Origin of the sequence: Nocardiopsis sp. NRRL B-16309 (assembly GCF_001279585.1) — a bacterium.
GTDB lineage: Bacteria > Actinomycetota > Actinomycetes > Streptosporangiales > Streptosporangiaceae > Nocardiopsis.
Genome location: NZ_LGEC01000114.1, coordinates 339260 through 392261 on the forward strand (window position 1 = coordinate 339260; position 53002 = coordinate 392261).

Consider the following 53002-nt stretch of genomic DNA (forward strand, 5'->3'; position numbering starts at 1 on the left):
GATCGCCCGGTACCGGTGGTGCTCCGCGAACCGCACCACGTCCCACATGGTGGCCCGGGAGCGTTCCGCGGCAACGTCGGGGAGGGTGTCACCGAACAGGTCGGGCTGCTGCGAGGACCGGGCCACACCCTTGGCGAGGCTGTGGTTGGTGCAGGACGGCGACAGCCACGCGATGTCGGTGGTGGGGTACCGCTTGGGGTCGACCTGCGACAGGTCCGCGACGTCGTGCATCGCGTCCTGGTGATTCGTGTTGTGGGTCTGAACCGCGAGGTCCCAGTGGTTCGCGGCCAAAGCCACACTCACGCCGGGAACCTGGATGGCACCGGTGGAGGAGCCGCCGGCCCCGCAGAAGAAGTCAGACAGGGTGATGGTCACGAGGTCTCCTTGGAAGTGAAGGGGATTGAGGGGGTGCGGGGGTTCGGCGCGGCCGGGGTCACTGCCCCCACCCCGTCCCCGCCATGTCGACAATGCGCGAGTAGTGGCCCTGGAACGCGCACGTCACCGTCACCTTGGGCTTGCCGCCGCGGTTCTTCTCCAACAGCAGGTCGACCTCACCGGAGCGCGGCGAGTCCTCTTCCTGGAGGTCTTCGCGGTGCAGCATCAGCACCACGTCGGCGTCCTGCTCCAATGACCCGCTTTCCCTCAGGTCGGAAAGCTGGGGACGCTTGTCCGCCCGCTTCGTCGACTCACGGTTGAGCTGGGAGAGCACGACCATCGCGACCCCGAACTCACCCGCGAGCTTCTTCAACCCCCGCGACATCGCCGACACCTCGATCTGCCGGTTCTCCGCCTTACCGCCCGGAGACATCAACTGGAGGTAGTCGATGAGCACCAACCCGACCTTGTGGCGGCGCGTCAACCGCGACAGGTGCGCCCGAATGTGCGACAACCCGATGCTGAAGTCGTCCGCCATCCAGAACGGCGCCGAATCGAACCGCTCCTTCACGCGGGCGAGCCGGTCCCAGTCGTCGGACGTCATCTTCTTCTTCGACATCCGCCCCACGTCGATGGACCCCTCAGCGGCGGCGATCCGCATGCCCATCTCACGGCGGGTCATCTCCAGCGAGAACATGACCGTGCCGATCTGGTGCTTCATCGACGCGTGCCGGGCGATGTCCGCCGCGGCGATGGACTTGCCCGCACCGGGCCGCGCTCCGATCAGCATCATCTGACCCGGCTTCAACCCGGGCAGGACGTGCGCGAGGTCCGACCACGGCATGGGCACCAACCCCGACACGTCCGCGGGGGCGTCCAAGTCCTCCACCAACTCCTGGAACACCTGCCCGGTGTCCACGAGCGCATCCGCGTCAACGGGCGTGGCGTCCACCGACGCCATGAACTCCCGTGCGTCCTCCACGATCTCGCCGATCTCACCCGCGCCCGCATACCCGAGCTCCGAGATCGACGTACCGATCTCCGTCAGGCGCCGCAGGATCGCGACGTCCTTGACCCGCTTCGCGTAGTAGCCGGTGTTCGCCGCGACGGGGATCTTCTCCGTCAACCCGAACAGGTGCGCGGGACCACCGCACCGCAAAGCCTCACCGCGCTTGGACAGCTCCGTGTTCACCACCAACACGTCGACCTTCTCGCCGCGGGTGTGCAAATCGGTGATGGCGTCGAAGATCATCTGGTGCGCGGGCCGGAAGAAGTCACCCGCGGCCACGATCTCCATCGCCCGGCTGATGGCGTCCGTCGACAGCAGCATCCCGCCCAACACCGCCTGCTCCGCCTCGATGTCGTTCGGGGGCATCCGGTCGCCCACGATGTCGTCGAACTCGGTCATCAAACCCTCCGGTGGTCGATGTCGGTGAAACGGACGAGAGAAGCGCCAGCCAGCCGGGAGGAGATGCGCTCGCCGACCATGGCCCTCATGTCCGCGACGTTCGTCGTCACCACCATGGGCAGGGCGTGCTTCCACCGGTGGTCGACGATGGGGTGCAACCTGTCCAGCGACCAGTCGTTGAGGCCCTGGGCTCCCAGGTCGTCGATGGCGAGCACGTCGGTGTGCTTCCACCGGCGGATCAGGTTGTCGTCCTGGGGCAGGTCGGTGGCGGTCTTGATCTCGTAGGTGTCGACGACGTCGAACCGCTTACGCCAACCCGCTTGGGCGAGGTGCTCGGCGGCCTTCCACAGCGACCACGTTTTCCCGGACCCGGTCCCGCCGAACAGCACCAGGTGCGGGGCCCGCCCCCGGCGGACCTGGTCGCACCAGACGGCGATGTCGGGGTGCAGCTCGCCAGGGGTGTCGAACACCGAGGGACGCCGGGCGTGCACGCGTGCGAGGGCCTGCTTCTTGAGGTCGTCGAGGACTTCCTGCTGGGCGCGGGCGAGGTTCCCGGCGTCGTCGTAGGGGTCGAAGGTCACAGTCGGAACTCCACTTCTCCTGAGGCGATCTGTTCGGCGGTCGCGATCTGGCCACGAGCACCGGACAGGGACTTGCTGGGGTGAACGGCTTGGGGGCGCGTGTTCATGGCCTGGTTCACGAAGCTGGCCAGGGCAGAGGGCCCGCACTCCTTGGCCATCCACGCGGTGATGCCGTTGCGGATGTGGTCGGGGTGGATCGGCTCGTCCAGGAGGCTCTTGATCTCCTTGGACATCTGGCCGATGACGCGCTTCGGGGGGCGTTCGCTGCACTGGTCGATCCACCACGCGACGAGGGTTCCGGCGTTGTCGGGCGAAGTGCGCGCCGAAGCCGCAGGCTTCGGAATTTCTTCCTTGCCCAAAGACACACCTGCACCCTCACCTACACCTGCACCAACACCGGACCCTTCCGGGAACCCTTGGGGAAACCCTTCGCCGAACCCTTCCCAGAGCGACGCCGGAAGGGTGGGCTGCGAGTCGTTGACCTGCGGGTTCTCCTGAGCGGAGCGCGTGATCGGGATGACCGGCGCGTGGTTTCCCTGCTCAGGCACCCCGAAAGGGGGCAGGGAAGGCTTAGCGGGGGGTTCCATGAACCCTTCGGGAAGGGTTCCCGGAAGGGTTCCCCGAAGGGTTTCGATAAGGGTTCCGGTGCGCTTGGCGCGGTCGTCGGGCAGCTCATCGAGCGGGAGCCGTTGAAGCTCGTGCCAGATGACCGCCCGCAGGGTGGCCGACATGGTGTTCTTCGCGTGTCCCAGCGCGGACTTGAGCACGTTCGGCTGCTTCCACAGGCCGTCGTTGCGGATGAACGTCCGGATCAGGACCTCTTCGGTCTCCTCGTCCACGAGCACGTACCAGTGCGCGCACAGCTCATCCAGGGCGCCTTCGATGCGGTCCGCGGTCATGTCCTTGGCGAGCTTCTTCCACCGCCGGTCCTGGAGCGGGAGGACCCCGGCGCCGTTGAGGTTGGGCTGTGAGAGCAGGGCGAAGTAGAGCCACTGGGAGTCCGCGGTGAGGTTGGACTTGAAGTGGTCGTCGGTCCATGTCCTGGACTGGAACTGTGCGAAGTTGCGGGCCATGTGCGGCGCCCCCGTTGATGCTCGGAATCGGTTTGGACGATGGGGGTGGGTTGAGAGAGGTCAGACGCGCTTGTTCATGTAGGGCTTGTGCTCGCGAAGAAGGCGGGATTCCAGTTCGTAGGCGGCATCCCTGTCCTCGCAGGGGTAGGCCATCCACCGGACGAACTTCTTTCCGTCCCTGGTGTGGGCACAGGCTCGGGTGTAGAAGTCCTTGCTGCTGCCGACGTAGCAGGGAACGTTGTCGGCGTCGTAGAGCACGTAGACGACGCACTGCCCCTTATCCGGCCAGCGATCGCCGTCCACGGGCCATGCGCCCGACCAGAAGCCGTCAGCGTTCGGCTTGTAGCGCCGCTCGTACTCCTGCGCCCGCTGTTCCCGGAGCTTGTGGAGCGTCACGAGCCGGTTGATGCTCGCCTTCGGCATGGCTGCCTTCCACCGGGCGCCGAACTTCTCGGCTGCATTCGGGCGCATTCGGTGCCACAGGCGGTAGAGCTGCTGTTCGTTGATCCGACCGGCGTGGAACTCGACTGCAATCCGGTGGATGACCTGGTTCTCCGCGTCGATCTGAGCGGCGGTCAGGCGGTCACGCTTGTCCGCGAGGAGTTCGATGTGCTGGAGCGTCGCCGCGTGCGGCTCGAAAGGGTCGGTCACAGCTGTCCTGTCGTGAGTCGACGTGTATAGTACGTACTCAGTACACGTTACCAGATCACGAACTGAGTTCTTGTTGAACGGGAACCCGCTACGTGATGTGACATCCTGAAAGGCATGGACGAGATGACGAGGACGAAGCTGGCTGAGGCAGCGCGCGTCTACCGGGAAGCGCCGGATCACCTGAAGGCGGCGATCCTGGAGGCGGCAGACAAGGGGGATCGCCCTGCTGAGATCACGCGCGCGATCGACCACACGTACACGGCCGACTACGTGGCGCGGCTGGTCCGCAAGCACAGGAACGCGGGACAGAAGGACGCCTAACGCCCCGCCGACGAACCCCCACCCCGCTGAGCCGGCCCTTGTGGTCGGCTCTTCGTCGTGCCTCACCGGGCGGCCCGTATGCCGAGCGCGAGTTCGGCGCACCGCAGCGCGAGCTTGGCGGCATAGTCGGAGTGCCCGACTGCGGTGTCCTCGATGGTGCGGATGTCGTCGGCGGTCGCTGCCTGGAGTCCGCGGGTGAACCGTGCGTGGTTGACGGCCGCGGTCATCTGGTCGCGTTCGTACTCGATCCAGTCGGTGCGGTTGGGGCGTTCCTCCATGGCGTCGTGCAGGACGCGGAGGAGCCTGTCGCGCATGGGCTCAAGGTCGTTGAGGCGGGCGCGGCGTTCGTATTCGGTGATCATCGGGTCTCCTCGTGCTCGTTGCGTCTGCGTGTGGTGCCCGTCCCGCGCCTGCTGCGGGTCCCCGGCTGCCCGTAGGTCCGGTCGGGCTGAGTGGGCGCGGGGTCAAGGCGCCCAAGGTCGGGTCAGCGGGTGGTGTTGCGGACCATCGCGGCGATGGACTCCAGCCGGTCAGCGAGGTCAGCACGCTCCTCGGCGGTGAACGCGTTCTCGTCGATGTCGTCGGCGATCGGGTAGCCGTGGTCCCTGAGGGTCGCGACGACGGCGGCAGTGACGCCGGGCATGTCGTACATGCAGCACGGGGCGTGGGCGGCGATCGCGCGGGACAGTTCGATGGCGGTGATGTCGGTCTTGGTGCTCATGTCTCTCCTCGGTGGGTTGGGGTTAGCGCGGGTCGACGTGGGTGAGGGCGATGAACCCGCTGTAGTCCTCGACGAACACCGCGTCGGTGTGGCCCTGGTGGGTGTAGGCGGCGCTGCTCGTGCGCGTGTCGATGGCACGACCGTGCGGGGGTCGGACCCCGGGGTAGACGGTCACGGGCGTTCCGACGGGGTAGAGGGCGTTCCACAGGGCGGCGGTGAGGTTCACGGTGTCTCCTAGGTGTCGGTGTCGGCGGTGAGGGGCGCGTGGCGGGGAGTCTTGAGCGCGTCCTCGCCGTACTCCAGGGCGGTGACGTAGCGGCGGACCTGCTCGGGGTCGATGACGTCCAGGTCATCCCCGTAGGCGAGCCCGGCGAGGGTGCGCAGGCACTCGTCGCAGTCCACGGCGGCGAGGGACCCACCGCACGGCTCGATCCAGGTGCTCAGCCCGCAGGCAGTGAGTCCGTCGCGGAGTGCGGCGTGCTCGGTGATCTTGGTGGTCACGGTGTTCTCCTTGCTGTGGTTGGGTGGTGGCGCGGGCCCCGGGTGCTTTCTCCATCCGGGGCCCGACCTGTGTCAGGGCATGTTCGGGAGCGGAACGTCCTCGAACGCGGGAGCGGCAAGTATGAACCTGGCAGCCGCGAGCGCTTCGATGTCCTCCGCAGAGGGCAGCGCAGGCGCCTCGGGCCACGGGTGGTCGGCCAGGTACTGCGGGCGGACGCGTTCCCAGTTGGCCCGCGCCTCCTTGGAGCTCCGGGCTGTCCAGTCGCTGCCCGGGCTCTCCTCGTGCGCCCTCACCCACGTCGCCCGGACCCGCAGGTACGAGTCGAGGGACCGGTTGTATCCGGACGCGGGGTCGATGTCGGCCATGTCCACGCCGATGTGCAGGCACAGGGCGGTGCGCAGGTCCGCGAGCGCGGTACGCCGGTCGGGGAGGTTGTGGGCGAGCCCCATGAGGACGAGGCTGGGCTTACGCGGCTTCGGCACCGGAGACTCCTTAGGACTCGTAGCCCGCGGCGCGGACCTTGGCGGGGTCGTGTCCGGCCCACTGGGCGATGGCCCCGGCGGCCTCTGAGGTGTCGTCTCCGGCGAGTGCGGCGTTCAGGACCGTGCGGGCGGTCTGGTCGGCGGTCGTGGACGTTGTCGACCCGAACAGGGCGCGGGTGATGAGGGTCTGTGCGGCGGCCATGTCGAGGACGTGCCCGAGCACGGTGTCGGCCGGCCCGTGGAGCTCGCGGCGGCGGTCCGCGCGCCCGAGGAGGAACAGGGCTTGGGCTGCAAACCACCCGGCCACCTCCTTGCACGTCGCGGTGTCGGGGTCGGGGGTGGGCGCGATGGTGTCGAGTGGGTGGGTCATGACTCGTCGTCCTCCGTTTCGTGGTCGTCGGGGTCGGTGTCGAGCTCGTAGCCGTGGCGGAGTCCCACAGCGATGAGGTGGTCGCGGGCGGCGAAGTAGTCGGCGAGGCTGGAATCGGCGAATTCGATGACGGCCATCGGGGCTCCTAGCGGTTTGAGTGGGCCTGAGCGCGTCGGTGCGCGGAGATCACGGCTGCCTTGGCGTCGGATTCGTGTGGGAACTTGTCGCTGTTTCCGTCGTGGACCGGGAAGTGCCGGGCGCCGTCGATGCTGCGCAGCCACGCAGTCCAGGTCCCTGCTTCGGTGCGGGTGATGGCGCCGATCTCGTATCCGCCGTAGGTGATCGGGGTGTGGTCGATGTGGGTCATTGGTTCTCCCGGTTGGTGTGCTTTGCTGGTGGTGCGGGACGCCCCCAGTTCGGGTGGGGACGTCCCGCCTTGCGTTGGGTCAGAGCTTCCGGGCGTAGTCGAGGGCATTCGCCCACGGGTTGTTGCCATTGGAGTGCTCGCCGCGCACCTCGAAGGGGGCGATGGCGGCGGCGAGCTTGTCCGCCCACTCGATGGCGTTGTCACGCTCTTCGAGGAGCTGCGTCTCCTGGTGGTCGCGCTCGTCACGGGCCAGGGCGTCGAAGTCGGAGCTGGCTTCGATCTGTGCGCGCAGGCGGTCGACCTCGGCGATGAGCTGGTCGATGTCCTTGGCCTCCTGGGGCTCGTGGTCGTAGATCTCCTTCCAGGAGTCGACTCGGGATCGGATGGCTTCGAGGTCGAAGGGCTGAGTCATGGTGCCTCCAAAGCGTCTTCATGTTGCGCTTCCGTGTTGCGCTCTTCCGTTACGCATCACAGTAGCGATCGCCATGGACTAGCGCAACCCCTTTGCGCTACTCTGTTGCGCATGGACAAGGACGAAGCACTGGAAGCGCTCGACACGAGCACCCGGAAGTACAGGCGCACCGAGAAGGCACACGAGGAGGCGCGCGAAGCTGCGATCACAGACGTCTTGAACGCGCTCCGGGCAGGCGCACGCCCAACGGACGTCACCAACCGGTCGCCGTTCACCGCCGCATACGTGCGCAAGCTGGCGAGGCTGAACCACATCGAGCCAGCGAAGAAGTAGCCCCCGCCTCCTCCAGCCCGCACCTCACCCGGTGCGGGCTTTTCGTGCGTCACCACCCGGGATCCGTGGACGTGTACTCCGCGACCCTGGCCGGGTACTCGTAGCCCTGTCGGCGCAACTCCTTCGAGATGCGCGCGGCCTGGTCGGCGCGGATGCCGCGCTCCTCTGCCCGCTTATCGTCCACAGCGGCCTTGTCAGCGGCCGTCGGGTCGAACGGGTAGGCCTGCTCTGCCGTGTCCGGGGTCGCGGTCATGCCGCACCTTCCTTCTTCTCCGTCGGTGTGGGCGTCCACGGCTGCCGGGTGCGCATCCACTCCTTGTGGGCGGCGCGTTCTGCTTCGACGGCCGCGGCGAGGCGTTCCTCGCGGGTGCGCCCGTCGTTGGGCAGCAGCGCCTCGAAGTCGTCCAACAGGGACTTGATGCGCGCCCCGGTGAGGCTGGCCGGTCGGGGCGGTGCGGGTTGCGTTGCCGGGAGGACGGTCGCGGTCCGGTTGCGTTCGTGGCCCGCGGCGACGCACCGGGTTTCGAGGTCGGCGCGTTGGGTGGCGATGATCTGGAGGCGCCGCCCTTCGCCGCCGCCGTCGAGCTGTGTGGCGGTCAGGTGGGCGTCTCCCCATGCGGCCCACAGGTTCTGGCAGGGGTGGCACAGGTGTGCGGGAGGGTGTTTCATCACGCGACCGCCTTGTCGCCCATGAGCTGCCTCGCTGCGTCCCAGCCGGCGGGGGTGAGCTCCCAGACTTGGATGGGTTTCCCGTGGGTGCTTTCCGCCGTGGACGGTTCGGTGATCGACCAGCCGCCGGGGACCGCGCGAGCCTTGCGGATGAGCTGGCCGTGCTTCTTGCACGGGAGCTGGCGGATCACGAGGCCGACGGCGCCTTGTGAGGTTGGGGGCAAGTAGTCGCGGAAGTCGTTCGCGGACACACGTCCGTCGTTGAGGCGCGCGAAGACGAGGACGGCCTGGCGGATGAGCGCGACGTCCCAGTCGGACACCTGGTCGGCCAGCTCGGACAGGTAGCGGTGAGCGGAGTTCATCGGGCACCTCCAGCGATGATGAGTGCGCTGCCCCACAGGCAGGCGTGGTGCATGGTCTGGTCGACGTGCATCCCGCCGCCCGCCTTGATCCGGAAGTCGTGGCTGCCGGTGTTGTCCATCCACCAGCGGACCGGCCACCGCCGGTCGATGACGGCGTGCGTGACGGCGCTCACCGCAACCCCAGCGAGGACACGGCCCGGACGGAGCTTGAGCCCGAGCGCCCGGTTGGCGACCAGCAGGCCGACGACCTGAGCGGCGTGGTACGACGCGACGTGTCCGGCCAGGCACCGCCACGACTCCGCTTCGGAGCACACGACGTCGCCTCGGTCAGAGGCGGCGGGTTTGCACGCGGCCTGGTGGTCGGTTTGGAGCAGGAAGTCCCCGACGTGGTGAGCGGCGGTGAGAGTGGCGGCTACAGCGGCGAAGCGGGTAGCGGGGTTCATGACGCGCTCACCCCGCTCCGGGACTCGAAGCTGACCACCAGCGAGTCGCCCTCCACACGGGCGGTGATCGCGTCAGCGGCGGCAGGGGCACCCGTCTGTTCCTGCGACCGCTCGTAGGCGGCACTGGCCTCGTTGAGCACGTTCTGGAGCGTCCACATGGTGACGCCGCGCGCCCCGAAGCCGGGGATCACCCAACGCTGCTGACGAGTGATGGTGGACGCGGGCGGCGACGGGATCGGGTAGAGCATCGCGGTGGAATCGTCGGTGAAGTTCATGTCCCCTCCTCGGGGGTTGGGCCCGCCGTGCCCGGGGTGGACACAAACACAGCGGGCGGCTTGGGGGGTTAGGCGGCGGGGTCGACCGGCTCGAAGGTGTCGGCGAACGGGCCCGGCTTGCACGGGTAGAACTCGCCCCTCGTGCCACGGATCACGTAGTCGTGCAGGGACGCGTTCATGTCGCCTTCGAGCGTGGTGATCGCGATCGTGTGCGGGGTGTCGCCGCCGTGCTCAGAGCAGCGGACGGGGTCCGAGCACGTGTAGACGGCGGTACCTCCCTCGCGGAGGATCCAGTCGATGATGGGGCGGGCGCCTTCTGCGGTGCCGTCCCACTGCATGGCCTCGATGACGACGGGCTTCTTGCGGTACTTCATGGATGCCTCCTAGGCGGCGTTGGTGGTCTCACGGGGGCGGGCGCCCGGGTCGTCGATCGTGTACCGGGACCACGCGGAGTGCGGGTGCCAGCCATGGCGGCGCGCGCCCGCACGCACTCGCGACGCAGACCGACCAGACGGCGGGGACTGATTGCGCAAACGCTCATAGGCGGCAGCGATCAACGCCCCCGGCCGGGCCGTCACCGTCGCGACCTGACCGGAACGGATCTCACCCAGCCAGTGCTTGTCCAGGCCAGTCTCCGCCGCGACAGTGGGCAGTCCGTGCCCCTGGTCGGCGAGCGCTTGGAGGCGGCGCGCGTACCCGACCGCTGAGCGGCGGTGCTTGGTGGGCCAGTGGTGCGGCTGGAGAGCGAGGATGGTCTTAGCGGTGCAGGCGTACACGCCGTTGGCTTGGCCGTTGCGGATCCGGCGGATGGTGCTTTCGGCGACTCCGGTGGCGGTGGCGATGGCGTGGTTGCTCCAGCGCCGGGCAGCGAGGGCGTCCAGGTGGGTTTGGACAGCGGCCATGTCGCCCCACGGGTTCCATTCGCCGACGGCGATGGCGAGGCTGCGGCGCCGCTGGTAGCGGATGGTGAGCGCTGGCATCACGCTGCCCTCCTCTGCTTGGCGTTGTGGCGTTGCCGGTTGTGGCGGATCTGGATGCGTTCCTCAGGCGTGTGGCCGCCTTGGACGCCGTGCTGGTCTTTCGGGCCGGGGATCAGGGCGCGTTCCAGGCACGCCTTCCACGTGTTGAGCGGGCAGCCCTCACACACCTGCTTGGCTGTGGCCTCACGCTCGTCGCGGTCGGCGCCGGTCTCGGTGTCGTGGCCGTAGAACAGCTCCCACGGGTGGCCGGCGCACGCCGCACCTTCCGCCCACTCCCAGCGGGTGGGGTCAGCGACGAGCGGGGAACCACGAGGGATCGCGCGGGGCCTCATCGGGGGCCTCCCAACAGGCGCACACGGATCACGGCACCCGGCGACGGGAGGGCGTCCGGGTCCCCGAAATCGCTGGTGTCCCCGGCGTAGACCTTCGCGAGCCGCCCGTACTCGACCACCCGAGCGTCGTCCTTCCACAACCCAGCGCTGGTGAGCGCGTCCTCGGTGGACCGGGCGAGCTTGGACAGGTCCGGCATGCCCTGCGGATACAGGGCAGCGGACGGCTTGAGCACCCCGGCGTTGCGGCCGGTCCCGTAGTGGCCCTTCGGCCGGGGCATGGAGAACACCATGTCCACGGACAGCGGGCCGTCGAGCGGGTAGGGGGTGCGGTCGGTGCGGGACAGGAAGTAGGTCGCGGCGTCGCGGACGTCGGACCGCCACGGCTTGACGTGCTTGGAGGACTCGATCATGACTCCGTTGCCGACGTGCCGCTTGGAGCCTTGGGGTGCGGGTAGTCCGGGGACTCGGAGTTCGACTGTGGTGCTCTGGAAGGTGATGCTCATGTGCTGCTCCAAGGTGTGGGTGGCGTGGCCCCGAGCCCCCGCGTCGGGGCCACGCCAGGAGGGTGGCTACTGGGGTGGCAGGACAGCGGACTCCACTGCCTGCATGCGCTGCTCGACATCCGTGGCGTGGGAAGCATGCGCGGTGATGTGCTCCCGCAGGAGCTTCCCGACGCCGCGGGCCGCCGAGGTCGCGTTGCCCACGTCGGAGCGCAGGGCGGTGATGTCGCGGGACTGGGCTTCGAGAGCGTTGGCGAGGCTGGCGGTCAGCTCTTCGAGTGCGTCCACGCGCTCTTCGAGGTCGGGTTCCTTCGCGGCCAGCGACGCTTCCAGGGCGTCCTCAGCGCGGCGGATCGACCCCGGGTGGACCTCCTCACCGCCATGCGGGTCGGTGGCGTCAGGGGCAACTGGCAGGCCGCGGATGCTTGCGGCGAGCGCCTTGTACGGGGCTTCGCGGTACCCGGTGAGGAGGCGGGCGGCACGCTCACGCATGTCCGCCGCACCCCGCTGGTAGGCGTCACTCATCGGCCTTCCTCCTTGGCCTTGCGCTCCCCGGCCTCGCGGAGCTGGTTCGCGTCGACACCGTGAGCGTGCAGCCACTCGAACGCCATCTCCACCGCGTCGCCCTGCACGAACGTCTGCTGCATGTCCTCCACGACCTCAGCGACGTGGTCCGGGGCGTGGGCCATCAGCGCCCGGATCAGGTGCGCGATCGCGAACGACGACCCGGACACGTTGAACGCCTCAGCGGCGGCCTTGTAGTCAGACCTCTTGGTGAGGTGGTGGGCGGCGATGCCGTGCTGGTAGGCGCAGTCAGCGGCGTACCAGGAGGCGACCTGCGTTGGGGTGGACTCGGTGATGTCGTCGGGCATCGGCACGGCGGTGTCGGGCGGGTACTTACTCATCGGTCTTCTCCTTCGGGGGCTTCATGCGTTCCTGGCCGCGGTCCACCAGCGCCAGCAGGTACTCGTCGGGGGTCATGCCGTCCGCCCACTCCTCGTGGTGCTTGGCCTCCTCAGCGGCAGCGCACTGGAGGTCAGCCGGGCGCGTCTGGTGGTAAGCGCGAGGCGGCGCGGGCTGGGTGGTGGTGCCGCGGCGGGCGATCTCAGCGGCGCGCTGGGAGCCGGTGAGGAACGGCCACACAGAACCGATACGGGTCGCCATCACAGGTCCCCTTCTTCGAGGTCGGACAGGTCACGCGGCACGATCACGTCCGCGTCCTCCGCGCGCAGAGCCGCAGCGAACTTCGCCCACTCGTCGGAGGCGGTGTCAGCGAGGTCCGCGAGCTCTTCCGCTGTCGCTGTGGTGCGGCCGATGAGGAACCGCCCGTAGCCCATGTGCACGGCGGTGCCGGCGCGGTGTGCGCGGCGCTGGTGCCACGCCGACGAGTACGGTGCGGGTGTGAGACCCGGGAGCGGGTCGGGGGCCGCCGCCCCGCCCCGTGTGGGGCGAGGACGGCGGGACAACAGGGCGGTGATGAGGCGGATCATGCGGCGCCGTCCGCGTACTCGGCGTAGGTCGCGGCCTGCTCGTCGGCGGTCACATCTGACGGCTCCTCCGCACCCCACGGGTCGGACTGTGGAGCGTCCGGCACGATCTCCGCGTCCGCGACCTCCGGCTCCTGGTTGGCCTCACGGTCCGCCTTGAGACGGTCCTCCAGGGCGTCGACCACCTGGAGAATCTCGTCCTCCGTCATGTCCGCACGCGACCGGATCTCCCGACCCACGACCTCCGACACGAACGGCAGCGCATCCGCCTGCCCCATGGACAGCATCCGCATCAGACCGCCCATGCGGCGCACCAGCTCATCCGGGACACCCTGGTCATCGACCACCTGCGGAGTGTCCGGCGCCGACTCCGCGACCGCCTCAGCGATCGTCGCCCCCGGCCGGACCTGAGCGGGCCTCGCATCGACGACGTTGCCGTCCTCGTCGACCTCCGCACCCAGCTCCTCAGCGGAGTGACTGAACCCCAACAGGGCTTCCTCGCACGCCTCCCGAGCCACCTCCGTGATCGCGCGGGCCTTGAGCATCGCCTCGGGGTAGGACTTCCACACCTGCTTCCCGGCGACGCCGGCGCGGCGGGCGCGGTCCATGTCCCACTGCGACTCGAACGTCCACTCCGGGTCGTCGGAGCGGATGATCTGCGCGATGGCCACGGGCCCGGACTGGCCTCGCTCCACACGCACCCGCAGCCTGTGGCCCGCCTTGCGGACCATCGCACCGATCAGCCCAGACGACGGGGACGGCCTGCCCTCGATGACGTGCACCGAGTTCATCGCCCGGATCGGGTCCAAGCCCAGGCCGCGCCCGTACTCGATGGCGTAGAGGACGTTCTCCGGCGACTGCCGGTACTGCTTGGGCAGCATCCCCGACTTGGCGAGGGTCTGCGCGTAGTAGATCCGGTCGGCGAGGCTGTCCTCAGCGCGGATAGCGATCTCGGTCATGCGGCGAACTCCTCAGCGATGAAGTCGGTGTGGGGCGGGCACTTGCGGTCGGCTTCGACCCAGGGGGTGCCGCCCTGCTTGCTCTTGCGGACGGCGATGCGCTGCCCGAGGAACGCGGCGGACTTGGCGTTGCCCATCAGGTCGGCCATCTCGGAGCGGGCGAGGTTCCATGCGCCCTTGGCGTCAGCGAGGTCCTCGCGGGCCTTGGTGAACGCGGCGGCTTGGGAGAGGGACACCTCGATCTCGCGGTCCTCGATGTTGGGGTTCAGCTCCCGAAGCGTCTGGTAGGTGACGTCGGTGGTGTCCTTGTCGGGCACTTCGCCGAACAGCAGCGAGTCGAGGAACTTCTCCGCGTGGGAGCGGAGGATCTGGGCGTCGGCGGGGTCGTAGTCGACGACGTACTCGCGGAACTCCAGGCGGGCGCCGATCATCGCGATGCGGGCCCGCTTCAGCCCCAAAACGTCGAGGTACCACATGACCTGCGTGCGGTAGTAGAGCGGCACGGAGTCGGTGTTCTCGGGCCCCCAGTGCTCGTCCATGGCGTCGGACTTGACTTCCAGGAGTTCCGCGACCTGCCCGTTCTGGATGAGCAGGCGGTCGGGGTTGGCGAGCTGGTAGTCGCGTTCGGCGTGGGTGTAGGTGCCGCCTTCGATGACGTCGTACTCGGGGTGGCGGTCTGCGAACCAGTGCGCGATGGCGGGTTCGAGGTAGTGGCCTCGGGCTTGGGCGTCGGTGGTCTCGCTGTCGTGGGCTCGTCCGGCTTTGAGCATCCACAGGCGGTAGAGGGACACCCATGGGGACCGTCCGAGGACGGCGGCCATGTCGGACCCTCCGAGGCGGGACGCGCGTGCGGCGTGCCACGGTGCGGAACCCGGCTCCCAGGAACCGAGAAGGCGTCCGGTCGGGGTTTCGAGAGCGGTCATCAGAACGGCACCTCCGGACCGTCGTAGTCCACCCGCGACTCCTCAGCCGCAACCGCCTCCGCGTCCGACGCTGGCTCCGTGCTGTCCAGCGACTCCGGGTCCGTCAACCCCGCGTCGACGTCAGCGGCGATCGCCGCCCACATGTCCGCGTCCGTGAACTGCTCCGGAACGAAGTCGTGGCGGGACGCCTGCGACATCGCGACCGCGTCCGCCATCCCCTTCGTCCAGGCCAGCGAGATCGCGTACCCGCCGTCCTTGAAGGCGAGATCCATGTCGTCGCGGGCGTCCGGGTCGTCGAGCATGGCGTCGTAGGCGAGTTCGGCGTCGTCGAGGGACGTGCGGGCGACTTTCAGGTAGTCGCGGAAGTTCATGTCCGCGAACGTCACGCGCTCAGACATCACGCACCGCCTCGCACGCGTGGTGGTGGGCGGCCCGGTGGTCGGTGAGCTGCACCGAGTCCACGAACGGCCCGAAGTGGGAGCCACACGGCAGGTGCGTGTAACCAGCGGCGTCAGAGTCCATCCGGTAGGTGCGGTCCCACGTGGGGGCAGTCGCAGCGTGGTAGCGGGCCTCAGCGGAAGCCGTGTCAGCGGACGCGCCATCAGCGAGGATGCCTCGCACCATGCGGCGGGCGTCAGCAGCAGCCGACGGCGACAGGGCACCCATGTCCATCGCACGGTGGATCACCGGGAGGATGCCGGCCAGCCACCCGAACTCGTGAGCGGCAGCCAGTGCGGCGCGCTCCTCGGGGCGGACCTCCAGCCCATCGGCGTCCAAGGCGTCCATGCACCGCTCGAACGCGGCATCGTCGGATGGGAGGTGGTGTCCCATGTGGGAGGTCACAGCGCACCCCCGTAGATGGCGTCGTCACGCAGCGACGTGTGCAGCCGGCCAGCAGCGGACGCGAACCCGTCAGCCGCCGCCTCGCGGGCCATCAGCGGCCCATCGGCGACACGGATACGGATGATCGGGGTGGAATCGGTCGCCGTCGCGTAGACGGCGATGTGCGGGCCGTGCTCGTCTGTGGCCAGCTCCGTGAACGCGCCGTGCGGGATGGTCACGTCAACGGGCTGGGTAGCGTCCGCGAGAGCGCCCATGAGCTGCGCGGCCAGCGGGTAACCAGCCGCGGCGGCGTCGAGCGCGGCCAGGCGGCGGGAGTCACGCAGCATCTGCGCGCGCTCCGTGGTCGGGGTAGTGTTCGTCATGGCTCCAGGTCCTTTCGAGAGATTCCTGTGGGGCCAAGCCCTCACCGGGACCGCAGATCCTGGTGGGGGCGTCTTCATGTGGTCAGGCCACGGACCGGGTCGCCCGGTCGATGTGGCGCTGTAGGTCCTCGCGGCGGATACGAGTCCGCGACCGCTGAGAACCCCTACGCCGCACATCCACCAGCCGGGGGAACTCACCAGCGGCGATCATCCGGTAGATGGTGCGCTTGTTGACTCCGAGGAGTTCAGCGGCTTCGGCGGGCGTGTACAGCGCCTTCTCGCTCATGCGGCGTCCTCCGCCCGGATGACGATTTCGTCGACCGCGACTCCGAGTTCACGAGCGAGCCGGATGATGACGCGCTCAGCGGGTTCGGGGCGTTCACCGCGCTCGATGCGGGACAGGTACGGAACGCCGATCTCTACGCGCTTCGCGAGGTGTTCGAGAGTCCATGCGCGCTTCCGCCGGAGTTCCCTGATGCGGGTCCCGTTGGCCGGGAGTGTCTCGGTGGGTGGCATGCTGCAAGTTTGCCTATCCATGCCGATCCATGTCAACACGAACTGGCAAGTAACTTGCCCAGCGGTGCTCTGTGCCGATGCATGTGCACATAGAGCAGCTTCATGTCACCGTGGGCAAGTTTTTCCGATCCGCCTACTAGGCAAGGGACTTAGGCCGCCCTAAACTTGCCTAACGTTGCCTATAGATGTGAATCGGAAGAGGAGACATGGACACCCAGGCATGGCAGCGGCTCGCCGAGAAGCTCACCGAAAGGCGGGCGACCCTGCGTCCGGAGTGGTCAGAGCGCACCACGTTCGCCCGCGATACGGGCCTCAGCTACAGGTCGCTCTCCGACCTTGAGACAGCCCGCCGCGACAACTACAAGACCTCCTGGCTCGCGAAGGTCGAGAAGGCCTACCAGTGGGAACCCGGATCGATACAGCGCATCCTGGTCGGGGAGACGCCAGCAGAAGGCGAGGCTTCGCCTGCACACCGACCGCAGGGCGCCGGCCCGCTATCGGCGTCCGAGCAGTGGGACGGTGAGATCGTCGGCCCGGCCGCGCCTTTGCACGAAGGTGAGGTGCTGCGGTGGCGGGACCTACCGGACCGGCGCGTGTGGGAGCTGGAGATGGAGGGGTTGACCTACGAGGCGCAGATGCGGCCAGGTCAGAAACCGGAGGAGGTCATCGACGTGTTGCGGCGGATGTTCGCGCGCAGGGTCGCGGCGGCGAACTCGATGATGATGGAGCGCGCCCATGATCAGGGGTAGGGACTTAAGTCCTTGACTGCGGCCCTTTTTGGCTACCCAGGGTGATATTTGCTGTCACCGGGGGCGATTTTACCTTTTCAACGCACGTACCTCTTGTGACTCACGTCACTCGAACTTAAGGTCAAGGACCAGCCGTTTCAGGCGCAATGAAGCGCCGAAACCGCTGGAGGGGGGAAGAAGAAGCGTTGACCTACGTTCGAACGGAACCCATCATCCGACCCGTCTACCTCATCGTCACGGAGGTGCCCGACCCGACCACAAGCCCCATCGACTTCACACGCAGTGACACCTACACCGCCATCGGCATCCACCCCACCGTGGACCCCGCCTCCGCCATCCAGGAGATCGCACAACACATCCACGACGGTGAAGTCCGCCCCTGGCTCGGACCCTGGCTCGGTAACATCATCAGCCTCACCGACGTCCTTGCTCGACTCGAAGACCACTTCACCCGACCCGTCCTGCACACCCCGGTACCTCAGCTCCACGTGCCGGCCCCGCAGCAGGCCCCCTGGGTGACCTACCTCTGACAACCCCCGACCGCGACCCCCGAGCTTCCCCCGGGGCGCCACTCCCCGCTCACAACAAAGCCCCGGCCACCACCGGGGCATTTGTGTGCCAGCACTCCCCCACGCCGCCGCAACAGGGCAAACTAGAGGCACATCCACCCCCAAGGAGACGTGGTGCCTTACCTGCGAAAACTCCCATCCGGGCTATGGCAAGCAACCGTGCGCGGACCCAAGACCTCGAAAAACCGCACCGGCCGGTACACGAAAACCGACCCCCTCAAGAGCGTCGTCGCTGACTGGGGCCGGCGAAAGGAGGTGGAGTTCAACCGAGACGACTGGGTTGACCCCCAACTCCTCAAGACGACCTTCGACGAGTGGCAGGCCAAATGGCGGGCGGCCCGCGTCGTCGACTCCGACGAGACACTCCGCGGCGACGACGGGTGCTTCCGCAACCACATCCTCCCGCAGTGGAGCGGGTGGCGGCTGCGGCAGATCGGCCGCCTCGATGTGCAGGCGTGGGTGCGGGACATGGAGAAGCGCGGCGTCGGTCCCTACGCCATCCGACGATCGTTCAACCTGTTCGTGTCCGTGATGGGCGACGCCGTCACCGAGGAGCTACTGGCCGCCACTCCGGTACGGGACATTGACCTGCCGGACACCAGCCCGAAAGCGGTGTTCTGGTGGACGCGCGAGCAGATCGACCTGATCAAAGCCCACCTGCCACCCAGTCACGCCGTCATGACGGAGCTGATGGTCATGTCCGGGTTGCGGTGGGGTGAGGCCGCGGGAATGCGAGGCACGGCCGTGGACTGGCTGCGGGGCCGCGCCATGGTGCACGGCACTCTTCAGCGCGGCGGTATATGGAAGGACCACCCGAAGTCGAAGAAGTCGCGCCGGGAGGTGCCTGTGCCCGGGTACGTCATCCGGGACATGGCGAAGCTGCTGGAGGGTCGTGGTCAGCAGGAGTACATCTTCTTGACGGTGAGGGGGCAGAGGCCGCTGGAGGGTGGGAACTGGCGCGTCATGTGGTACACGGCGATCGACCGCGCGAACAAGAAGATCGAGCAGGAGAACAAGAACTTCAACCGGACAGCGAACCCGGTGCCGCCGATCCCTCGCCGGCGTCCGCACGACCTACGGCACACGTGTGCGTCGTGGCTGGTGCAGGCGGGCGTGCCGCTGTACGACGTTCAGAAGCTTCTGGGGCATGAGAACTTCCAAACTACTCAGCGGTACGCCCACCTTGCCCCGGATGCCCATGGCGCGGTAGAGGCGGGTTGGGATAAGCTCGTGACGCATCAGCGACGCACGAGGGCTTCTATTTCGCGGTTGCACCCCGCTTGACCAGCACCGCCAGGCACTCCACGTGGTGGGTCATCGGGAACGCGTCGAAGGCGCGCACGTCCACCAGCCGGTAGCCGCTGCGCTCGAACTCCGCCAGGTCACGGGCCAGCGTCGCCGGGTCGCAGGAGACGTAGGCCACCGCGCGCGGGCGCATGCCCGTCACCGACCGCACGACCTTGACGCCCGCGCCCGCCCGGGGCGGGTCCAGCACGACGACGTCGGCGCGCACGTCCGCCCACTCGCGCAGCTGAGCGGCCACGTCGTTGGTCTCGACCCGGACCTGCTCCATGTCGCGCAGGTTGTAATTGGCGTCGCGGACGGCCTCGGCACCGCTCTCCACGCCCATCGCGCGGCCCTCGGGGCCCACGGCCTCGGCCAGCGCGCCGGTGAACAGCCCGGCGCCGCAGAACAGGTCCATGGCCGTCTCGCCGGGCAGGGGCTTGAGGGCCTCCATCACCGCGGCGGTCAGGACCTCTCCCGCCGCCGGGTGCACCTGCCAGAAGCCGCCCGCGCTCACCCGGTACTCGCGCCCGGCGACGGTCTCGCGGACCCCGCGGCGACCGCGCACGGCCTGGACCCGGCCGCCCTTGAAGCGGCGCAGCACCGCGCTGGAGGCCTTGAGCTCGGGGAGCGTGGTCAGCCTGGCCTTGGTGGGGGTGACGACGACGGCGCGGTCGGCGCAGGTGGAGGAGGCGACCGCCTCCACCTCCTTGGTGTCCTCCCAGCGCGTCTCGGTCACGCCCAGCTCGGTCACGCCGGGATGGGCGATCAGGCAGCGGTCCACGGGCTCGATGCCGTGGGCGCGGTGGCGCCGCAGGCCCGCGCGGCCCTCGTCGTCGACGGAGAAGCGCACCCGCGTGCGCCAGCCCAGACCGTCGGGGGTACCGGGCAGCTCCTCGACCACGACCTCGCGCTCGATGCCCGCGATCCGGGCGAGCTGGTCGGTGACGACCTGGCCCTTCATCCGGCGCTGGGCCTCCAGGGAGGCGTGCTGCCAGTCGCAGCCGCCGCACTTGCCGGGACCGGCGAAGGCGCAGGGCGCCTCGACGCGGTCCGGGGAGGCGGTCAGGATCTCGACGGCCTCGCCGCGCAGGAAGCGCGTGGTCTCCTCGGTGACGCGGACGCGCACCCGCTCACCCGGCAGCGCGTGGCGGACGAACACCACCTGGTCGTCGTGGCGCCCCACGCACCACCCGCCGTGCGCGACGTCGTCGACGGTCAGTTCGTACTCGTTGCCCACACGGGTCACAGGGGTTCCTTCACTGGTCGGGTCACGTTCCGGGTGACCCTGCACGCACAGCCACCGATCCTTACCAATCTAGGGCATGTTCAGCGGAAACACGTCCCGTCGCAGGAGGGGCCGCGTCCGCGGGAGGCCCGCCGGCCACCGCGGCGACCGGACCGGCGGACCCGCCTGCGACCGCCGTGGGCAGGGGGCGTCGAGCGGGAGGTGCCCTTGTGGCAAGGTGTGACGGAGAGGGCTCGCGGGGTCAGTGCGTGCCCGGCGGGCATGCGGCCGACGACGCGACAGGGGTGCTGGCAGGTGCACATCGTGATCATGGGGTGCGGACGGGTGGGTTCCACCCTGGCGCACACACTGGTGGACCTCGGGCACACCGTGGCGGTGATCGACCAGGACCCGGAGGCGTTCCGGCGGTTGCGGGGCTCGGTGTCCAAGCACGGGATCCGCGGAGTGGGGCACGACCGCGAGGTCCTGCTGGCCGCCGGCATCGACCGCGCGGGCGCCTTCGCCGCGGTCAGCAACGGTGACAACTCCAACATCATCTCCGCCCGGGTGGCCCGCGAGGCCTTCGGTGTGGAGAACGTGGTCGCGCGGATCTACGACCCCCGCCGCGCCGAGGTGTACCAGCGGCTCGGCATCCCCACGGTGGCGACCGTGCGGTGGACCGCCGACGCGGTCCTGCGCCGCATGGTGCCCGGCGACGGCCGCCTGACCGCCGGCCCCGAGTGGCAGGACGCGTCCGGCACCCTGGCCATGACGGAGGTCGCGCTGCCCGAGGACTGGGCCGGGCGGACGGTGGACGAGCTGGAGGGGCACGCGGCCCTGCGGGTGGTGTACCTGGCCCGGCGGGGACGGATCGTGCTCGCGGAGCCGGGCGGACTCCTGGAGCACGGCGACGTGCTGCACGTGGTCGGCCACGGGCGCGACCTTCAGGACACGGTGGGCCGCCTGGGCGGCGACGACGGAACGGGGCGTGGTTGAGGTGCGGATCGCCATCGCGGGAGCCGGGAGCGTGGGACGCTCCATCGCCACGGAGCTGGCGGGAAACGGCCACGACGTCCTGCTCATCGACCGCGACACCCGCGCGATCGGCGTGGACGACCTGCCGCAGGTGGAGTGGCTGCTCGCCGACGCCTGCGAGCTGGCCACGCTGGAGGACGCCCGGCTCGGCGACTTCGACGTCGTGATCGCGGCCAGCAGCGACGACAAGGTCAACCTGGTCGTCTCCCTGCTGGCCAAGACCGAGTTCGGCGTGGCGCGGGTGATCGCCCGCATCAACGACCCCGTCAACGAGTGGCTGTTCAACGAGTCCTGGGGGGTGGACCTGGCGGTCTCCCCGCCGCGGCTGATCGCCGACCTGGTCGAGGGGGCCGCGGACGAGGACCTCGACGAGGGGACGCTGCCCCCGCTGCCCGGAGCCGAGATCGCCGAGTCCGTCCTGCACGCCGCCAGCCCGTTCGTGGGCGGCCCGGAACGCGAACTGACCCGGGCCCTGCCCGAGGGGGTGGCCCTGGTCGCCGTCCTGGGTTCGGGCGGGGTCCGCGCGCCCGACCCCGAGCAGACGCTGTCGGTGGGCTCCACCGTGGTCTTCCTGGCCGAGCAGGACGCCCTCGACTCGCTGGAGCGGCTGCTGGGCCCGGTCGACGCCGAGGAGGACCAGGCGGACTGACGCTGCGGCTCAGTCCTCCCGCGGGTGCTCCGCGCGGTCGGCGGCCAGGGGGGTGCGGCCGCGGGCCAGCACCCACACCATCGCGGCGAAGGCGGCGACCTGCAGGGGCCAGCCCATGGCCACCTTCGAGAAGCCGAGCAGCGCGAAGGTGTCGGCCCACCCGTTGTGGTCGGCGAGCCAGAGCGGGTACTGCACCAGCACCCGGATCACGCACGGCAGCACCAGCAGCCAGGTGAGCCGGGAGGCCAGTTTCACCACCGCCGGATCGGCCCGCCAGGAGGTGAAGTCCTCCTTGTGGCCGATGAACGGGCCGATCATCAGACCGATCGCCGGCCATCGCACGAGGACGGAGATCGACAGCACCACCGCGTAGACGGCGTTGTAGTAGATGCCCGGCAGGAAGGCGTCGGCGGCGTTGCCGCTGCGCATGGCGAACAGCGCGGCGATACCGATCCCCAGCAGGCTGGTGATCACGTACTGCACCGAGGAGCGCTGGACGAGCCGGACCACGCCGAGCAGCAGGGCCGCGGCCACACCGGCGTAGATCGACAGGCGCAGCTCGGAGCTGATGACGTAGGAGAGCGTGAACGTCAGCGTGGGGACGGCGGCCTCGACCATGCCGCGCTTGCCGCCCAGCGCCTTGGCCAGCTGGGCCCGGACCAGCGCTTCGACGGTGCCCTCGGTGACCTTGGGGGCTCCGCCGTCGTCGGCCGGGGCGCCTTCGCCTGCGTCCCGCTGCTGCTCAGTCATTCCGCTCCAGAGACAGGTTCCGTACCCTGGGCCCGCACCCTGCCGCCTCCGCTCCCGCGGACGGCGGACGGAGCGACCCGCCATGGCCTCCCACCCTATTTCACGGACGGGCGCCCCCGGGGCGGCGTAGGAGCGGCCACGGCGGCCTCCGACCCCCGCTCGTGGGCATTCGTCCCCTCTTGTCCCGTGCCCGAACGCACGTTCCGGGCACATCCGTTTCCCGACCGTTGCCCGCTCACCCCCTGAGGAGCCCCCTGTGCGCACACCCCCGCACCCCCTGTCGCTCGGCTTCGCCGCGTGGTTGGACCCGGCGCTCTCCGACGGGGCCTCGCACGCGGCCCCCGGAACCCTGGTCCGGGCGCATGAGCGGGGGCGCTGGCGGCGGACCCGGCGACTCCGTACCCTGGCGGCACCACGCCGCCGCCGACGGGAGCCACACCGATGAAGTCCCCCGCGCAACCGCGCACGGACCACCTGGAGTTCGCCGCGGCCCTGGACCGCGCCCTGACCCGTGAGGGCGCGTCGCACGTGTGGTCGCCGCACTCGGTGGGCACGGTCCTGGGCCTGCTCGCCACGGCGGCGGCCGCACGCACACGCGAGGAGCTGGTGGGGCTGCTCGGCGAGGACGTTCCCGGGCAGCTCCGCGCCCTGGACGAGGCCGTGGCCGGGGCGACCGGCCTCGACCTGGCCACGCTCAACGGCCTCTACGTCCCCGACGACCTGCCGGTGCGGGCCGACTTCGCCGACCAGGTCAACGCGCGCTCCGGCGCCGAGGTCGAGAGCGCCGGCTTCCGGGACGACCCCGACGGCGTGCGCGAGCGGATCAACGCCAAGGTCTCCGACGTGACGCGCGGCCTCATCCCGCGGCTGCTCCCCTTCGGCAGCGTCCGCCCCGACACGCGCCTGCTCCTGGTCAACGCCCTGTGGGTGAAGATGGTGTGGTCCGAGCCGTTCAGGGCGTCCGCCACCCGTGAACGGACCTTCCACGCACCGGGCGGGCGGCGCCGGGTCGCGACCATGCACCGCACCGGCCGGATGCCCTACGCCGCCGCGGCGGGCTGGAGCATGGTCAGCCTGGAGGGCGAGCACGACCTCGCGCTGGACGTGCTGCTGCCCGACACCCGGCCGCCGGACCTGCCCCCGGTCACCGCCGAGGCGCTGGCCGCCCTCTACCGGGGCCTGCGCCCCGCCGAGGTCGACCTGGCGCTGCCCCGGTTCGCCGTGGACACCGACTCGGCCCTGCTCGGACCGCTGGCTGAGCTGGGCGTGGCCGAACTCGCCACGGACGCCGCCCGCTTCGACGGGATCAGCGAGGAACCGCTCCGGGTCGACGCCCTCCTGCACCAGGCGGTGCTGCGCGTGGACGAGAAGGGCGCCGAGGGGGCCGCCGCCACCGCGGCGGTCATGGTGATGGCCGCCGCCGTACCGACCGCCCCGGTGCGCTTCACCGTCGACCGGCCGTTCGTGGTGGTCCTGCGCCGCCGCGGGGCCGTGCTGTTCCTCGGCCGGGTGACCGACCCCGACGACCCCGGCCCCGCCCGGGACTGAGCACGACCCGAACCGGTCCCGTTCGCCGCGTCCCCAGAGGGTTGAGAAGGAACCCCAGGGGGTCGTCAGTCCGGGTCGCCGGAACCCCAGGGTGAAGGTAGGCCGTCCAGCCTGCCCGCACTCCTGGCGGTCGAGGTGAGCGGTTCCGCTCGCCGGGACCACAGGGGGTCCATCCGGGCCAAAGCGAGGAACGAGCGGCGGCCCAAAGGAAGCACAGCTAGGGCGCCGACGGGTCCTGGAGGGGCTGGAGGTGGGTCCGTGAGGAACGAGCGGGCACACCGGAAGCCGCGAAGGACCCGTCTTCAAGGCGCTCTAGCCGTCGAAGACCTCGAAGCCGGTCGCGAGCGGCACTCCGGCCCACGCGCCCGCCTGGGCGGCGGCCTGCGGCAGGAAGGACTCCTGGTCGAATCCGTCCAGGTTGGACAGGTACACGGCGTGGTCGGCGAGGGAGGCGACCCCCGCCGCCAGGTGCTCCTCACCCAGCTCCACGTAGTGGGTGGCGCGCGGCGAGCTGCCGAAGGCCACGAAGCGCACCTTCGACCACGGCTCGACGCCGTCGGTGAGCTGTTCGGGGAACACCCACCGGTTGGCGGCGTCGCGGACCGCGTCCAGCAGCGCGGGGCCGAGCACCCGGTGGTCGGCGTGGTTGTAGAACCGCATGTCGCCGAAGTTCTCGCGGAAGTTGATGGAGACGACGACGTCGGGCCGGTGGCGGCGGATCGCCTCCGCCAGGGCACGGCGCAGCGGCAGCCCGTACTCCAGGGTGCCGTCGGGGAAGTCGAGGAACTCCACGGTCGTGACGCCGACGGTCGCCGCCGAGGCGCGCTGCTCGGCCATGCGCACGGGCGCGCACTCCTCGGGCGGCAGGCTGTCGATACCGGCCTCGCCCTTGGTGACCAGGAGTTCGGTGACGTGCTTGCCCTGCCCGGTCCAGCGGGCGATCGCCGACGAGGCGCCGAACTCCAGGTCGTCCGGGTGGGCAACCACCGCCAGGGCCCGGTTCCAGTCCTCCGGGAGCGGCTGGGGAGCGCTGTTCTCGGTCTGTGTCATGGGCCCCAGACTACGGAAGGCAGCGCTTCCCCGCTCGTGGTGGCGGCGGGCCCCTACCGCCCGCCGGTCAGGCCTGCGCGGGCCCCGCGGCCGTGCCCCCGGGCGCGTCGCCGTTCGCGGAGCCGCCCGCCGCGCGCTGGGCGGCCCGGGTCTTGGCGGCCTGGGCCATCTGCTCCTGGATCTTCTTGGGCACGGTGATCGTCAGCATGTCCCCCGGCGGCACCGGCTGGTCGCCGCGGACCACGACGATGCCCGCGAAGATCTGCTCGACCTCGCCCATCTTCTCGGGCCGGATGGCGCCCTCTCCGCGGATCACGCCGTGCAGCAGCCAGCGCGGACCGTCGACGCCGACGAAGCGGACCGGCTCGGCGACCTGCTTGCCGTCCTCGGTCGTGCGGCCCTTGACCGGCAGCAGCGCCTTGATCTCGGTGCCGAAGGTGCCCTCGTGCTCCTCGGCGCGACCGCCCTCCTTGGCGATCTGGTCGAGGATCTCCGCGCGCCTCTCGTCCCACAGACCCGAGGACTTGGGGGCGGCGAACGGCCGGACCTGGAGCCAGGTCTTGCCGAGCACCAGGGTCACACCGATGATCCGCTGCTTTCCCTGGGCGTCCTTGGTGAGGTTCACCTGGATCTGGGACCCCTGCTGCACCGGCAGCCGGATACTGCCCAGGTCCATCCGCTGGAGGTCGGGAGCGTCCTCACCCGAGTCCCAGGGGCCGTTGGCACGGTGGCGGTCGGCCTCCTTGGGCGTCTGCGCCGTGGGCCGTTCGGGTTCGATCTCGTTGCCGAAGGAGACCGCCCCGGCGGCTCCCCGCCGAGACTCCGGGGCGTCCTTCGCGGTTCTGCCGGTCTCCTGGTCCCGCTTCTTGCGGCGGCGTCCAAACACGCCTTCACCTCTCCGATTGCCGTTGGTCCCGGGATCGCACCGGGGGATGTCTGGGGACGGTCACCGTTGTGCGGCGTGTCCCCCGGTCGAACCGAAACCACCTGCTCCGCGCGCGGACTCCGGGAGCGCGTCCACCTCGACGAACTCCGCCCGTTCCACGCGCTGGATCACCATCTGCGCGATCCGGTCGCCGCGGGACAGCTTCACAGGCGCGTCCCGGTCGGTGTTGAGCAGGGTCACCTTGATCTCGCCCCGGTAGCCGGCGTCGACCGTCCCGGGGGCGTTGACGATGGTCAGGCCGCTCCGCGCGGCGAGCCCGGAGCGGGGGTGCACGAAGGCGGCATACCCCTCGGGCAGGGCGATCGCCAGACCGGTGGGGACGGTGGCGCGCTCTCCCGGTGCGAGGACGACGTCGGTCGTGGTGTACAGGTCGGCACCCGCGTCGCCGGGGTGCGCGTACTGGGGCAGCGGAAGTCCGGGGTCCAGGCGCTGGACCGTGATCGGAATCCGTCCGCCCTCCGGGGATGTGGTACTCACATCGGCCGAGCTTATCGCTCCCCGGACCCCGGCTCGGTGCGCAGCGCGGCCCCGGACCGCGGTCCGGGGCCGCGACGGCGTCCTACTGCTCCTCGGACGCGGGGAGGACCACCTCGACGGTGAGCTCACCGTCGTCGGTCACCTCGAAGTCGATCCCCGCGGCGCGCCCGGCCGCGGCGATGTCCCCGGCCGCGGCGCGGGCGGCGTCGGCCTGCTTACCGGCCACCCGCACGTGCTCGACCTCGGCGCGCATGGACAGCTTGGCCTCGGACTTGGCCTTGCGGACCGCGCGCAGCACCTCGGCCGTGGACGCCAGGACGGCGGGGTCGCCGTCGGCCGCGGCGGTGCGGTACCCGGCCGCCTGGGGCCAGGCCTGGGCGTGCACCGAACCGTCCTGCCACCAGCTCCAGACCTCTTCGGTGACGAAGGGCAGGAAGGGCGCGAACAGCTTGTGCAGGGCGCCCAGGGCGACGAGCAGCGCGGCACGGGCGGAGGCGCCCTCGGCGGACTCGGCGTTGTAGGCGCGGGTCTTGACGAGTTCGAGGTAGTCGTCGCAGAAGTCCCAGAAGAAGCGCTCGGTGCGCTCCAGGGCCCGCGTGTGGTCGTAGGCGGCGAACGCGGCGGTGGCCTCGTCGACGACCTCGGCCAGCGCGGCCAGCATCGCCCGGTCCAGGGGCTCGGTGACCTGGGACGGGTCGACGGAGGCGCCCTCACCGGCCACCGACATCACGAACTTGCTGGCGTTGAGGATCTTGATGGCCAGCCGGCGGCCGACCTTCATCTGGCCCTCGTCCATCGCGGTGTCGGTGCCCAGGCGCCCGCTGGCCGCCCAGTAGCGCACGGCGTCGGAGCTGTACTTCTCCAGCAGCGCCACGGGCGTGACGACGTTGCCCTTGGACTTGGACATCTTCTTGCGGTCCGGGTCCAGGATCCACCCGGAGATGCCGGTGGTGCGCCAGGGCAGCGTGCCGTTCTCGAAGTTGGCCCGCACGACCGTGGCGAACAGCCACGTGCGGATGATGTCCTGGCCCTGGGGGCGCAGGTCCATCGGGAAGACCCGCTCGAACAGGTCCTGGTCGCGTTCCCAGCCCGAGGCGATCTGCGGGGTGAGCGAGGAGGTCGCCCAGGTGTCCATGACGTCGGGGTCGCCCATGAACCCGCCCGGGCGGCCGCGCTGGGACTCGGTGTAGCCCTCCGGCGCCTGCGAGCTGGGGTCGACGGGCAGCTGGTCCTCCGAGGGCAGCAGCGGCTCGTCGTAGCGCGGGTTGCCGTCGCCGTCCAGCGGATACCAGACCGGGAAGGGCACGCCGAAGAAGCGCTGGCGGCTGACCAGCCAGTCGCCGTTGAGGCCCTCCACCCAGTTCTCGTAGCGCTGGCGCATGTGGTCCGGGTGCCAGACGAGCTCGCGGCCCCGCCGGACCAGCTGCGCGCGCAGTTCCTCGTCCCGGCCGCCGTTGCGGATGTACCACTGGCGGGTGGTGACGATCTCGAGCGGCTTGTCGCCCTTCTCGTAGAACTTCACCGGGTGGGTGATGGCCGTGGGCTCGCCGATGAGGTCGCCGCTCTCGCGCAGCATCTCCACCGTGCGCTCGCGGGCGGTGTGCATGGTGGCCCCGACCAGGCGGGCGTAGGCCTCGCGGCCCTGCTCGGGCAGGCCCGAGGGCGTCTCCGCGACGATGCGGCCGTCCCAGCCGATGATCGGCCGGGTGTCCAGGTCCAGCTCACGCCACCACGTGACGTCGGTGGTGTCGCCGAAGGTGCAGATCATCGCGATGCCGGACCCCTTCTCGGGGTCGGCCAGGCGGTGCGCCCGCACCGGGACCTCCACGCCGAAGACCGGCGTGCGCACGGTGGTGCCGAACAGGTGCTGGTAGCGCTCGTCGTCGGGGTGGGCGACCAGGGCCACGCAGGCGGCCAGCAGCTCGGGGCGGGTGGTCTCGATGTGGACGGTGCCGCCGTCGGGCCGGTGGAAGGCGACCTTGTGGTAGGCGCTGGGGCGCTCGCGGTCCTCCAGCTCCGCCTGGGCGACGGCGGTGCGGAAGGTGACGTCCCACAGCGTGGGGGCCTCGGACATGTACGCCTCGCCGCGCGCCAGGTTGCGCAGGAAGGCGCGCTGGGCGGCGGTCCGGGAGTTGTCGTCGATCGTGGCGTAGGTGTGCCGCCAGTCGACGCTCAGCCCGAGGCGGCGCCAGATGGACTCGAAGACCTTCTCGTCCTCGGCCGTGAGCTCGTCGCACAGCTCGATGAAGTTGCGGCGGGAGATGGGGACCTGCCGCTTGGGGTCGGGCTTGGCGGGGGGCCGGAAGTCCGGGTCGTAGGCGACCGAGGGGTCGCAGCGCACGCCGTAGTAGTTCTGGACGCGGCGCTCGGTCGGCAGGCCGTTGTCGTCCCAGCCCATGGGGTAGAAGACGGCCTTGCCGTTCATGCGCTGGAAGCGGGCGACGGTGTCGGTGTGCGTGTAGGAGAACACGTGGCCGATGTGCAGCGAACCCGAGACCGTGGGCGGCGGGGTGTCGATGGAGAAGACGTCCTCGCGGCTGCGGGTACGGTCGAAGTGGTAGACGCCGGACTCATCCCATACGTCGACCCACTTCGCCTCGATACCGTCCAGCGAGGGCTTGTCGGGCATGCGGAAGGAATGAGAGCCGTTGGTCATGCGCCAATGTTAGTGCTCTTCGACGCGTGTTCGCTCCGCGTTGTGGACAAGGTCCGCGCGGGAGCGGGGACACCGTGTCGGGCCCCCTGTGTTCGCCGTGCCGGGCGTGAAAGGATTCCGTACGCAGAGGGTGCGCGGTCCGCGCACCGGCGTACGTACAACGGAAACGGTGAACGATTCACATGGCTAAGAAGGACGGCGGTGAACTCGGTCCCGCACTCCTCGGATTCGCGGCGGGGTTCGCGGCGGAGTTCGTCACGCGCAAGGCCCTGACCTTCGCCTGGACACGCGCCACCGGGGAGGAGCCCCCGACGGACCTGGAGTCCCCCGACGTGAGCCTCGGCCGCGCCCTGAGCTGGGCCGTGATGGCCGGTGTGGGGGTCGAGGTGGCACGCGTGCTGGCCGTACGCGCCGCCCGCAAGCGGCTGGTCACGCCGCGGGCCGCCGAAGTGGAGGCCTGAGGACGGGCCCCGTGCGCGCCGCGCGGCGGTGCGCACGGGACCGCCCTTCCTTCGCCGGGTCAGGGCTCCAGTTCCTCCGGGGCCTCGCGGCGGGCGATGCTCTGGGCGCGCAGGTCGGCCCGGACCCTGGAGGCCACCGCCCCGGTGGCCAGGCGGTTGACGATGCCGCCGGCCACGGCGCCGGTGAGGTAGGGGCCCATGGTCGTGAGGTTGCGCCCCAGCAGCCGCAGGAGCCGGTCGCGCAGCGCGGTCTTGGCGGCGGCGCCGACGGCCAGCAGGAGCGTCTCCTCGGGCTTGGTGGGGTCCACGCCCCGGCGGTGCACCCAGGCCCCCAGGTAGCCCGCGTTGCGCCGCAGGGCGCCGTCGGAGGCGACGGGGGCGTCGTAGAGCTCGTGCAGCTCACCGATGAGCTTGACCTCGACCGCCGCGACCAGCAGGGTCTCCGCCGCCAGGCGGGCGGGTGTGCCGAGCAGGAGCGGGGGTGCGGCCCACTGCACGGCCGACAGGGCGCCCCCGGCCATGCCGACGGCGGTGGTGGCGCGCACGGCGGTGCGCTGGAGGGCGTCGGCGAGCTCCTCGCCGTCCAGGCCGCCGTGGTGGCGCACGAGTGTGGCGTGGTCTCGGATGGGGACGCGGGGGGCGATCTCCTCGGCGAACGTCTCGCTCAGCCACCGCCCGGCGGCGACGCCGCGCAGTCCGGCGGACCGGGCGCTGGTTCCCAGGGCGGTGACGAGTGCGCGGAGCCGGCGGCGTCGCTCGGCCGCTCCCTCGCCCTCGGCGGCGTCGTCGTCCACGCTCGCCAGGTCCTCGGAGAGGATGCGTCCCACCAGGACGCCCACCTCACGCCGCTCGTTGTCGCGGTCCCCGTCCTGCGGGGAGTCCTCGGGGTGCTGGTCGTCGTCCACGGGCCCCTCCCTCGTGTCCTCCGTCGCGGGTACCCGCAGAGTACCCCCGCACACGCGCGATGCGCCCCCGGAGGGGACGCATCGGGTCATGGCGCGTTCGGTCGGCCTGTCGGGGAACGGCTCTCGGAACGGGACGGCGGGTGTCCGTCCCGTCCTGTCAGGCGCACTCCTTGCAGACGAGCTGACCGGCGCGCTGCTCGGCGAGCTGACTGCGGTGGTGCACCAGGAAGCAGCGCGAGCAGGTGAACTCGTCGGCCTGACGCGGGAGCACGCGGACCGCGAGCTCCTCGCCGGACAGGTCCGCTCCGGGCAGTTCGAGCCCTTCGTTGGCCTCGTCGGGGTCGACGTCGATCGTGCCGGTGCCCTTGTCCACGCGCCGCGCCTGCAGCTCCTGGAGGCTGTCCTCGTTGATGTCCTCGTCAGTCTTGCGCGGGCTGTCGTAGTCGGTGGCCATCTCTGCTAACTCCATCCCCCTCGTTTAGTGCCTCGTCGCGCGGGTGTAACGCTTGAGAGACCTCTGTTGTGCCCGGATCGGTCGATGAGTTTTCCCGACATCGGTGAACCGTGCCCCCTCCCGGGCCACCGCTCACAGGTCAGCGGTACTTTTCGGCACCGTGACCGGAGACGGCCACGCACCTGCGGCCGTACCCCGATCGGTTCCTCTGGTACTACCCGACGCCGGGTGTTCCGTAGACCTCGAAAACCCGTTTCCGCCCACTCCGGACAAGCGTGGAAGAAACCCCCGGCCATGGGCGAAAACAAAGACATGCCCACGTCAGGAGGTATTCCCTCCGTGTCCACGCCCGGGGAAGCATACCCACCCGGGGTCGACGCTCGTGACGCGGGTGGGCGTGTCTTCGGACACGTATAGATACCACGAAGCAGGCGGGAGTGCGATTCGGTGGGCCGCGGCCCGATTCATCGGCGCTCGGGGGCCTCGGGCGGGGCCAGCGGCAGACAGACGGTGATGACCAGCCCGCCGCCCGCGCGGGGCCACGCGGTCACCACGCCCTCGTGGGCGCGCACCACCGAGCGCACGATCGACAGGCCGAGCCCGGCGCTGCGGCCGGAACCGACCCGGTCGCCCGATCCGCGCCGGAACGGCTCGAAGAGGCCCTCGATCTCGTAGGCGGGGATGACCTTGCCGGAGTTCTCCACCTGGATCGCCGGAACGCCCTCGTACATGCCGCTGCGGACGGTGATCTCGCCGTCCTCGACGTTGTACTTGAGCGCGTTCTCCACCAGGTTGGCGACCAGCCGCTCCAGCAGGACCGGGTCGCCGACCACCGCACCGGGGCGCAGGTCCCGGCGCAGCCGGAGCCCGGACTCCTCGATGTCCCCCGAGAGCTGGCTCAGGACCGTCTCCGCGACCTCGCCGAGGTCGACCCGGGTCCGCGACTCCAGTTCGCGGTCGCTCTTGGCCAGGAAGAGCAGGCCGTCGATGAGGCGCTCGTGCCGGGCGTTGGTCTCCAGCAGGGTCTGGCCGACGCTCTTGAGGTCCGGGGAGACCTCGGGGGCGCTGAGCGCGACCTCCAACAGGGTGCGGTTGATGGCCAGGGGCGTGCGCAGCTCGTGCGAGGCGTTGGCGACGAAGCGGCGCTGGCCGTCGAAGGCCCGGTCCAGGCGCTCCAGCATGCCGTCGAAGGTGTCGGCGAGTTCGCGGATCTCGTCGTCGGGCCCGGACAGGGCGATGCGCTCGTGCAGGGAGCGCTCCGACAGGCGGCGGGCGATCCGGGTGATCTTCTGCAGCGGCGACAGGGCGCGTCCGGCCACCGCGTAGCCCAGGGCGACCGCCAGCAGTCCGACCAGGAACAGGGCGAGCAGGGAGAACCGGGTGACGTGGGTGAGCACCTCCTCGATGAGGTGGCGCTGCGCCAGCAGTTCCGCGGCGCCCTCCTCCGCCAGCAGGGCGTTGAGCAGGACCGCGACGATGAGGTAGTTGACCAGCACCAGCACGGACCCGGCCGCGAAGAACAGCATCCCGTAGATGAGCGTGAGCCGGGCCCGCAGGCTGAGGTTGTCGGTGAAGCGGTACACGCGCTCGGCCGCCGCGGAGCGCTCACCGCCCTCCCGGTCGGGCGAGGCGGTGTGCAGGCGGCGCCAGGTTCCGGTGTCGCCGGGGCGGGTGGGTTCGACCTGGTCCGACTCGGCGCGCTCGCCCGGTCTCACAGTCGGTATCCGGCGCCGGGGACGGTCTGGATGACCGGCGGGTCGCCGATCTTCTTGCGCAGGGTCATGACGGTGACCCGCACGACGTTGGTGAAGGGGTCGGCGTTCTCGTCCCAGGCCTTCTCCAGCAGCCCCTCGGCGCTGACCACGGTCCCCTGGGCGCGCATGAGCACCTGCAGGACGGCGAACTCCTTGGGAGTGAGGGCGATCTCGCGGCCGTCGCGGTGCACCCGGTGGTTGGCCGGGTCCAGCGTGATGCCGTGGCGCTCCAGCACGGGCGGCAGCGGCGGCGCCGACCGGCGGCCCAGGGCGTGCACGCGGGCGATGAGCTCGGCGAAGGCGAAGGGCTTGGCGAGGTAGTCGTCGGCGCCGATGGTCAGGCCGTCGACCTTGTCCTGGACGCCGCCGGAGGCGGTGAGCATCAGGATGCGGCCGGTGTAGCTCTCCTCGACCAGGGTGCGCGCGACGTCGTCACCGTGGGTTCCGGGCAGGTCGCGGTCGAGCACGATCACATCGTAGTCGTTGACCGCGGTGTGCTCCAGGGCCGTGTCGCCGTCGTAGACCACGTCCACCGCCATCGCCTCGCGGCGCAGTCCCAGGGCCACGGCGTCGGCCAGAACCCGTTCGTCTTCGACCACGAGTACGCGCACGTTGTCCTTCTCGAGCGTTGGTGCCTGGGAAAAAGGGGGGCCGCTGCCGGCGCATCCCCCAACACACCGGCAGCGGCGTTCTTGGTCCCGGCCGCGTCAACCGTTGTCTCACATTCGGGGTAAGGAGACGGTAAACCACCGTCTTCACTTCCCCGATCGGAGACCGGGCGTCGGCCGGGAGCTTCACAGCCCCTTCGTGCACGGGGAGCCGCCGCCGACGAATCCCCCAACCGTCGGCAGCGACGCATCCCCGCACATCTCAAAACTGACACATCCAGAATAAGAAACAAGTAAGCACAGGGCGCAACCGCTGAATGTGTGATGGGACACCCTCGACCCGCCCTTGGTACGGGCCCGGCCGTTCCGCCGTCCGCCCGGCGCCCGAACGCCCGTGACAGCGGCCTTTCCGGAGGGCGGAACCCGCGTCGGCTCGCCCGGGCGGTCACGGAAGGATCTCGTGCGGGGGCCGATGGTTTGGCATGAGTCACAGTGCGGTACAGGTAGGGGACGCACGCGTGGACTCCGGCCGACCGGTCGGGGACGCGACGGGCACGCGCACAGGGACGTGGCGGCCGCGGTCGCGCGCATGCGCTTCGTACACATACGGATGCACACCGGTACGGCGAGCCCGTACCGGTGCCTACCCCTGGAAGAGGTGTCATGGGCGAGTTCCTCGCGGAGATCAAGGTCCGCATCAACGAGACCTACCGTTCGCTCCAGTCGGCCCAGGCCGCCGGAGACGACCACCTCGCCGACACGCACGCCGCGGAACTGGAGGACCTGTACCGCCTCGCGGCTCGCAACGGCGTCGACACCCACTGCTGACATCCCACCGTCGGCACCGCCCGGATCCCGAGGGACCGGGACGGACGAGGGGCGGGGAACGGCTCACGCCGTTCCCCGCCCCTCCTGCTTCTCTTCGGGCCTCCGCCTCGCTTCGGCCCGTGCTCGGGGCGCCGGGGATCCGGTGTCCTTCGGCCGAGTTCGTGCCTTGCCCGCAAGCTCGGCGCGGCTGCGCCCACGGCCTGCGGAACACTGGCGCGCCCCCACCAACCCCCGAGTGGCTGAGGCGGGACCAAACGTGCACGTACAACCCCTGGGGGCGCGGGCGGGGCCTTCGACCGTCAGCCGTCGGTGTCGGCCCCCAGCGGCGCCAGGAGTTCCGCCAGTTCCTCGTAGAGCCCGGGGCGGGCGGCGATCACCAGGTCCTCGCTGGGCGGCCCGCCGCGCGGCCCGCCCACCCGGAGGCCGGCCTCGGTGGCGACCAGGCCGGGCGCCGACCAGTCCCAGGCGTGCAGGCCGCGCTCGTAGTAGGCGTTGTAGCGTCCCGTGGCCAGTCCGGTGAGGTCGACCGCCGCCGACCCGCCCCGGCGGATGTCACGGATGTGCGGGACGACCTCCAGCAGCACCCGCGCCTGCTGGACGCGCCGCTCGGGGAAGTAGCCGAAGCCCGTGGCGACCAGGGCCCGGTCCAGGGGTACGGCGTCGGGTGCGCGCAGCGGTTCCCCGTCGCGCCGGGCGCCGCCGCCCAGGACCGCCTCGAACATCTCCCCGCGCGAGGGGATGTGGACGGCCGCGGCGACCACGACCCCGTCCACCTCGGCGGCGATCGCCACGCCCCAGTCGGGGCTGCCGTAGAGGTAGTTGACGGTCCCGTCGATGGGGTCGACGACCCACCGCACCCGGCTGGTCCCGGACTCGTTCCCGCCCTCCTCACCCAGAACGGCGTCGTCGGGGCGCTCCGCCAGGAGCCGGGCCCGGATGAGCTCCTCGGTGGCGCGGTCCATCTTGGTGACGACGTCGGTCGGGCTCGACTTGGTCTCGAGCACGGTGATGCCCGCCTGCCCCTCGGCGGCGAGCGCCCCCGCCTCCGCGGCCACCGCCACGGCGAGGTCGCGCAGGGCCTCGGGGTCTGGTGCTGACTGGGTGCTGCTCACGTGTGGTCTCCCGGTCGTGACTGGTCTCCCGCCCGGCGCGGCCGGACGGTCGCGAAAGTCGGGCCGGGCCCGCGCGGCGGGGCCCGGCCCATGGGCTCACAGCAGTTCCGGCCTCGCCCACTCCTTGCCGTGGACGTGGTGGTCCAGGAACGCGAAGATCGTCTCGTACCAGATCCGCGCGTTCCCGGGACCGAGGATCCAGTGGTTCTCGTCGGGGAAGTAGAGGAACTTGGCGTCGACCTCGTGCAGGAGCAGTTCGCGCCACAGGCGCAGCCCCTCGGAGATCGGCACGCGGTAGTCCTTGTCGCCGTGGATGACGAGCATGGGCGTGCGGATGCGGTCGGCGCTCAGGTGCGGCGAGTTGAGCTCGTACCGCTCGGGCCGGGCCAGCGGCGTGCCGAACTCGCGCTCCCACACCGGCGGGTAGTCGGTGACGGCGCTGAACCCGTGCAGGGCCCAGAGGGAGGCGTGGGAGACGATCGCCTTGAAGCGGTCGGTGTGCCCGGCGATCCAGTTGGCCATGTAGCCGCCGAAGGAGCCGCCCATCATGGCGGTGCGCTCGGCGTCGATGTCGTCGCGGGCCTCGGCCGCGTCGGTGATCGCCATGACGTCGGCGTGCGTGCGCGGCCCCCACTGTCCCCAGGCCCGGCGGAGCATGTCCTGGCCGTAGCCGGTGGACAGGGCCGGGTCGGGCAGCAGGACGGCGTAGCCCCGCGCCGCCAGCAGCCACGGGTTCCAGCGCCAGGACCAGCCGTTGAAGCTCATGTAGGGGCCGCCGTGCACCCAGAGCATGAGCGGGGCGGGCGAGTCGGCCGAGGCCTCCTCGGGCAGGACCAGCCAGGAGCGGATGCGGGTGCCGTCGTCGGCGGTGGCCTCGATCTCGGTGAGCGTGCCCGGCATGGTCGGCTCGGAGCCGGGGGTGCGCAGGCGGACGGGCTCGCCGTCGGTGGTGGCGGCGTCCAGCCGCACCGGGGCCGGCGGAGCGTCCCAGGCGTCGCGCAGGGCGAAGACGTGGCGCCCGTCCGGCGAGGGGTTGAGCGCGCTGTAGGCGCCGTGGTCGCCCGTGATCCGGGTGAGCGACCCGTCTGAGAGGTCGATCCGGAAGACGGGGCGGCGCCCGTTCTGGTCGGCCACCATGAACACGGCGGAGGAGTCGGCCGCGAAGGCGTAGTCGCGCGGCCAGAGCTCGTGCCCGTCGAGCAGGTCGCGGCCCTGCCCGGTGGCCAGGTCGACCAGCCAGAGCGTCTGGTCGCGGGGCTCGCCGTCGTAGTCGCCCTGGAAGACGCGCTGGAGCAGGACCGAGCGGCCGTCCGGGGAGACCAGGGCCCCGCCGAAGTCGTGCTCGGGGTCGCTGACCAGGGTCGTGCGGTCGCCGGTGGCGGTGTCGATGGCGACGACGTCGTGGCGGGTCGAGCCGCCGCCGGTGGGCACCGACCACTCGGTGAGGAGGGTGGTGCCGTCGGGGGTGAGGGCGGGTTCCGCGTCGAGCAGTGCCAGGCCGGCGCCGGGGGTCAGGTCGCGGGGCTCGCCCAGGCGGGCGTCGTCGTCGGCCGGCGGGGCGGCGACGAAGTGGCGGGGGTGGTCGGGGCCGATGTCGCTGTCCCAGGAGCGGACCGGGAGCGCCTCGTGCAGGATGGCGGTGACCCCGGCCTCCTCGCGGGCCTTGCGGGCCTCGGTGTCGGAGTCGGCGTCCTCGCTGTCGGGCAGGACGTCGGAGGTGAAGGCGACCAGACCGGAGTCGCGTGCCACCGCGAAGGCCCCGATGCCGCCGGGCCGGGAGGCGACCTGGCGGGCCTCGCCGCCCTCGGCGGGCAGCAGCCACAGGGCGGGCTTGGGCTTGTCCTCGGGCTTGGCCTCGGGGTCCTGGCGGCCGGTCGTGAACAGGACCGATCCGTCGGGGAGGAAGCCGGCGGCGAACTCGCCCTTGGTGGAGCGGGTCAGGCGCCGCGGCGCGCGCCCGCCCTCGGACTCCGGTCGGACGTCGATCTCCCACAGGGCGCTGCGGAAGGACGTGGCGTCGGGGGCGAGGCCGCTGACGGGAGCCACCAGACGGGTTCCGTCGGGTGAGAGGCGCAGCCCGTTGACGCGGCGCAGTTTGAGGTATTCCGGTAGTTCATACCAGGAACGAACCAAGACGAGTCTCCTGAACCGTCGACGTGTGTTCTGGGGCGACTCTATAGGTCTCCCCCACAGTCCTTCCCCCCTGGTTGCGGCCGGGCCCGGCCACCGGGCGGTCGGCGGTGTCAGCGGTGTTGACCACGGCGCCGGACATCACCGGGAGCGCCGCGGCCCGGCCCGGCGGCCGGGCCGCGGGGCTCAGCGGTCGCAGGTGCACTCCGCGCAGCGGGGCAGCTCGCCCAGGCGGCGGCGTTCGGACCGCCCGGTGTACTCGCGGACCAGGTCGCTCACCATGGACACGAACGCGGGGTGGGTCCCCGGGCTGAGGGCCCGCTGGTAACCCAGTCCGAGCTTCTCCGCGGTCTCGCGCGCCTCCACGTCGAGGTCGAACTTGACCTCCATGTGGTCGGAGACGAAACCGTGGGGCACGACCACGACGGCGGGCACGCCCTCGGCGGCCAGCTCCTCGATGCGGTCGTTGACGTCCGGTTCCAGCCAGGGCTGGCTCGGCGGGCCGCTGCGGCTCTGGTAGACGAGCTCGTAGGGGTGGTCGCGGTCGAGCCGGTCCACCACCAGGCGGGCCACCTCGGCCAGCTGGCCGCCGTAGGCGCCCTGGGCGCCGAACCCCTGCTCGGGGCCGCCGCTGGCCTCGGCCATCGCCGTGGGGATGGAGTGGGCGGAGAAGAGCAGGCGTACACCCTCGCGCTGGTCGGCGGGCAGCGCGTCGAGGGCGGCGCGGGTGTGCTCGACGAGGGGTTCGACGAACCCCGGGTGGTCGTAGAAGGGACGGACCAGGTCGACCTCGGGGGCGTCCTCGCCCAGGGCCGCGCGGGCCCGGGCGATGTCCTCCACGTAGGCGGTCCGGCTGGACCAGTTGCAGTACGCGGAGGTGGGCACCGCGAGGACGCGGCGGACACCGTCCTCCCGCATGCGCGCGAGCGTGTCGGTGAGCATGGGCGCCCAGAACCGGTTGCCCCAGTACACGGGCAGGTCGATCCCGTTCTCGGCGAAGTCGGCGGTGATCGCGGCGATCAGGTCCCTGCACTGCTGGTTGATCGGGCTCACTCCGCCGAAGCGGAAGTAGTGCTCGCCGACCTCAGCGAGTCGCTCACGGGGGATGTTGCGCCCGCGGGTGACGTTCTCCAGGAACGGGATGACCTCGTCCTCACCCTCCGGGCCGCCGAAGGAGATCAGCAAAAACGCGTCGTAAGGCCTCATGGACCTTATGAAACCAGCTCCGCGGGCCCCGCCCGCGCCGCCCCCGGCCCGGTGCGCCGTGTTCTCCGCCTCTTCCTCGGCCGCGGCCCCGGCGAGAGGTTTCCCGCCGCCTCTGGCCCTGGAAGTGACTCGTGGGTAATGTCGCGTGGCATGACAGATGTGTTGTGGAACACGTGGGCCGACACCCACCAGGCCCGCCCCCGGCGGACGGCGGCACCGGGCAGTACCGGCGAGGTCGTCGCGGCGGTCGCCTCCGCCGCCGCCGACGACCTGCGGGTCCGCATGGTCGGCTCCGGACACTCGTTCACCGACGTGGCCGTCACCGACGGCCTGCTGCTCTCCCCCACCTCCCTGACCGGGCTGCGCGCGGTGGACGCCGACGCCGGAACGGCCACCGTCGAGGCCGGGCTCCCCCTGTGCGACTTCAACGACGCCCTGGACGAACACGGCCTGGCACTGGCCAACATGGGCGACATCGCCGTCCAGACCATGGCCGGCGCGGTCCAGACGGGCACCCACGGCACGGGCCGCGACGCGGGCGGTCTGGCCTCCCAGGTGGTCGGACTCGAACTGGTGCTGGCCGACGGTTCGGTCGTGGAGTGCTCGGACGAGCGCGAACCGGACCTGTTCCACTCCGCGCGGGTGGGACTGGGCGCGTTCGGGGTGGTCACCGCGCTGACCATGGCGGTGCGGCCCGCGTTCCTGCTGCACGCCCGGGAGGAGCCCATGCTCCTGGAGGAGGTCCTGGAGCGCCTGCCCGAGCTGCGCGCCGACAACGACCACTTCGAGTTCTTCTGGTTCCCACACACCGGTAGCACCAACACCAAGCGCAACAACGTCAGCAAGGGCCCCGCCCGGCCGCTGTCCCCGTGGCGGGCGTGGCTGGACGACGACTTCCTGTCCAACACCGTCTTCGACCGGGTCAACCGGCTGTGCCGCCGCTTCCCGCGGACGGTGCCCGCGGTGAACCAGGTCAGCGCCCGGGCGCTGTCGGCGCGCGAGTACACCGACGTGTCCCACCGGGTGTTCGCCTCGGTGCGCGACGTCCGGTTCGTGGAGATGGAGTACGCGATCCCCGCCGAGCACGTCGCGGACGTCCTGCGCGAGGCCCGGTCGATCGTCGACCGGCGCGGCCACCGGGTGAGCTTCCCGGTGGAGGTGCGCTTCGCCCCGGCCGACGACGTGTGGCTGTCCACCGCCTACGGGCGGGACACGGCCTACGTGGCGGTGCACATGTACCAGGGGACGCCCTATGACGCCTACTTCGCCGACCTGGAGGCGGTGTTCACCTCCGTGGGCGGGCGCCCGCACTGGGGGAAGATGCACACCCGCGACCGCGACTACCTGGAGGGCGTGTACCCGCGGCTGGGCGACGCCCTGGCCGTGCGCGAGCGCGTGGACCCGGACCGCCGTTTCGGCAACGCCTACCTCGACCGGGTGTTCGGCTGAGGGCCCGGTCGGATCGGCGCCAGCCGGTGGAGCGCGCCGGTCGGGCCGACCTCACTCGGTGACGGGCGCGTCCTCCGGGTCCACGGCGGACTCCTGCTCGTCCTCCGCCCCGGGGACGGTGGTCTGGTCCCCGCCCTCGTCTCCGCCGTCCTCGGGCGGGCCGGTGGCGCCCGGGTCCGGCTGCTGCCCCGGGTCGGCCCCCTCCTCCTCGCCGTCCTGTCCGGTGGTGTCGTCGGCGGGATCCTCGCCGGTCGTCGCGGTGTCGTCGGGGGCCTCGGTCTCCGGCGGGGGCGCGGGCTGGTCGCCGGTGGTGTCGGTGTCCTGCTCGGAGGTCCGCCCGGTGTCGGTGGAACCGGTGTCGTCCTTCTCCTGGGTGACCTGTGTGCCGCCGAGGAGGGAGGGGGAGGTCTGTTCGTCGACGCCGTTCGTCCACGCGGTGAGGGAGCGGCCGGTGAACAGCTCGAAGGCCAGCACCACCAGCATGACCAGGACGAAGACGACACCGGCCGGGACGAGGACGGTGCGCCAGTTCAGGCGCGCCCGGGTCGGAGTACCGGTGCCCGTGCGCTCGGCGCTCCCGGCTCCGTCCGGTCCATCGGGTCCATCGGGTCCATCGGGTCCATCGGGTCCGTCCGCGACCGTGGGCAGGACCATGGTGCGGGTGGCGTCCGCGGGGAGCGCCGCGCCGCGCGCGGCGGGGGAACCGCCCGCCGGGGCGGCGTCACCGGCCCTGACCCTCCCGGCCAACTGCCTGGCCTGCTCGCCGCCGCGGTCGAACCAGTGCTGGATCAGGGGGCTGGCGACGGTGCTGAGGATGGCGATGACGGCCGCACCGATGACCGTGCCGTAGACGTTGAGGTAGGAGGCGGCCGTGGCCGCGGTCAGCGTGGCGGCTCCGGCTCCCGCGACCTGCGACAGGCTCAGGTCGATGCGCTTGCCGGCCTTCCCTCCGCCTTCCTTCGGCTCGTGGTCCCGATCCCCGTGGTCCCCGTCGTGTCCGGTTCGACCCATCCGATCGTCCTCCCTTTGTTTCGCCCGCGCGAGAGCGCGGTGGGGGTGTGGGTGAGCGGGCGCGTGGCGGGACGAACAGCCCGCGTGACCCAATGGCCACATAACGCCCATAGACGGATAACTCAGACTAAGTGCCCCCGGGTTCCAGTCACGACCGGTCACCACAAGCATCACTTTCGGGACGCCATCGGCGTGTCGACTTGCGATTGCGGCACGCCATCCTGTAAGCGGGGCAGTCCGAGATCGGAGTTTTTCCCGGGCCTGGGGCGATTCGGGGGCCGGGCGATACCATCACCGCGGAGCCTTCACACGGGAACGACGACATTCCCGACGACCGCTCCCCGTCACCGACGGATCCGCGTGTCAAGATTGGCACCGGAAGCGACCGTGAGCGCTCCGGACATCCGGGGCGGCTCCCACCGTGGCGAACGCCGCGGACGGGGAGGCGGGCACACAGTTCGGACATGCCGGGCGCGGTACTGGCCGAACCGTTGTCGGCCGACCAGACTTGGAGAACGCGGGGGCCCGGTCGTGCGACCGGTCCTCGACGGGACGCGAAAGGGAGGGCGATGCACGAGCTTCGCCTCGTGGCCGTGAGCGAGGACGGCACCTACCTGGTGCTCGCCAGCACCGGCCGTGGAACCCGTTTCATGCTGCCCGTCGACGACCGCCTCCGCGCCGCAGTACGCGGCCAGTTCTCCCGGCTCGGCCAGTACGAGATCGAAGTGGAGAATCCGTTGCGCCCCAAGGAAATCCAGGCCCGCATCCGCTCCGGCGAGACCGCGGAGGCCATCTCCGAGATCTCCGGCATACCGATCGAACGGGTCCGCTGGTTCGAGGGGCCCGTCCTGCAGGAGCGCGAGTACATCGCGCAGCAGGCCCAGCGGGCGACCGTGCGCTCGCACGGCGACGCCGCGCCCGGCCCCTCCCTGGGGGAACTCGTCACCAAGCGGATCGGTGCCCACCAGCTGGAGACCGGGGACGCCGAGTGGGACTCGTGGAAGCGCGAGGACCGCACCTGGCAGCTCAAGCTCGTCTACCTGCACGGTGGGACCGAGCGCGTCGCGCACTGGCTGTACGAGCCCAGACACAACAGCGTCTCCCCCGCCGACGAGGAGGCCGCCCGGTTCTCCTCCGCCGATCCACTGGACCCGGTCCCCGCGCCCGGCGCCAACGTCACACCGTTCATGCCGCGCCGGGGCGAGGTCGCCGAGCCGCCGCGCGCGGACCCCGCGCCCCCGGCCGACCGCCGCGTCGACACCGGCCCGGCCCGCCCCTTCGCCCGGGACGCCTCGCTGGACGATCCGCTCCGGAGGGCCGCCGACCCCGGTGCCGAGCGGGAGCGCGAGACCGAGCACGCCCGCCACGGCGCCGACCAGTCCCGCGACGCCGACCGCCCCCGGCGCAGGCCGCTGGACCCGGTGCACGAGCCGGCCCCGGGGCTGCGCCCCGCCCCCGCCGAGCACCGGCCGGCCGACAGGTACGAGCGCCGCGGCGCGCCCGCCGCGGACTCCGACCGGCCCGCACCCGCCGACCAGCGGCGTGACGACCCCGCCTCGGACCCAGGTCACGCGGCCCCGGCCGCCCACGCCGAGCCGGCGGTCCAGCAGCGGCCGCGCCGCCGCGCCGCGCCGGACTGGCCCCAGGACAGCCCGCCCGCCCGCCAGGAGGAGTCCGCGCCGCCCGCGGCCGAGACGCCCGCCCCGGCACGCCCGGCACGCCGCCGCCGGGCCACCATCGACCTGAACGACGCCGGTGCCGCGCCCCGGCGCGCGGCTCCCGAGCCGCCGCCGGTCGCCGCCCCGGCCGCCGGAGCCGCCGAACCGGCCCCGGCCAAGCGCAAGGGGCGCGGACGACGCGCCTCGGTCCCCTCCTGGGACGAGATCATGTTCGGTTCCAAGAAGGGCGAGTAGGAGCGGGCCCACCACCGACGACGAGGGGTGACCGCGGCACGGCCGCCGGTCACCCCTTCGCCGTGTCCGCGGTCCCGTCGGACCCGGCCCGCGGCCGCACCAGGAACGGGCGCACGATCTCCGGGGTGACGCCGGCGGCGAAGGCCACCGAACGGCGCTGGGAGGCGTCCATGGCGGTGTAGCCGCCGTCGCCCGCGCCCACGGTCACCTGGAGGTCGGCCAGACCGGCACGCCGTTGCGGGAGGGTCTGCGTCCAGGTCCACCCGATCACGGCCGAGCGCTCGACGGTCGCCTGACGGCGGCGCAGCGACCCCGAGCGCACACTCACCATGGTCCCGTCGTAGCCGTGGCCCAGGGAGCGGTACCGGTCGAGCCCCAGCACCACGCCCAGCGCGGCGAGCACGCCCGCGGTCGCCGACAGCCACGGCCATCCCGCGGCCAGTCCGACACCGGCCAGGACCGCGAACGGGCCCACCGCGCGGAACCAGCGCCGGTACAGCGCCGCGCGCGGATGCGGGAGGAGCGTTCCCCGGAACGGCGTCAGTGCCCGGGCCAGGACCGCGTCGACCTCGGGCCGGGGTCCGATCGGCAACAGGACGGCCCGGTTGGCGGTGTCGCCGAGACCGGTGACGATGGCCCGCAGCCGCACCGCCCGGCGGGTGCGCTCCAGCGGGTTGTCCAGGAGTTCGTGGCCGCGGATCCTGCGCTTCTCCAGCGTCACGCTGCGGCGGGTGAACAGGCCCCGCTCGGCGACCAGCGACCCGTCGCGCTCACGCAGGGAGAACCCCCAGTGGGTGAACGCGTAGGAGATCACCGCGAACACCGGCATCAGCAGCACCAGCACGCCCGCGGCCGTCGCAGTCAGCGCGGTCAGCAGACCGCGGTCGGTGGTGGTGACCCAGTCCAGCACGACGTCGGCGGCCCGGTCGCCCGCCGACTGCTGGACCACGCCGAACAGGGTCGCCAGCAGGGCGAACGGGGTGACCAGGTAGGCGAGGCTCAGTGCGCCGTACAGGTACCAGGACCGCCGCATCGAGAAGTGCGTCACCGTGCCGTCGGCCGCGGCACCGGACTCCGCCGCGGCGGGGTCCGGGGCTTCGTCCCCCTCCGGACGCGGCACGGTCGCGGGGGCGGACGCGGCCGCGCCCTCGGTGAGCACCGCCCGGCGGTGCAACAGGACCCGGCGCAGCCGCTCGGCCTCGGCGGCGTCCACGGCGTCGAGCTTGCCGTCCTCGCTGGCGCCCGCGCCGGCGGCGGCCTCGATGCGCACCACCGCCACTCCGAGCAGGCGGTGCAGCAGGCTGCTGGTGACGTCCACGCCCCGCACCCGCTCCAGGGGGATGGTGCGGCGCGAGCGCCGGACGAGCCCGCTCCGGATCTCCAGGCGCTCCTCGCCGACCTCGTAGGAGACGGTCCGCCAGGTCACCAGGCCGCCGACCAGGAGAGCGACCACGGCGGCGGCGCTGGCCCCGATCACCCACGGGTTGAATCCGCCGACGACCAGGCCGACGGCGATCGGGACGAGCAGGCTCCGGAGCTGGTTGATCGGGCCGACGACCATGCTGCGCGGGCTCAGTCTGCGGGCGGGTTCGGCCGTGGCGAACCCGGAGTCTCCCTCGCCCCACCAGTCACGCGCCGGAGCCGCGTCGGACACGCGGTCGGGATCCTCCGCACGGTCGGACGCTCCCGTCTCACCCGGCACATCCGCGCGGCCCGCCCCCTGGGCGCTACTGGAGTCCTCCGCAGCACCATGCGGGTCCCTCTCACCAGGCCCCTCCACACCATCAGACGCCTCCGCGGCGCCGGGCGTGCCAGCGCGGCCGGGTGCCCCCGCGGTGCCGGACGGGTCCGCAGAGCCGGACGTATCCGTGTGATCGGACTCCTGTGCGCGGCCCGACCCCTGTGCGCGATCGGGATCCCCCGCACCGCCGGACGCTCCTGCCTCATCCGGCACATCCGCGCGACCGAACGCCCCCGCGCGGCCAGGCCCCAGGACCCGGCCGGGGGTCTCCGCACCGCCACGCGGATCCGCCTCACCGGGCCCCTCGGCGCCCCCGGACGCCTCCGTTCGGGCGTGCGGCGCCGTGGTACCGAACGCGTCCCCCGTGTCGGGCGTCCCCGCGCGGCCCGCTCCGCTTCCGGAGCCCTGCCCGGCGCCCTCGTCGGGCACGCGTTCCCGCGCGGGGGCCTCGTCGGCTTCGCGACGGGCGCCCCGACTCGGAGTGCTGCCGGGCGCGACCCACCCGCCGGTCCCCTGGTCCCGTGCCGACCGGGACCCTGCGCCGTCGTCACGCATCAGGTGGCGTCCCCCTGCAGCGCTCCGGCGCGCACGGCCAGCCGCTCGCTCAACGCGCGCGCCTCCTCCTCGTCCAGGCCCTCGATGCTGGAGGACCCGGCGAAGGAGGCGGTCTGCACCTTGAGCGTCGCGACGCCGAAGAGCCGCTCCAGCCACCCCTGGGTGTGGTCGACGGTCTGCAGCCGGTTCATCGGGACGAGCTGCCAGGTCCGGCTGACCCAGCCCTCCCGGGTGTAGATCACGTCGTCGGACACCTCCCAGCGGTGCACGCGGTACCGCCATGACGGCACGATCGCGATCTGCAGCAGCGCGTACACGCCGTAGACCAGCGGCGCCTTCCAGGCGTGCTCGCGCACCCAGTCCGGCACCCAGCCCCACCCCAGGGACGAAACGGCCCAGGCGGCGGCGGAGAGCAGGACGAGGTTGAACAACGAGCCCATGAGCATCCGCAGCGTCCAGACACCCACCGCCTTCGGGCTCACGCGGCGCAGCGGAGGACGCAGCTCGGCCACGTCCGCGCCCTCCGCTCCGGGGTCGGGAGCGGGCTCGCCGGGAGGGGGAATCGGGTCGTGGGGCGGCGTGTTCATCACGTGGACGATTCTAGGGCCCGGTGCCCATGCAACCCGTGTTCCCGGACACACGCGTGCCCGGAACCCGCGGCGCACACGCCTGTGTCAGCGATTTGTCAGACCCTCTCGGCACTATGGGACAGACACGGAAAATGGAGGATTGATGACTGACGCCATCCGCGCGGAAGGCCTGGTCAAGCAGTTCAAGGGCAAGCGGGCCCTGGACGGCGTCGACCTGACGGCCACGACGGGGGCCGTGCTGGGCGTACTCGGTCCCAACGGCTCCGGCAAGACGACCACCGTGCGCATCCTGTCCACGCTCCTGCAGCCCGACGAGGGCCGCGCCGAGGTCGGCGGGTTCGACGTGGTCCGGCAGCCGCACGAGGTCCGTCGCCTGATCGGTCTGACCGGCCAGTACGCCGCGGTCGACGCCGAGCTGAGCGGTACCGAGAACCTCGTGCTCATCGCCCGTCTGCTCGGATTCGACCGCTCCCAGGCGCGTGCGCGCTCCACGGAGCTGCTGGAGCGCTTCGAGCTCTCCGACGCCGCCGGGCGCCCGGCCAAGACCTACTCCGGCGGTATGCGGCGCCGACTGGACCTGGCCGCCAGCCTGGTCGGCCGACCCGCCCTGCTCTACCTGGACGAGCCCACCACCGGCCTGGACCCGCACAGCCGCAACGGCCTGTGGGACGTGGTGCGCGGCCTGGTGGACGACGGCGTGACCGTCCTGCTCACCACCCAGTACCTGGAGGAGGCCGACCAGCTGGCCGACGACATCATGGTGCTCGACCACGGCCGGGTGATCAGCCAGGGCACCCCCGAGCAGTTGAAGAACCACGCGGGCAACCAGGTGCTGGAGCTGCAGACCGTCGAGCCCGAACAGCTGTCCCTGGCCACGAAGATCATCGAGGCCGTCACCAGCAGCCCGGTGACCTCCGACACCGTGCGCGCCCGCGTCCCGGTGACCGACGCCGCCGTGCTGCCCGAGGTCGTACGCCGCCTCGACGAGCAGGGCGTGGCCGTCGCCGAGCTGTCACTGCGCAAGCCGAGCCTGGACGAGGTCTTCCTGGCCCTGACCGGCCACACCGCCGACGAAGAGACCGCGGGAGCCACCGCGAACGAAGGGAACAGAGCATGAGCGCGGTGACGAGCCCGTCGCGGTCCGACCTGCCCGCGGGGGCGCCGGCCGCGCCCGGCAGCATCACACCGATCAGCACCGTGCAGAACGGCCTCCAGCTGGCCTGGCGCAGTGTCCTGAAGATCAAGGCCAACCCCGAGGAGGTCCTCGGGCTCACGTTCATGCCCATCATGTTCGTGACACTCTTCGTCTTCGTCTTCGGACAGGCGATGATGGGCGACTGGCAGACCTACCGCGACTTCCTGATGCCCGGCATCATCGCGCAGTCGGTCGTGTTCGCGACGCTGGGCACCGGTTTCGCCCTGTGCCAGGACGTGGAGAAGGGCATCTTCGACCGGTTCCGGTCACTGCCCATCGCGCGGTCGGCGCCGCTGATCGGGGCCATCCTGGGCGACCTGGTCCGGTACTCGATCACCGTGGTGATGGTGCTGGTGGTCGGCCTGGCCATCGGGTTCCGCCCCGAGGGCGGAGTGCTCGGGGTGCTGGGCGCCGCCGCGGTCGTGCTGCTGTTCGCCTTCGCGCTGTGCTGGATGTCGGCGTTCGTCGGCATGATGGTGCGCACGCCGATGGCCGTGCAGAGCTTCGGGATGATCCTGATGTTCCCGCTGACCTTCGGCAGCTCGGCGTTCGTGGACCCGCAGACGATGCCCAGCTGGATGCGGGTCGTGGCGGAGAACAACCCCGTCACCCACCTGGTGGACGCCATGCGCGGCCTGATGCTGGGCGGCGACGTCGCGGGGCCGGTGGCCTGGACCCTGCTGTGGTCGGCCATCTTCGTCGGGGTGTTCTTCCCGCTGGCGGTCTGGGCCTACCGGCGCCGCACCTGAGCGCGGAGTGAGCACGGGGGCGTAGGACGTCCGGGGACGGCGTCGCACCGGTCGGTGCGGCGCCGTCCCGCTGTCCGTCTGACTCGCCGCCGCCCCGGACACCCCCGCTGCCGGGGCGCGCCTGGCTCACGGCCATCCGACGCCATCCGGGTGCCAGGGGCAGGCGGCGTCCACGCCCGCTCGCTTCTCGCCCGCTCGGCGCCGACCGCGCACCGGAGCACACGGACCTCACTCCCGACCCGGGCCGCCCTCGGGCACCGTGTCCGGCAGCAGACGCGCCAGCCACGCGCCCACCTGCGCCCGCACGGCCTTGGCGTCCGACCGCTCCGCCCGGTCCAGCAGACGCTCGTACTCCGCGTCCCCCAGCGCCCGCCGGCACTGTTCCCGGGCCCGGACGACCCTCGGCGTGGCCGTGTCGGGCACGCCGCGCAGGACCGCGGCGGAGCCCAGCAGCTCGACCGCCCTCCTCGGCTCGTCGGCGGCCAGCATCACGGCGAACGCGTCCAGGACCTCGGCGCCCACCGGCCCCACCCCGTGCGCGCTCCCCCACCAGGCCGCGGCCGTGTCCTGCCAGGCGCGGTCCGCGTCCCCGGCCGTCCAGGCGATCATCGCCGACATGCTCCGCACGACCGGTTCGAGGTACAGCGGAGCGAAGCCGCCCAGAGCCGCGACCAGCGGCTCGGTCGCGTCCAGCACGGCGCGGGCGCGTTCGGGTTCGCCGCTGGCGCACCGCCAGTTCGCCTCGACCATGCGCAGCATGATCACGTGCTCGTCCTGGACGGCGATGTCGACGCCGACGAGGGCGTCCAGATCCGCGCGAGCGCCGTCGAGGTCCCCGGTCTCGGTGCGGATCTGGGCGCGGCGCAGCAGGAAGGCCGCCACGTTGCCCGTCAGCCCGGCGCGTCGGGCCTGGTCCATGCCCTCGTCCAGGAGTTCGAGGCAGCGTTCCAGGTCCTGGTAGCGCACGGCCTCCACCATCTGCAGGACCGCCTGGCACTGCCCCCACAGGTCGGCGCAGGCGCGGTACCCCTCCAGCGCGGCCGTGGTCGATGCCATGGCCCGGTCCGCCCTGCCGTACAGCGAGTCGATCAGGGCCAGCAGGAGCCGCACGGTGGCCCCCATCCACGGATCCGGCTGGTCGACCGCGCGCTCCAGGCGCTCCACGGCCTCGATCGCGCCGTCGTCGAACACCGCCTGGTACACGAGCCCGTAGACGAGCATGGGGTGGTGCTCGGGCCGTTCCCCCGCCTCCTCCAGGGTCCGCAGCGCCCGCCGTACGTGCACCGCCGCCGCGTCTTGGGACGTGCCCGTGTCCGCCGCCAGGTTGAACTGGGCGCAGGCGAAGGCGATCGCGCGGCCCTCGGGGGCCCGCTCGCCGATCAGCGCCAGGACCGGCCGGGACCAGCGGGACAGCTGCCGCCAGGAACCGTCCAGCGTCCAGTACCACTGCCCGTACTCGACCAGGTCCAGGGCGAGGTCGCCGTCCCTGCGCTCGGCCGCCCACCGCACGGCCGGGCCGAAGTTGTCGGCCTCCGCACCCAGCCGTGCGAGCGTCTCGATCTGGCGGGGTCCGCGCAACAGGGGGTCGGAGTCGCGCCACAGGTCGCGCACGTAGCGGGCGTGGGCGTCGCGGACGCGCTCCTCCTCGCCGCTGCGAACGAGGTGTTCGAGCGCGTAGGCGCGCACGGTCTCCAGCTGGCGGTACCGGGGAGGGGCGTCGTCGCGGGTGGCGGTGTCCGCGATGACCAGGGACTTGTCCACGAGCGCGAACAGCACCGTCCACGCGTCCTGTCCGTCGACGGTGCCCGCCGCCCCGGTGTCGGCGCACACCCGCTCCACCGCGTCCAGGGTCGCCCCGCCGGAGAAGATCGACAGGCGGCGCAGCAGACGGCGCTCGGCCTCGTCGAGCAGATCCCAGCTCCAGTCGACGACGGCGCGCAGGGTCCGGTGCCGCGGCAGCGCGGAGCGGCTGCCCCCGGTGAGCAGCCGGAAGCGGTCCGACAGGCGCGTGGCGAGCTGGGCGGGCGCCATCGTGCGCATCCGGGCCGCGGCCAGTTCGAGGGCGAGCGGCATGCCGTCGAGTTCGCGGGTGATGCGCACGACGTGGGCGACGTTGCCTGCGGTGACCGCGAACCCCGGGCTGACCGCCTGCGCGCGCTCGGTGAACAGCACCACGGCGGGGCTGGCGACGGCCTGGTCGACGTCGGCCTCCTCGGGCGGCAGGGCCAGCGAGGGCACGGTCAGCAGGCGCTCGCCGGGCACCCCGAGGGGTTCGCGGGAGGTGGCCAGGATCCGCAGGCCCGGGCACTGCGCCAGGAGGGGTTCGACCGCCCGGGCGACCTCCTCGACCAGGTGTTCGCAGTTGTCCAGCACGATCAGGGCGGCGCGGTCGCCGAGGAAGGCCGCGACGCGTTCGGCCGGTGGCGCCGGCGTGGTGCTCGCACGGGCGCGCATGACGGCGTGCTCGCGCAGGTCCAGGGCGAGGGCGATGGCGTCCAGGACGTCGGCGCCGGAGGTGACGGGCGCCAGGCCCACGAACCAGCCGCCGCGCGAGAGGAGTTCGGGCGACCGGGCGGCCAGGGTGGCGGCGGTCTCGATGGCCAGCCGGGTCTTGCCCGCCCCTCCGGGCCCGGTCAGGGTGACCAGGCGCGCCTGGCCGAGCAGCCCCACGGCCGAGTCGACCTCGGTCTCACGCGGCACGAAGCTGGTGAGGGTCGAGGGCAGGTGCAGCTGCGGCGGATCGGCCCGGGGCCCCTCGGCGTGCGCGCCGCCGGACACGGGGGCGTACGGCGCCGACTCGGCGGGCTCGGCGGAATCAGGGGACGCGGAGGACCCGGTGCGCTCGGCGATGACGGGCTCGGCGGCCGACAGCTCACCCCGCAGCAGCCGCAGGTGCACGTCCTGGAGGCGGGCGGAGGGGTCCAGGCCCAGTTCGTCGGCCAGCCGGGCGCGGAAGGAGTCGTAGGCGGCCAGCGCGTCGGCGGTGCGACCGGTCCCGGCCAGGGCGCGCATCAGCAGCTCGACGGGGCGCTCGCGGCGCGGTTCGGCACTGGTCAGCGCCTCGGCCTCGGGCAGGGCCTCGGCGTGGCGGCCCAGCGCCACCAGGGCCGCCAGGTACTCCTCGCGCACCATGCGGTGGGTCTCGTTCAGCCGCAGCGCGGTGTCCTCGGCGACGCCCCGCGCGGTCAGGTCGGGCAGGGCGGGCCCGCGCCACAGCGCCAGGGCCCCGCCCAGGCAGGTGATCGCCTCCGAGGGACGGCCCGCGGTGAGCTGCGCGCGACCGCGCCGGGTCAGCGTCTCGAACCGCGCCAGGTCCACCTGTCCGGGATCGACGTCCAGCCGGTAACCGGACGCGTCGCCGTGGATCTCGGCCTCCTCGCCCAGGACCCTGCGCAGGCGCGACACCAGGGCCTGGAGGGCGTTGCCGGTGGCGGCCGGGGCGGCCCCGCCCCAGATGGCGTCCACGAGGGTGTCGGTGGCCACGCGCTGCCCCGGGCGCAGGAGGAGCAGCGCCAGAAGGGTACGCAGACGGGCGCCGCCGATGGTTACCGGACGGCCGGAACCGTCGTGGACGTGGAGGGGACCGAGAATGGAGAACCGCACCGCCCCATGATGACCGATTCCGGGGACCGACACCCGCGTGGCGCACGGCGCCCGGGTCGCGATCACGGCCCCGGCCGCGGTGGCCGGTGCCGGAGGGGGCGTGCGGTCCCGCCGGAGGGGCGGCGCCCGTCGATCCGGCGTGTCGGGGAGCACGTGGGCTGTGGACACAGCCGCAGTGCGCGCCCGACCACAGTAGGGTTCGCTCAGGAACGTGCGCCGGTGCCCGTCGAGGCGTGGCCGCGCGCTTCCCCATACGCGGCACGGGGCTGACCCGGGTCCGCGGCAGGTGCACAGCGAGTTTGGCCATGACGGCCCGAAAGCCCAGCAGGAGTCCCATTGTTCCCGGCCCTCCCTCCGACCCGGACCACCCAGGCGCGGCGCACGCCGCGTGCCCTCCCCGGCACGCGCGTGGGCGCACTGGCGGCGGGGGCCGCCGTCGCGCTGACCGCGGGGTGCGGCCTCTTCACGCCGGGCGGAGAGGTCACCAGCGACATCAACGTCACCAGCCCCCTGATCGAGGAGGGCCGGGCACTGCCCTCGGCCTACACGTGCGCCGCGGGCAGTGACGCACCCGCCGACGAGGACGGCCAGGACCCGGCCGCCGACGCGGAGGGGGAAGCTGAGGGCGCGGCGGACGAGGAGGCCGGCGAGGACGCGGTCGGCGACGGGACCGGCGAGGACGCGGCCGGGGGCGCGGCGGACGGGGAGACCGGCGAGGACACGGCCGACGGGGACGCGGCCGAGGGGGACGCGGCCGAGGGGGACGCGGCCGGTGACGGGACCGACGAGGGCCCGGTCGACGGGGACGCGGCCGAGGGCACCTCTCCCCCGCTGAACTGGTCGGGGCTGCCCGACCCGGACGCCGTCGGATCGATCGCCGTCGTGGTCGACGACCCGGCCGCGGCCGAGGTGTTCTGGGTGCTCTTCGACGTGGACCCGCAGTTGGGCGGGCTCCGACAGGGCACCGTGCCGCCCGAGGCGCGCCAGGCCCAGAACAGCGCGGGCGAGACCGGCTACCTGCCGCCGTGCCCGGACGAGGGCGACCCGCACGAGTACCGCTTCACGGTGTACGCCCTCAGCGACACCCTGGGCCTGCCCGACGGTTCCGAGTTGAGCCAGACGCTGGAGGCCATCGCCGAGAACGCGATCGCCAGGGGTACTCTGACCGCCACCAGTGAGTGACATGCCTCACTCATGACATGGACCGAAAATGGCTCTCCGGTGAACGCGCGATGCATCGGGGGGCACAGGGATTCACGCAAGGAAGCCTCTATCGCCCTCTGCACACAGGGCGCGACAAGGCATACAGTGGCCTGGTGCCCCTCACCCCTTTTCAGCTGACCGAATCCCGTCCGACCGCCGCACGGCTCCGTGCGGCGCGGTCACGCCGGATTCGCCACGGCCGGCTCGCCGGTCGCACCGGACCCGCGGGTCCGGCGGCCACCGATCCCCCTCGGCCGGTCCTCGCCAAGCCGACCCCACGCGTGTGGTGGGTGCGGCCGACCTCTCCAAGGTAGTGCGTACAACATGACCGTCACCGTCATCATCAT

Annotated in this window: 67 protein-coding genes (2 of these 67 cut by a window edge); 16 read left to right on the forward strand and 51 right to left on the reverse strand. The window is 71.5% G+C overall.

The annotated features are described in order from the left end of the window. The 5 genes in view from ADL05_RS26105 to ADL05_RS26125 are tightly spaced (at most 60 nt apart) and all read right to left on the reverse strand, a layout consistent with a single transcriptional unit that may run on beyond the window. Positions 1–375: the 5' end (the start) of a DNA cytosine methyltransferase gene (locus ADL05_RS26105; protein WP_053619659.1), read on the reverse strand. 1026 nt of this gene lie to the left of the window's left edge; only the first 375 of its 1401 coding nucleotides appear in the window; the start codon lies at positions 373–375; the stop codon falls past the left edge of the window. A gap of 58 nt (positions 376–433) precedes the next feature. Next, positions 434–1783, reverse strand: a complete 1350-nt coding sequence (locus ADL05_RS26110) for a replicative DNA helicase (protein WP_053619660.1) — start codon at positions 1781–1783, stop codon at positions 434–436. Then, on the reverse strand, positions 1783–2364 hold the full coding sequence (locus ADL05_RS26115) for an ATP-binding protein (protein WP_053619661.1): 582 nt from the start codon (positions 2362–2364) through the stop codon (positions 1783–1785). The genes ADL05_RS26110 and ADL05_RS26115 overlap by 1 nt, the downstream gene beginning before the upstream one ends. Next, positions 2361–3437: a hypothetical protein gene (locus tag ADL05_RS31340; protein WP_053619662.1), complete on the reverse strand. Its 1077-nt coding sequence runs from the start codon at positions 3435–3437 to the stop codon at positions 2361–2363. The genes ADL05_RS26115 and ADL05_RS31340 overlap by 4 nt, the downstream gene beginning before the upstream one ends. A gap of 60 nt (positions 3438–3497) precedes the next feature. Further along, on the reverse strand, positions 3498–4088 hold the full coding sequence (locus ADL05_RS26125; RefSeq protein ID WP_053619663.1) for a GIY-YIG nuclease family protein: 591 nt from the start codon (positions 4086–4088) through the stop codon (positions 3498–3500). 114 nt (positions 4089–4202) lie between these two features. Here ADL05_RS26125 and ADL05_RS26130 point away from each other — a divergent pair, with 114 nt between their 5' ends. Continuing rightward, on the forward strand, positions 4203–4409 hold the full coding sequence (locus ADL05_RS26130; RefSeq protein ID WP_053619664.1) for a hypothetical protein: 207 nt from the start codon (positions 4203–4205) through the stop codon (positions 4407–4409). A 62-nt stretch (positions 4410–4471) separates the two neighbouring features. Here ADL05_RS26130 and ADL05_RS26135 read toward each other — a convergent pair whose 3' ends face one another. The 9 genes from ADL05_RS26135 to ADL05_RS26170 all read right to left on the reverse strand — a co-directional run bounded on the left by ADL05_RS26135 (position 4472) and on the right by ADL05_RS26170 (position 7263). After that, complete coding sequence (locus tag ADL05_RS26135; protein WP_053619665.1) at positions 4472–4771, reverse strand: hypothetical protein; 300 nt, start codon at positions 4769–4771, stop codon at positions 4472–4474. A gap of 122 nt (positions 4772–4893) precedes the next feature. Beyond that, complete coding sequence (locus tag ADL05_RS26140) at positions 4894–5130, reverse strand: hypothetical protein (RefSeq protein ID WP_053619666.1); 237 nt, start codon at positions 5128–5130, stop codon at positions 4894–4896. A gap of 22 nt (positions 5131–5152) precedes the next feature. Then, a complete protein-coding gene (locus tag ADL05_RS26145; RefSeq protein ID WP_053619667.1) occupies positions 5153–5356 on the reverse strand; it encodes a hypothetical protein in 204 nt (67 codons plus the stop codon). A gap of 8 nt (positions 5357–5364) precedes the next feature. Next, the gene (locus ADL05_RS26150; protein WP_053619668.1) at positions 5365–5631 is read right to left on the reverse strand and encodes a hypothetical protein; all 267 of its coding nucleotides are present in this window, start codon (positions 5629–5631) and stop codon (positions 5365–5367) included. Positions 5632–5703: 72 nt separating this feature from the next. Next, positions 5704–6114, reverse strand: coding sequence for a hypothetical protein (locus tag ADL05_RS26155; RefSeq protein WP_053619669.1), 411 nt, complete (start codon positions 6112–6114; stop codon positions 5704–5706). 10 nt (positions 6115–6124) lie between these two features. Then, the gene (locus ADL05_RS26160; RefSeq protein WP_053619670.1) at positions 6125–6484 is read right to left on the reverse strand and encodes a hypothetical protein; all 360 of its coding nucleotides are present in this window, start codon (positions 6482–6484) and stop codon (positions 6125–6127) included. Further along, positions 6481–6621: a hypothetical protein gene (locus ADL05_RS30875; protein ID WP_156366049.1), complete on the reverse strand. Its 141-nt coding sequence runs from the start codon at positions 6619–6621 to the stop codon at positions 6481–6483. Before ADL05_RS30875 ends, ADL05_RS26160 begins: the two co-directional genes overlap by 4 nt. Before the next feature lie 8 nt (positions 6622–6629). Continuing rightward, positions 6630–6851 carry a hypothetical protein gene (locus ADL05_RS26165; RefSeq protein ID WP_053619671.1) on the reverse strand — a complete coding sequence of 74 codons (222 nt, stop codon included), beginning with the start codon at positions 6849–6851 and terminating at the stop codon, positions 6630–6632. Between the two features lie 79 nt (positions 6852–6930). Next, positions 6931–7263, reverse strand: a complete 333-nt coding sequence (locus tag ADL05_RS26170) for a hypothetical protein (RefSeq protein WP_053619672.1) — start codon at positions 7261–7263, stop codon at positions 6931–6933. A 111-nt stretch (positions 7264–7374) separates the two neighbouring features. On the opposite strand from ADL05_RS26170, the gene ADL05_RS26175 reads away from it, so the two are divergent. Continuing rightward, on the forward strand, positions 7375–7596 hold the full coding sequence (locus ADL05_RS26175) for a hypothetical protein (RefSeq protein ID WP_053619673.1): 222 nt from the start codon (positions 7375–7377) through the stop codon (positions 7594–7596). A 49-nt stretch (positions 7597–7645) separates the two neighbouring features. Here ADL05_RS26175 and ADL05_RS26180 read toward each other — a convergent pair whose 3' ends face one another. The 20 genes from ADL05_RS26180 to ADL05_RS26275 all read right to left on the reverse strand — a co-directional run bounded on the left by ADL05_RS26180 (position 7646) and on the right by ADL05_RS26275 (position 16247). Then, the gene (locus tag ADL05_RS26180; RefSeq protein WP_053619674.1) at positions 7646–7849 is read right to left on the reverse strand and encodes a hypothetical protein; all 204 of its coding nucleotides are present in this window, start codon (positions 7847–7849) and stop codon (positions 7646–7648) included. After that, entirely contained in the window at positions 7846–8265 is a 420-nt protein-coding gene (locus ADL05_RS26185) for a hypothetical protein (RefSeq protein WP_053619675.1), read from the reverse strand. Before ADL05_RS26185 ends, ADL05_RS26180 begins: the two co-directional genes overlap by 4 nt. Next, complete coding sequence (locus ADL05_RS26190) at positions 8265–8627, reverse strand: hypothetical protein (RefSeq protein WP_053619676.1); 363 nt, start codon at positions 8625–8627, stop codon at positions 8265–8267. Before ADL05_RS26190 ends, ADL05_RS26185 begins: the two co-directional genes overlap by 1 nt. Then, positions 8624–9070: a DUF3307 domain-containing protein gene (locus ADL05_RS26195; RefSeq protein ID WP_053619677.1), complete on the reverse strand. Its 447-nt coding sequence runs from the start codon at positions 9068–9070 to the stop codon at positions 8624–8626. The genes ADL05_RS26190 and ADL05_RS26195 overlap by 4 nt, the downstream gene beginning before the upstream one ends. After that, positions 9067–9345 (reverse strand): hypothetical protein, encoded by a 279-nt coding sequence (locus tag ADL05_RS26200; RefSeq protein WP_053619678.1) that lies wholly within the window; start codon positions 9343–9345, stop codon positions 9067–9069. Before ADL05_RS26200 ends, ADL05_RS26195 begins: the two co-directional genes overlap by 4 nt. Positions 9346–9413: 68 nt before the next feature. Further along, positions 9414–9719 (reverse strand): hypothetical protein, encoded by a 306-nt coding sequence (locus ADL05_RS26205; protein WP_053619679.1) that lies wholly within the window; start codon positions 9717–9719, stop codon positions 9414–9416. Between the two features lie 9 nt (positions 9720–9728). Next, positions 9729–10325: a hypothetical protein gene (locus ADL05_RS26210; RefSeq protein WP_156366050.1), complete on the reverse strand. Its 597-nt coding sequence runs from the start codon at positions 10323–10325 to the stop codon at positions 9729–9731. After that, complete coding sequence (locus tag ADL05_RS26215) at positions 10325–10657, reverse strand: WhiB family transcriptional regulator (RefSeq protein ID WP_053619681.1); 333 nt, start codon at positions 10655–10657, stop codon at positions 10325–10327. The genes ADL05_RS26210 and ADL05_RS26215 overlap by 1 nt, the downstream gene beginning before the upstream one ends. Next, a complete protein-coding gene (locus ADL05_RS26220) occupies positions 10654–11160 on the reverse strand; it encodes a RusA family crossover junction endodeoxyribonuclease (RefSeq protein ID WP_082376901.1) in 507 nt (168 codons plus the stop codon). The genes ADL05_RS26215 and ADL05_RS26220 overlap by 4 nt, the downstream gene beginning before the upstream one ends. A 66-nt stretch (positions 11161–11226) precedes the next feature. Then, the gene (locus ADL05_RS26225) at positions 11227–11682 is read right to left on the reverse strand and encodes a hypothetical protein (protein WP_053619683.1); all 456 of its coding nucleotides are present in this window, start codon (positions 11680–11682) and stop codon (positions 11227–11229) included. Beyond that, complete coding sequence (locus ADL05_RS26230) at positions 11679–12062, reverse strand: hypothetical protein (protein WP_053619684.1); 384 nt, start codon at positions 12060–12062, stop codon at positions 11679–11681. Before ADL05_RS26230 ends, ADL05_RS26225 begins: the two co-directional genes overlap by 4 nt. Then, a complete protein-coding gene (locus ADL05_RS26235) occupies positions 12055–12321 on the reverse strand; it encodes a hypothetical protein (RefSeq protein ID WP_156366051.1) in 267 nt (88 codons plus the stop codon). The genes ADL05_RS26230 and ADL05_RS26235 overlap by 8 nt, the downstream gene beginning before the upstream one ends. Next, a complete protein-coding gene (locus tag ADL05_RS26240; protein WP_053619686.1) occupies positions 12321–12647 on the reverse strand; it encodes a hypothetical protein in 327 nt (108 codons plus the stop codon). Before ADL05_RS26240 ends, ADL05_RS26235 begins: the two co-directional genes overlap by 1 nt. Continuing rightward, positions 12644–13603 carry a hypothetical protein gene (locus ADL05_RS26245; protein WP_053619687.1) on the reverse strand — a complete coding sequence of 320 codons (960 nt, stop codon included), beginning with the start codon at positions 13601–13603 and terminating at the stop codon, positions 12644–12646. Before ADL05_RS26245 ends, ADL05_RS26240 begins: the two co-directional genes overlap by 4 nt. Continuing rightward, positions 13600–14526 carry a YqaJ viral recombinase family protein gene (locus ADL05_RS26250; protein ID WP_053619688.1) on the reverse strand — a complete coding sequence of 309 codons (927 nt, stop codon included), beginning with the start codon at positions 14524–14526 and terminating at the stop codon, positions 13600–13602. The genes ADL05_RS26245 and ADL05_RS26250 overlap by 4 nt, the downstream gene beginning before the upstream one ends. Next, entirely contained in the window at positions 14526–14924 is a 399-nt protein-coding gene (locus tag ADL05_RS26255; RefSeq protein WP_156366052.1) for a hypothetical protein, read from the reverse strand. The genes ADL05_RS26250 and ADL05_RS26255 overlap by 1 nt, the downstream gene beginning before the upstream one ends. After that, positions 14917–15312: a hypothetical protein gene (locus ADL05_RS26260; RefSeq protein WP_156366053.1), complete on the reverse strand. Its 396-nt coding sequence runs from the start codon at positions 15310–15312 to the stop codon at positions 14917–14919. The genes ADL05_RS26255 and ADL05_RS26260 overlap by 8 nt, the downstream gene beginning before the upstream one ends. A 53-nt stretch (positions 15313–15365) precedes the next feature. After that, on the reverse strand, positions 15366–15731 hold the full coding sequence (locus ADL05_RS26265; protein ID WP_053619691.1) for a hypothetical protein: 366 nt from the start codon (positions 15729–15731) through the stop codon (positions 15366–15368). Between the two features lie 82 nt (positions 15732–15813). Continuing rightward, on the reverse strand, positions 15814–16017 hold the full coding sequence (locus ADL05_RS26270; RefSeq protein ID WP_053619692.1) for a helix-turn-helix domain-containing protein: 204 nt from the start codon (positions 16015–16017) through the stop codon (positions 15814–15816). Beyond that, positions 16014–16247: a helix-turn-helix domain-containing protein gene (locus tag ADL05_RS26275; protein WP_053619693.1), complete on the reverse strand. Its 234-nt coding sequence runs from the start codon at positions 16245–16247 to the stop codon at positions 16014–16016. The genes ADL05_RS26270 and ADL05_RS26275 overlap by 4 nt, the downstream gene beginning before the upstream one ends. A 206-nt stretch (positions 16248–16453) precedes the next feature. On the opposite strand from ADL05_RS26275, the gene ADL05_RS26280 reads away from it, so the two are divergent. From ADL05_RS26280 to ADL05_RS26290, 3 genes are all read left to right on the forward strand, one after another. Further along, positions 16454–16996, forward strand: coding sequence for a hypothetical protein (locus tag ADL05_RS26280; protein WP_053619694.1), 543 nt, complete (start codon positions 16454–16456; stop codon positions 16994–16996). A 185-nt stretch (positions 16997–17181) separates the two neighbouring features. After that, entirely contained in the window at positions 17182–17526 is a 345-nt protein-coding gene (locus ADL05_RS26285; protein WP_053619695.1) for a hypothetical protein, read from the forward strand. A gap of 153 nt (positions 17527–17679) precedes the next feature. Beyond that, the gene (locus ADL05_RS26290; RefSeq protein ID WP_156366055.1) at positions 17680–18849 is read left to right on the forward strand and encodes a site-specific integrase; all 1170 of its coding nucleotides are present in this window, start codon (positions 17680–17682) and stop codon (positions 18847–18849) included. Here the strand turns inward: ADL05_RS26290 and ADL05_RS26295 are convergent. Continuing rightward, positions 18824–20098 carry a class I SAM-dependent RNA methyltransferase gene (locus tag ADL05_RS26295; protein WP_053619697.1) on the reverse strand — a complete coding sequence of 425 codons (1275 nt, stop codon included), beginning with the start codon at positions 20096–20098 and terminating at the stop codon, positions 18824–18826. The genes ADL05_RS26290 and ADL05_RS26295 overlap by 26 nt on opposite strands. A 294-nt stretch (positions 20099–20392) precedes the next feature. On the opposite strand from ADL05_RS26295, the gene ADL05_RS26300 reads away from it, so the two are divergent. Together ADL05_RS26300 and ADL05_RS26305 are read left to right on the forward strand one after the other, a co-directional pair. After that, the gene (locus ADL05_RS26300) at positions 20393–21073 is read left to right on the forward strand and encodes a TrkA family potassium uptake protein (protein WP_053619698.1); all 681 of its coding nucleotides are present in this window, start codon (positions 20393–20395) and stop codon (positions 21071–21073) included. Beyond that, the gene (locus tag ADL05_RS26305; protein ID WP_053619699.1) at positions 21066–21761 is read left to right on the forward strand and encodes a TrkA family potassium uptake protein; all 696 of its coding nucleotides are present in this window, start codon (positions 21066–21068) and stop codon (positions 21759–21761) included. Before ADL05_RS26300 ends, ADL05_RS26305 begins: the two co-directional genes overlap by 8 nt. Before the next feature lie 9 nt (positions 21762–21770). Here ADL05_RS26305 and ADL05_RS26310 read toward each other — a convergent pair whose 3' ends face one another. Beyond that, positions 21771–22511, reverse strand: coding sequence for a DUF3159 domain-containing protein (locus tag ADL05_RS26310; protein WP_053619700.1), 741 nt, complete (start codon positions 22509–22511; stop codon positions 21771–21773). A 441-nt stretch (positions 22512–22952) separates the two neighbouring features. Here ADL05_RS26310 and ADL05_RS26315 point away from each other — a divergent pair, with 441 nt between their 5' ends. Beyond that, positions 22953–24059: a serpin family protein gene (locus tag ADL05_RS26315; protein ID WP_053619701.1), complete on the forward strand. Its 1107-nt coding sequence runs from the start codon at positions 22953–22955 to the stop codon at positions 24057–24059. Between the two features lie 312 nt (positions 24060–24371). Here the strand turns inward: ADL05_RS26315 and ADL05_RS26320 are convergent, their stop codons facing one another. From ADL05_RS26320 to valS, 4 genes are all read right to left on the reverse strand, one after another. Then, positions 24372–25109: a PIG-L deacetylase family protein gene (locus ADL05_RS26320; RefSeq protein ID WP_053619702.1), complete on the reverse strand. Its 738-nt coding sequence runs from the start codon at positions 25107–25109 to the stop codon at positions 24372–24374. A gap of 67 nt (positions 25110–25176) precedes the next feature. Continuing rightward, positions 25177–25995 (reverse strand): DUF3710 domain-containing protein, encoded by an 819-nt coding sequence (locus ADL05_RS26325; RefSeq protein WP_053619703.1) that lies wholly within the window; start codon positions 25993–25995, stop codon positions 25177–25179. 60 nt (positions 25996–26055) lie between these two features. Beyond that, entirely contained in the window at positions 26056–26532 is a 477-nt protein-coding gene (gene dut / locus ADL05_RS26330) for a dUTP diphosphatase (protein WP_053619704.1), read from the reverse strand. Positions 26533–26614: 82 nt separating this feature from the next. Beyond that, positions 26615–29188: a valine--tRNA ligase gene (gene valS, locus ADL05_RS26335; RefSeq protein ID WP_053619705.1), complete on the reverse strand. Its 2574-nt coding sequence runs from the start codon at positions 29186–29188 to the stop codon at positions 26615–26617. A 182-nt stretch (positions 29189–29370) separates the two neighbouring features. Between valS and ADL05_RS26340 the strand changes: the two genes are divergently transcribed. Beyond that, a complete protein-coding gene (locus tag ADL05_RS26340) occupies positions 29371–29649 on the forward strand; it encodes a DUF4235 domain-containing protein (RefSeq protein ID WP_053619706.1) in 279 nt (92 codons plus the stop codon). A 59-nt stretch (positions 29650–29708) separates the two neighbouring features. On the opposite strand, the gene ADL05_RS26345 is transcribed toward ADL05_RS26340, so the two are convergent. The 4 genes from ADL05_RS26345 to ADL05_RS26360 all read right to left on the reverse strand — a co-directional run bounded on the left by ADL05_RS26345 (position 29709) and on the right by ADL05_RS26360 (position 33373). Continuing rightward, the gene (locus tag ADL05_RS26345) at positions 29709–30554 is read right to left on the reverse strand and encodes a hypothetical protein (protein WP_053619707.1); all 846 of its coding nucleotides are present in this window, start codon (positions 30552–30554) and stop codon (positions 29709–29711) included. Between the two features lie 157 nt (positions 30555–30711). Next, a complete protein-coding gene (locus ADL05_RS26350; RefSeq protein ID WP_053619708.1) occupies positions 30712–31008 on the reverse strand; it encodes a DUF4193 domain-containing protein in 297 nt (98 codons plus the stop codon). A gap of 464 nt (positions 31009–31472) precedes the next feature. Further along, complete coding sequence (locus ADL05_RS26355) at positions 31473–32723, reverse strand: cell wall metabolism sensor histidine kinase WalK (RefSeq protein ID WP_053619709.1); 1251 nt, start codon at positions 32721–32723, stop codon at positions 31473–31475. Further along, positions 32720–33373 (reverse strand): response regulator transcription factor, encoded by a 654-nt coding sequence (locus ADL05_RS26360; protein ID WP_053619710.1) that lies wholly within the window; start codon positions 33371–33373, stop codon positions 32720–32722. The genes ADL05_RS26355 and ADL05_RS26360 overlap by 4 nt, the downstream gene beginning before the upstream one ends. A gap of 660 nt (positions 33374–34033) precedes the next feature. On the opposite strand from ADL05_RS26360, the gene ADL05_RS31345 reads away from it, so the two are divergent. Continuing rightward, positions 34034–34198, forward strand: coding sequence for a hypothetical protein (locus ADL05_RS31345; protein ID WP_197285933.1), 165 nt, complete (start codon positions 34034–34036; stop codon positions 34196–34198). A 299-nt stretch (positions 34199–34497) separates the two neighbouring features. On the opposite strand, the gene ADL05_RS26365 is transcribed toward ADL05_RS31345, so the two are convergent. From ADL05_RS26365 to ADL05_RS26375, 3 genes are all read right to left on the reverse strand, one after another. After that, positions 34498–35310, reverse strand: a complete 813-nt coding sequence (locus ADL05_RS26365; RefSeq protein WP_053619711.1) for an inositol monophosphatase family protein — start codon at positions 35308–35310, stop codon at positions 34498–34500. Positions 35311–35406: 96 nt separating this feature from the next. Next, a complete protein-coding gene (locus tag ADL05_RS26370; protein WP_053619712.1) occupies positions 35407–37443 on the reverse strand; it encodes a S9 family peptidase in 2037 nt (678 codons plus the stop codon). 183 nt (positions 37444–37626) lie between these two features. Continuing rightward, positions 37627–38646, reverse strand: a complete 1020-nt coding sequence (locus ADL05_RS26375) for a ferrochelatase (protein WP_053619713.1) — start codon at positions 38644–38646, stop codon at positions 37627–37629. A 150-nt stretch (positions 38647–38796) separates the two neighbouring features. On the opposite strand from ADL05_RS26375, the gene ADL05_RS26380 reads away from it, so the two are divergent. Continuing rightward, a complete protein-coding gene (locus tag ADL05_RS26380; RefSeq protein ID WP_053619714.1) occupies positions 38797–40095 on the forward strand; it encodes a D-arabinono-1,4-lactone oxidase in 1299 nt (432 codons plus the stop codon). A gap of 51 nt (positions 40096–40146) precedes the next feature. On the opposite strand, the gene ADL05_RS26385 is transcribed toward ADL05_RS26380, so the two are convergent. Further along, entirely contained in the window at positions 40147–41106 is a 960-nt protein-coding gene (locus ADL05_RS26385; RefSeq protein ID WP_053619715.1) for a hypothetical protein, read from the reverse strand. Positions 41107–41675: 569 nt separating this feature from the next. Here ADL05_RS26385 and sepH point away from each other — a divergent pair. Then, complete coding sequence (gene sepH / locus ADL05_RS26390) at positions 41676–43019, forward strand: septation protein SepH (protein ID WP_053619716.1); 1344 nt, start codon at positions 41676–41678, stop codon at positions 43017–43019. A gap of 49 nt (positions 43020–43068) precedes the next feature. Here the strand turns inward: sepH and ADL05_RS26395 are convergent, their stop codons facing one another. Further along, the gene (locus ADL05_RS26395) at positions 43069–44673 is read right to left on the reverse strand and encodes a PH domain-containing protein (RefSeq protein ID WP_369800997.1); all 1605 of its coding nucleotides are present in this window, start codon (positions 44671–44673) and stop codon (positions 43069–43071) included. Between the two features lie 641 nt (positions 44674–45314). Continuing rightward, positions 45315–45902, reverse strand: a complete 588-nt coding sequence (locus tag ADL05_RS26400; protein ID WP_082376903.1) for a PH domain-containing protein — start codon at positions 45900–45902, stop codon at positions 45315–45317. A gap of 145 nt (positions 45903–46047) precedes the next feature. Here ADL05_RS26400 and ADL05_RS26405 point away from each other — a divergent pair, with 145 nt between their 5' ends. Then, positions 46048–47022 carry an ATP-binding cassette domain-containing protein gene (locus ADL05_RS26405; protein WP_053619718.1) on the forward strand — a complete coding sequence of 325 codons (975 nt, stop codon included), beginning with the start codon at positions 46048–46050 and terminating at the stop codon, positions 47020–47022. Next, entirely contained in the window at positions 47019–47849 is an 831-nt protein-coding gene (locus ADL05_RS26410; RefSeq protein ID WP_053619719.1) for an ABC transporter permease, read from the forward strand. Before ADL05_RS26405 ends, ADL05_RS26410 begins: the two co-directional genes overlap by 4 nt. A 228-nt stretch (positions 47850–48077) precedes the next feature. Here ADL05_RS26410 and ADL05_RS26415 read toward each other — a convergent pair whose 3' ends face one another. Then, positions 48078–51452, reverse strand: a complete 3375-nt coding sequence (locus tag ADL05_RS26415; protein ID WP_053619720.1) for a BTAD domain-containing putative transcriptional regulator — start codon at positions 51450–51452, stop codon at positions 48078–48080. A gap of 336 nt (positions 51453–51788) precedes the next feature. Here ADL05_RS26415 and ADL05_RS32505 point away from each other — a divergent pair, with 336 nt between their 5' ends. Together ADL05_RS32505 and ADL05_RS26425 are read left to right on the forward strand one after the other, a co-directional pair. Then, positions 51789–52634 carry a hypothetical protein gene (locus ADL05_RS32505; RefSeq protein WP_053619721.1) on the forward strand — a complete coding sequence of 282 codons (846 nt, stop codon included), beginning with the start codon at positions 51789–51791 and terminating at the stop codon, positions 52632–52634. 345 nt (positions 52635–52979) lie between these two features. Beyond that, on the forward strand, positions 52980–53002 hold the start of the coding sequence (locus ADL05_RS26425; RefSeq protein WP_053619722.1) for a hypothetical protein. Its footprint extends 2809 nt past the window's final position; the window shows 23 of its 2832 coding nt (coding positions 1–23); its start codon is at positions 52980–52982; its stop codon lies beyond the right edge, outside the window.

What these genes read in the sequence shown, in the direction of transcription:
- ADL05_RS26110 (WP_053619660.1), bottom strand. Translation starts at nt 1,783, where the DNA reads ATGACCGAGTTCGACGACATCGTGGGCGACCGGATGCCCCCGAACGAC.
- ADL05_RS31340 (WP_053619662.1), bottom strand. Translation starts at nt 3,437, where the DNA reads ATGGCCCGCAACTTCGCACAGTTCCAGTCCAGGACATGGACCGACGAC.
- ADL05_RS26130 (WP_053619664.1), top strand. Translation starts at nt 4,203, where the DNA reads ATGGACGAGATGACGAGGACGAAGCTGGCTGAGGCAGCGCGCGTCTAC.
- ADL05_RS26135 (WP_053619665.1), bottom strand. Translation starts at nt 4,771, where the DNA reads ATGATCACCGAATACGAACGCCGCGCCCGCCTCAACGACCTTGAGCCC.
- ADL05_RS26140 (WP_053619666.1), bottom strand. Translation starts at nt 5,130, where the DNA reads ATGAGCACCAAGACCGACATCACCGCCATCGAACTGTCCCGCGCGATC.
- ADL05_RS26160 (WP_053619670.1), bottom strand. Translation starts at nt 6,484, where the DNA reads ATGACCCACCCACTCGACACCATCGCGCCCACCCCCGACCCCGACACC.
- ADL05_RS30875 (WP_156366049.1), bottom strand. Translation starts at nt 6,621, where the DNA reads ATGGCCGTCATCGAATTCGCCGATTCCAGCCTCGCCGACTACTTCGCC.
- ADL05_RS26165 (WP_053619671.1), bottom strand. Translation starts at nt 6,851, where the DNA reads ATGACCCACATCGACCACACCCCGATCACCTACGGCGGATACGAGATC.
- ADL05_RS26170 (WP_053619672.1), bottom strand. Translation starts at nt 7,263, where the DNA reads ATGACTCAGCCCTTCGACCTCGAAGCCATCCGATCCCGAGTCGACTCC.
- ADL05_RS26175 (WP_053619673.1), top strand. Translation starts at nt 7,375, where the DNA reads ATGGACAAGGACGAAGCACTGGAAGCGCTCGACACGAGCACCCGGAAG.
- ADL05_RS26180 (WP_053619674.1), bottom strand. Translation starts at nt 7,849, where the DNA reads ATGACCGCGACCCCGGACACGGCAGAGCAGGCCTACCCGTTCGACCCG.
- ADL05_RS26185 (WP_053619675.1), bottom strand. Translation starts at nt 8,265, where the DNA reads ATGAAACACCCTCCCGCACACCTGTGCCACCCCTGCCAGAACCTGTGG.
- ADL05_RS26190 (WP_053619676.1), bottom strand. Translation starts at nt 8,627, where the DNA reads ATGAACTCCGCTCACCGCTACCTGTCCGAGCTGGCCGACCAGGTGTCC.
- ADL05_RS26195 (WP_053619677.1), bottom strand. Translation starts at nt 9,070, where the DNA reads ATGAACCCCGCTACCCGCTTCGCCGCTGTAGCCGCCACTCTCACCGCC.
- ADL05_RS26200 (WP_053619678.1), bottom strand. Translation starts at nt 9,345, where the DNA reads ATGAACTTCACCGACGATTCCACCGCGATGCTCTACCCGATCCCGTCG.
- ADL05_RS26205 (WP_053619679.1), bottom strand. Translation starts at nt 9,719, where the DNA reads ATGAAGTACCGCAAGAAGCCCGTCGTCATCGAGGCCATGCAGTGGGAC.
- ADL05_RS26210 (WP_156366050.1), bottom strand. Translation starts at nt 10,325, where the DNA reads ATGCCAGCGCTCACCATCCGCTACCAGCGGCGCCGCAGCCTCGCCATC.
- ADL05_RS26215 (WP_053619681.1), bottom strand. Translation starts at nt 10,657, where the DNA reads ATGAGGCCCCGCGCGATCCCTCGTGGTTCCCCGCTCGTCGCTGACCCC.
- ADL05_RS26220 (WP_082376901.1), bottom strand. Translation starts at nt 11,160, where the DNA reads ATGAGCATCACCTTCCAGAGCACCACAGTCGAACTCCGAGTCCCCGGA.
- ADL05_RS26225 (WP_053619683.1), bottom strand. Translation starts at nt 11,682, where the DNA reads ATGAGTGACGCCTACCAGCGGGGTGCGGCGGACATGCGTGAGCGTGCC.
- ADL05_RS26230 (WP_053619684.1), bottom strand. Translation starts at nt 12,062, where the DNA reads ATGAGTAAGTACCCGCCCGACACCGCCGTGCCGATGCCCGACGACATC.
- ADL05_RS26235 (WP_156366051.1), bottom strand. Translation starts at nt 12,321, where the DNA reads ATGGCGACCCGTATCGGTTCTGTGTGGCCGTTCCTCACCGGCTCCCAG.
- ADL05_RS26240 (WP_053619686.1), bottom strand. Translation starts at nt 12,647, where the DNA reads ATGATCCGCCTCATCACCGCCCTGTTGTCCCGCCGTCCTCGCCCCACA.
- ADL05_RS26245 (WP_053619687.1), bottom strand. Translation starts at nt 13,603, where the DNA reads ATGACCGAGATCGCTATCCGCGCTGAGGACAGCCTCGCCGACCGGATC.
- ADL05_RS26250 (WP_053619688.1), bottom strand. Translation starts at nt 14,526, where the DNA reads ATGACCGCTCTCGAAACCCCGACCGGACGCCTTCTCGGTTCCTGGGAG.
- ADL05_RS26255 (WP_156366052.1), bottom strand. Translation starts at nt 14,924, where the DNA reads ATGTCTGAGCGCGTGACGTTCGCGGACATGAACTTCCGCGACTACCTG.
- ADL05_RS26260 (WP_156366053.1), bottom strand. Translation starts at nt 15,312, where the DNA reads ATGGACGCCTTGGACGCCGATGGGCTGGAGGTCCGCCCCGAGGAGCGC.
- ADL05_RS26265 (WP_053619691.1), bottom strand. Translation starts at nt 15,731, where the DNA reads ATGACGAACACTACCCCGACCACGGAGCGCGCGCAGATGCTGCGTGAC.
- ADL05_RS26270 (WP_053619692.1), bottom strand. Translation starts at nt 16,017, where the DNA reads ATGAGCGAGAAGGCGCTGTACACGCCCGCCGAAGCCGCTGAACTCCTC.
- ADL05_RS26275 (WP_053619693.1), bottom strand. Translation starts at nt 16,247, where the DNA reads ATGCCACCCACCGAGACACTCCCGGCCAACGGGACCCGCATCAGGGAA.
- ADL05_RS26280 (WP_053619694.1), top strand. Translation starts at nt 16,454, where the DNA reads ATGGACACCCAGGCATGGCAGCGGCTCGCCGAGAAGCTCACCGAAAGG.
- ADL05_RS26310 (WP_053619700.1), bottom strand. Translation starts at nt 22,511, where the DNA reads ATGACTGAGCAGCAGCGGGACGCAGGCGAAGGCGCCCCGGCCGACGAC.
- ADL05_RS26315 (WP_053619701.1), top strand. Translation starts at nt 22,953, where the DNA reads ATGAAGTCCCCCGCGCAACCGCGCACGGACCACCTGGAGTTCGCCGCG.
- ADL05_RS26320 (WP_053619702.1), bottom strand. Translation starts at nt 25,109, where the DNA reads ATGACACAGACCGAGAACAGCGCTCCCCAGCCGCTCCCGGAGGACTGG.
- valS (WP_053619705.1), bottom strand. Translation starts at nt 29,188, where the DNA reads ATGACCAACGGCTCTCATTCCTTCCGCATGCCCGACAAGCCCTCGCTG.
- ADL05_RS26340 (WP_053619706.1), top strand. Translation starts at nt 29,371, where the DNA reads ATGGCTAAGAAGGACGGCGGTGAACTCGGTCCCGCACTCCTCGGATTC.
- ADL05_RS26350 (WP_053619708.1), bottom strand. Translation starts at nt 31,008, where the DNA reads ATGGCCACCGACTACGACAGCCCGCGCAAGACTGACGAGGACATCAAC.
- ADL05_RS31345 (WP_197285933.1), top strand. Translation starts at nt 34,034, where the DNA reads ATGGGCGAGTTCCTCGCGGAGATCAAGGTCCGCATCAACGAGACCTAC.
- ADL05_RS26375 (WP_053619713.1), bottom strand. Translation starts at nt 38,646, where the DNA reads ATGAGGCCTTACGACGCGTTTTTGCTGATCTCCTTCGGCGGCCCGGAG.
- ADL05_RS26380 (WP_053619714.1), top strand. Translation starts at nt 38,797, where the DNA reads ATGACAGATGTGTTGTGGAACACGTGGGCCGACACCCACCAGGCCCGC.
- ADL05_RS26385 (WP_053619715.1), bottom strand. Translation starts at nt 41,106, where the DNA reads ATGGGTCGAACCGGACACGACGGGGACCACGGGGATCGGGACCACGAG.
- sepH (WP_053619716.1), top strand. Translation starts at nt 41,676, where the DNA reads ATGCACGAGCTTCGCCTCGTGGCCGTGAGCGAGGACGGCACCTACCTG.
- ADL05_RS26400 (WP_082376903.1), bottom strand. Translation starts at nt 45,902, where the DNA reads ATGAACACGCCGCCCCACGACCCGATTCCCCCTCCCGGCGAGCCCGCT.
- ADL05_RS26405 (WP_053619718.1), top strand. Translation starts at nt 46,048, where the DNA reads ATGACTGACGCCATCCGCGCGGAAGGCCTGGTCAAGCAGTTCAAGGGC.
- ADL05_RS26410 (WP_053619719.1), top strand. Translation starts at nt 47,019, where the DNA reads ATGAGCGCGGTGACGAGCCCGTCGCGGTCCGACCTGCCCGCGGGGGCG.